The organism is Acidiphilium iwatense, from assembly GCF_021556475.1.
Classification (GTDB): Bacteria; Pseudomonadota; Alphaproteobacteria; order Acetobacterales; family Acetobacteraceae; genus Acidiphilium; species Acidiphilium iwatense.
In genome coordinates, this window is the sequence record NZ_JAKGBZ010000028.1 from 1 (window position 1) to 47776 (window position 47776).

Below are 47776 nucleotides of genomic sequence, written 5' to 3' on the forward strand. Positions count from 1 at the left end.
TCGTGCGCACGACCCTCGCTTACGCCCATCTCTCGAGCTATCTGCCCGGCTTCGGCTACGGCACGAGCGGGAACAAATCCGGCATGTTCGCGGGTATTCTGGAAGCGGGTTTTCTGTTTTGATCCCGATCCGACAAAAGGCGGGGGATCTTGCGGCGTGGCGGAGTGAAGCGGCATGATCGCGAGGCGTGCCGCTTTCATCGCCGGCACGGCGTGGCCGCAAGCTGGCGCCGAGACCTTCGAGGATCGTAACCCGGCGACCGGCGACGTGCTGGCGGTCGTCGAGGTTGCGAACTCGGACATTGTCGATCGCGCCGTCGAAGCGGCGGGCGAAGCCCAGGCGTCCTGGGCGGCGGCGACCGGTGCTGAACGCGGGCGCGTGCTGCTGCGCGCCGCGGCTTTGCTCAGAGCGCGCCTCAAGGATCTCGCACGGATCGAGACGCTCGATACCGGCCGGCCGATTCAGGAAACCGAAGCAGTGGATATCGTTTCGGGAGCCGAATGCCTGGAATATTTCGGCGGATTGGCGGCGACGATCGCCGGCGAGTTCGTCGATCTCGGTAAAACCGCTTTCGGCTACACGCGCCGGGAGCCGATCGGCGTGGTCGCCGCGATCGGCGCCTGGAACTATCCGCTGCAGATCGCTTGCTGGAAGGCGGCGCCCGCGCTCGCCTGCGGCAATGCGATCATCTTCAAGCCGGCGCCGCAAACGCCGCTCACCGCGCTGGAACTCGCGGCCATTTTCAAGGAAGCGGGTCTTCCTGACGGCCTGTTCAACGTGGTCAACGGTTTCACCGAAACCGGGCGGTTGCTGGTCCTGCATCCGAAAATTCGAAAAATTTCGCTGACCGGATCGGTGCCGACCGGAAAGGCGGTGGCGATGGCGGCGGCGGCGACGCTCAAACGCGTCAGCCTCGAACTCGGCGGCAAGTCGCCATTGATTGTCTGCGAGGATGCGGATATCGACAGTGCGGTTTCCGGCGCGATGCTCGGCAATTTCTACTCCGCCGGCGAGATCTGCTCGAACGGCACGCGGGTATTCGTGCATCGCCGGGTTTATGACCGATTTCTCGATGCGGTGAAAACCCGGACGCAGCGCCTTACGATCGGCGATCCGCTCGATCCGCGAACCCAGATCGGGTCGCTGATTTCGCCTGAGCATATGGACAAAGTGCTCTCTCATATCGAAGCGGGAAAAATGGGGGGCGCCGAACTTGTCGCGGGCGGCAATCGCCGGATGGACGGTGCTCTCGGGCGCGGCTGTTTCGTGGAGCCGACGATCTTCGCGCAATGTTCGGATGCGATGCCGATTGCGCAGGAAGAGATTTTCGGGCCGGTGATGGCGGTTTTCGAATTCGACACCGAGGACGAGGTGATCGCCCGCGCCAACGCGACGCCGTATGGCTTGTCCGCCGCCGTGTTCACCAGAGATCTCGCCCGCGCGCATCGCATGATCGCACGCCTGGAAGCGGGAACCTGCTGGATCAATCACTACAATGTCACGCCGATCGAGCTTCCCTTCGGTGGCATGAAGCAGTCGGGTTACGGCCGGGAAAATGGCAGGGCGGCGATCGAGCACTATACCGACGTCAAGAGCGTCTACGTGGCGTTGGCACCCGTCGAATCGCCGTACTAACGGCGGGTGAACGCCGGCTTCGGAGCATTGGACATGAGCGAGATGGAATTTGACTACGTCATCGTCGGCGCGGGATCGGCGGGGTGCGTTCTCGCGAACCGACTGACCGAGGATGGGCGCAGTTCGGTGCTGCTGCTCGAATTCGGCGGCTCGGATCGGTCGGTGTTCATCCAGATGCCGAGCGCGCTGTCGATTCCGATGAACATGCCTCGCTATGACTGGGGCTATCACAGCGAGCCCGAGCCGCATCTCGACAATCGGCGGATGCACACACCGCGCGGCAAGGTGCTCGGCGGGTCATCCTCGATCAACGGGCTTGTCTATATTCGCGGCAACGCCTTCGATTTCGAGCACTGGGCCGAGTTGGGCGCGCGCGGCTGGGCCTATCGCGACGTGCTGCCTTATTTCAAGCGCGCCGAGACACGGGACGAAGGCGGCGATCTCTATCGCGGCGCCGACGGCCCGTTGCATACGCGCTACGGCACACTCGGCAACCCGCTTTACCATGCCTTCATCGAAGCCGGAAAGCAGGCGGGCTATCCGGTCACCTCGGACGTGAACGGCTATCAACAGGAAGGTTTCGGCCGGATGGACATGACGGTTCATCGCGGCCGGCGCTGGAGCGCGGCGAACGCCTATCTGAAACCGGCACTCGCGCGGCGAAATCTCACGGTTCACACCAACAGCCTAGTGTCGCGCGTCGTGTTCGAGGACAGGACGGCGGTGGGTGTCGCGTATCGCCGGGGTGGGCGCGACGTTAACGCGCGCGCGCGCCGCGAGGTGATTCTCGCCGCCGGGGCGATCAATTCGCCGAAACTGCTGAAATTGTCGGGGGTCGGGCCATGCGAAGAACTGCGTGCGCTCGGGATCGATGTGGTGGCCGACCGGCAAGGCGTCGGCGCCAATCTGCAGGATCATCTCGAATTCTATTTCCAGGTCGGCTGCACCCAGCCGATCACGCTGTATTCCAAGATGGACCCGGTCTCGAAGGCTCGGATCGGGTTGCGCTGGCTGCTCGCCCATGATGGCCTCGGCGCCACCAACCATTTCGAGAGCTGCGGTTTCATCCGTTCGCGGCCGGGTGTCGAATATCCCGACATCCAGTACCATTTCCTGCCGATCGCGATCCGCTACGATGGCAAATCCATCGCCTCCCAACACGGGTTTCAGGCCCATGTCGGGCCGATGCGGTCGAAAAGCCGCGGCTTCGTGCGCCTCGCTTCGGCCGATCCCGTGGCGGCGCCGAAAATTTCGTTCAACTACATGAGCGATCCCGACGACTGGGCGGATATGCGCGCCTGCGTGCGGCTGACCCGCGAAATTTTCGCGCAGCCCGCCTTCGCGCCGTATCGCGGTGAGGAAATCGCGCCCGGCGCTTCGGTGACTAGCGACGACGCGATCGACGCGTTCATCCGCCGGAGCGTGGAAAGCGCTTATCATCCATGCGGCACCTGCAAAATGGGCGATCCCGACGATCCTATGACCGTGGTTGCGCCGGATACGCTCGTGATCGGGGTCGATCGTCTGAGGGTCGCGGATTCCTCGATCATGCCGCGGATCACCAACGGCAATCTCAATGCCCCGACCATCATGATCGGCGAAAAGGCGGCGGATCATATCCTGGGCGGGCCGTTGCTGCCACCGAGCAATGCGCCGTTTTATACGGCAGCGGATTGGGCGATAGCGCAGCGCTGACCTGTCGGAAATATTCAAGCCGTGCGCCGGGTGCGTGCGTGCGGCAAATCCGCGCCGGTGGCATCATCCGATCAATTGGAGGAATCCCCAGATGCAGCGGTTTTCTGCTTTCGCGCTGATCCGGCAAGCGCTCAACGGTCAGAAGGGCTGGGATCGGCAATGGCGCGACCCCGAACCCAAGCCTGCCTACGACGCGATCATCGTCGGCGGCGGCGCACACGGTCTCGGCACCGCCTATTACCTTGCCAGGGAGCACGGCATCCGCAACGTCGCGGTGCTGGAAAAGGGCTGGATCGGCGGCGGCAATACCGGGCGCAACACCACGATCATCCGCTCGAACTATCTGTTCGACGAAAGCGCCGCGCTCTACGATCACGCCCTGAAGCTTTGGGAGCGCATGTCCCAGGACCTGAACTACAACGTCATGTTCTCGCAGCGCGGCGTGCTGATGCTCGCGCACAATGTGCATGACGAGCAGGTGTTCAAGCGTCATGTCCATTCCAACCGGCTGAACGGGGTTGATAACGAATGGCTGTCGGCCGCCGAGGCCAAGGCGTTCTGCCCGCCGCTGAACATCGCGCCGGGAATGCGCTATCCGGTGCTCGGGGCGGCATTGCAGCGGCGCGCCGGAACCGCGCGGCACGATGCGGTTGCCTGGGGCTATGCCCGTGCCGCGGATGCGCTCGGTGTCGATATCATCCAGAATTGCGAGGTCACCGGCATTGATCGCGACGCGGCCGGCAAGGTGACCGGAGTGCAGACCTCGCGCGGCGCGATCCGCACGAATCGACTCGGCATCGTCGCCGCCGGCAATACCTCGGTGCTGATGGCGATGGCCGGGCAGCGCATGCCGCTGGAGAGCTACCCGTTGCAGGCGCTGGTCTCCGAGCCGGTGAAGCCGATCGTGCCGTGCGTTATCATGTCAAACACGATCCACGCCTATATCAGCCAGTCCGACAAGGGCGAACTCGTTATCGGCGCCGGCACGGATGCATATATTTCCTACAGCCAGCGCGGTGCGATGCATATTTCGGCGCATACGCTGGAAGCGATCTGCGAGTTGTTCCCGATGTTCCGGCGGATGCGGATGCTGCGCAACTGGGGCGGCATCGTCGATGTCACGCCGGACCGCTCGCCGATCATCGCGAAGACCGAGGTGTCGGGGCTCTACGTCAATTGCGGCTGGGGCACCGGCGGCTTCAAGGCCACACCCGGCTCGGCCCATCTGTTCGCCTGGACCCTGGCGAAGGACGAGCCGCACCGGATCAACGCGCCGTTCAATCTCGGGCGCTTCCAGTCCGGCCGGCTGATCGATGAAGCCGCCGCCGCCGCCGTCGCCCACTAACGCCAAAGGTTGCCCGCCATGCTGCTGATCACCTGCCCGTTCTGCGGTCAACGCCCCGAGATCGAGTTCGCCTATGGCGGCGAAGCGCATATCGCGCGGGCGGCCGATCCGCGCGCCACCTCCGATGAGGCCTGGACCGAGTATCTCTACGTTCGCGGCAATGCCCGTGGCCTGCACGCCGAACGCTGGCGGCATATCCGCGGCTGCGGGCGGTTCTTCAACGCGCTGCGCGACACCGTGACCGATCATTTCGTCGCCACCTACAAAATGGGTGAGGCGCGGCCCGACCGGACCGAAGGAAAACAGCCATGAGTGAGGCGTTCCGGCTGCCGGATGGCGGGCGCGTCGATCGCGCGCAGCCGCTCTCCTTCACCTTCGACGGCAGGCGCTATGGCGGGCTCGCGGGCGATACGATTGCCTCGGCTTTGCTCGCGAACGGCGTTCATCTGGTCGGCCGCTCGTTCAAGTACCACCGGCCGCGCGGTATCGTTTCGGCGGGCGCGGAGGAGCCGAACGCGCTGGTCGGTGTCGGGCGGGACGAGGCGCATTACACGCCGAATCTGGTCGCGACCCAGATTTCGCTTTACGATGGCCTGAGCGCTGTTAGTCAGAATCGTTCGCCCTCGCTCGAACGCGATGCCGGCAGCATCAACGACCGGCTCTGGCGCTTCTTCCCGGCCGGTTTCTACTACAAGACCTTCATGTGGCCGCGCCGCGCCTGGACGCGGGTGTTCGAGCCGCGCATCCGGGCGATGGCGGGGCTCGGGCGCGCGCCGAAAGCGCCCGACGCGGCGCGCTATGCGCAGCGCTACGCGCATTGCGACGTGCTGGTGATCGGCGCGGGACCAGCGGGCCTCGCCTCGGCGCTCGCCGCCGCGGAAGCCGGCGCGCGGGTCATTATCTGCGACGAACAATCCGAGCTTGGCGGCTCGCTGCTCGCCGAAACCGAGGCGCGGATCGACGGGCTCGCGGCGCAGGACTGGCTGGCGGCGACTCTCGCGCGGCTCGGCGCGTTCGATCGGGTGACGGTTCTGCCGCGCACCATCGCATTCGGCTATTTTCCGCACAACATGGTCGGGCTCGCGCAGGATTTGACCGGCTATCAGGGCGAACCGGACGACGCGGCGCCGCGCGGCCGGCTCTGGCAGGTGCGGGCGAAGCAGGTGGTGATCGCGGCCGGTGCGATCGAGCGGCCGCTGGTGTTCCCGGACAATGACCGGCCGGGAATCATGCTCGCCGACTCTGCGCGGATTTATGTCGAGCGCTATGCGGTGAAACCGGGCCGCCGCGCGGTGATTTTCACCGCGCATGACGAAGCCTATCGCGCGGCGCTGGCGCTGCATCGGGCGGGAGTCGAGATCGCGGCGATCGCCGATCTCCGGGGGGCGCCGGAGGGTGCGTGGATCGATGCGGCGCGTGCCGCCGGATTGCCGGTCCGGCCAGCGACGACGATCAGCGGCACCGACGGCCAGCTCCGGGTCAGCGCGGCTCATCTGGCGCCCATCGCCGACGGCAAGGTTGGCCGCGCCGAGCGGATCGAGTGCGATCTCGTGCTGATGTCGGGCGGGTTCACCCCGAGCGTGCACCTGTTTTCGCAAAGCCGGGGCAAATTGCGCTTCGATCCCGCGCTCGAGGCTTTCGTGCCCGGTGCGCCGGCGGAAGCGTCGCTCATGGCGGGCGCGTCGGCCGGGGCACAGACGCTCGAAGCAACGCTCGCGACAGGATACGATGCCGGCGATCAGGCGGCGGGCGTGAGCGGGACGGCGCAGGTGCGCCACTTCGCGGTCGAAGCCGCGCCGCTCTCGCGCGGCGGATTTCTGGGCGCCGTGCCGCATGGGCGCGATCCGGCTTCGGTGCGCGCCTTCGTCGATTTCCAGAACGACGTCACCGCGAAGGACATCAAGCTCGCACTCGCTGAAGGATTCCGCTCGATCGAGCACGTCAAGCGCTACACCACGACCGGCATGGCGACCGATCAGGGCAAGACCTCGAACATGAACGCGCTCGGCATCGTGTCGGAAACCCTTGGCCGGCCGATTCCCGAGATCGGCACGACGACGTTTCGCATGCCCTACACGCCGGTGCCGTTCGGCTATTTCGCCGGCTATGCGCGCGGCGAATTATTCGAGCCGGTGCGCGAAACGCCGATCCATGGCTGGGCCGCCGAACGGGGTGCGGTGTTCGAGGATGTCGGCCAGTGGAAGCGGGCGCGCTATTTTCCTGAGCCGGGCGAGGATATGCGCGCGGCGGTCGCCCGCGAATGCCGGGCGGTGCGCGAAGCGGTGGGCATTTTCGATGCGTCCACCTTGGGCAAAATCGAAATCGTCGGGCCGGATGCCGCCGAGTTTCTCAATCGCCTGTACGTCAATGCCTGGACCAAGCTGAAGCCCGGAAGGTTGCGCTATGGCGTGCTGCTGCGCGAGGACGGCTTCATCGTCGATGATGGCGTGGTCGGGCGGATCGCCGAGGATCGGTTCCACGTCACCACCACGACCGGCGGTGCGCCGCGCGTGCTGGCGACGATGGAGGATTATCTGCAGACCGAGTGGCCGGACCTCAACGTCTGGCTCACCTCGACCACCGAGCAATGGGCGGTGATCGCGGTGCAGGGGCCGAAAGCGCGCGACGTGCTGGCGCCCCTGGTCGAGGGCGCGGATATCTCGGCGGCTTCGATGCCGCATATGAGCGTCGCCGAATGCCGGGTTGCCGGCGTCCCGGCGCGGCTGTTCCGGGTCAGCTTCACCGGCGAACTTGGCTTCGAGGTCAATGTGCCCGCCGAGTATGGCCGCGCGGTGTGGGAAACCATTTTCGCGGCGGGCCAGCCGCACGGCGTGGTTCCCTACGGCACTGAAACGATGCACGTGCTGCGCGCCGAGAAGGGCTACATTATCGTCGGCCAGGAGACCGACGGCACGGCGACGCCGGAGGATGTCGGGCTCGGCTGGGCGATCGGCAAGGCGAAGCCGGATTTCGTCGGCAAGCGCGCGCTCGCCCGCGCCGGCATGGCCGCACAGGACGACCGCAAGCAACTGGTCGGCGTGCTGACCGAGGAGCCCGGTTTCGTGCTGGAGGAGGGCGCGCATCTGGTGGCCGATCCGGCCCAGAAGCCGCCGATGACCATGCTCGGCCACGTCACCTCCTCCTATTGGAGCGCGAAGCTCAACCGCTCGATCGCGCTGGCGATGGTGCGAAGCGGCCGCGACCGGCTCGGCGAGACGCTGCACGTTCCGCTGGCCGATCGCACCGTCCGGGTGACGCTCACCGAACCCGTGTTCTACGACCCCGAAGGGAGCCGTCTCGATGGCTGATGTCGCGATGACGATGACGCCGGTGCGCCGTGCGCCGCTCGACGGCCTTGCCGGCGATCCCCGCGCGCGCTGGGCGGTGCCGATGGCACGCTTTTCGCTCCGCCTGCCCGAGGCGGCGATCGGCGCCGCGTCCGCATCGCTCGGGCTCGATCTCGCGGGGCCGATCAATAATGTCGCCGAGCGGGAGGGTTGCGCGATCCTCAGGCTTGGCCCCGACGAATGGCTGGTGCTCGCCAACGATGCCGACTCCGCCGCGATCGCCGCGGCGCTCGATCGGGGAATGCCGGACCGGCGGTTTTCGCTGGTCGATATCGGCCACCGCCAGACCGGAATCGTGCTCGACGGCGCGGACGCGGCCGATATGCTCAGCGCCGGCTGCCCGCTCGATCTCGACCTTGCCGCCTTCCCGGTCGGCATGGCGACGCGCACCATATTCGCCAAGGCCGAAATCGTGCTATGGCGAACCGCACCCACGCGGTTCCACATCGAGGTCTGGGGCTCCTTCGCGCCCTATGTCTGGGCGCTTCTCAAGGAGATCGGCCGGGAGTATCCGGTCATGGAGAATACACCCTGACATGATGATCAGCATATTCGACCTGTTCAAGATCGGCATCGGGCCGTCCTCCTCGCATACCATTGGGCCGATGCGGGCGGCTTGGCTGTTCGCCGCGCGGCTGACCAAGGATGGCTCCGCCGACCGAGTAACCCAAATCCGTGTCGACCTGTTCGGCTCGCTGGCCTGGACCGGCAAGGGCCACGGCACCGACAAGGCGGTGATCCTCGGGCTCGCCGGCGAGGCGCCCGAAACCGTCGATCCCGATCAGGCCGACCGGATCGTCGCCGAGGTCGCGACGCAGGGGCGGTTCGCCCTCGCGGGACGGCACGACCTCGCCTTCGCGCCGGCGAGCGATATCGTCTTCGACCGGGAATCGCCGACGCCGCGCCATCCGAACACGCTGGCTTTCACCGCCTTCGACGCGGCGGGCGCGGTGCTCGCCGCCGAGCGCTGGTGCTCGGTCGGCGGCGGGTTCGTGGTGCGCGAGGATGCGCCGGCCGATCTCGGCGCGATCACCGATCCGGTGCCCTACCCCTTCGCCAATGCCGTCGATCTGCTCCGGCTCGGTGGCGACACCGGCCTGTCAATCGCGGCAATCGTGCGGGCGAACGAATTTTCCCTCCGCCCCGAGGCCGAGGTGTTGGCTCATGTCGACCGGGTCATCGAGACGATGATGGCGGGGATCGATCGCGGAATGCGCAACGACGGCGAATTGCCGGGCGGCCTCAAGGTGAAGCGCCGCGCCAAGGCGCTCCGGGTCCAGCTCGACAGCGATACCAGCCGCAACGATCTCGCGCCGCACGAAAAAATGGACTGGGTCAGCCTGTTCGCGATGGCGGTGAACGAGGAGAACGCCGCCGGCGGCCGGGTTGTCACCGCGCCGACCAACGGCGCGGCCGGGGTGATCCCGGCGGTGCTGCGCTACTACCGCGATTTCTGCCCTGATGCGACGCATGACGGGATGCGAACCTTCCTGCTCACCGCGACCGCGATCGGCGGGCTGTTCAAGACCAATGCCTCGATTTCCGGCGCCGAGGTCGGCTGCCAGGGCGAGGTTGGCGTTGCCGCCTCGATGGCGGCGGCGGGGCTCGCGGCGGCGCGGGGCGCTTCCAACGCGCAGGTCGAAAACGCGGCGGAAATCGCGATGGAGCACCATCTCGGCATGACCTGCGACCCGGTCGCCGGGCTGGTGCAGATTCCGTGCATCGAGCGCAACGCGTTCGGCGCGATCAAGGCGATCAGCGCGGCCTCGCTCGCCGCGCGCGGCGACGGTTCGCACCGTGTGTCGCTCGATCAGGTGATCGCGACGATGCGCCAGACCGGCGCCGACATGAACACGAAATACAAGGAAACCTCGCAGGGCGGGCTGGCGGCGAATTTCATCGAGTGTTGAGAGCCCGCCTGGAAATTCTACTCCGGCGGCGATCCGGCGGCGTTTTGCTGCACTCCGGTGCTCACGCACCGCACGTGCGCTCCGCCCCGGTGCTCGCGAAACACCGCCGCCTCACTCACCGGAGCGAATTTCCAAACAGGCTCTGGGTGCAACTACGGGAAAGCGTGATCCAGCTCATCGTAATGGCGGAAAATCCCGTCCTGGTTGAAGGGAATCCGCCGCTCGGAGGCCAGATAGGCCACGATCCGGGGCCGCGCGCTCACCCGCTCGGCGAGTGAGGCGACCAGCCGGTATTTCGGCAGGATTTTTCCCATTGTGCGCGGGAACGCGTATTGCAGGCCGACAACGACCTGGAACAGCGAAAGATCAGCATAGGAGATCGCCGCACCGGTCAGATAATGCCGGGGATTGTCGCGATTTTCCAGAATCCGCTCGAAATAGGCGAGAAATTTCGGCGCGCGGCTGGCCAGGAAATCGGCGCTGCGCCGGGCCGCTTCGTCGCGCTGATCGTGATAATACAGGCCGCTCGCCACCGGGTGGTGGGTGTCGTGGATCTCGGCAACCAGATCCGCGATGGTGAGCTGGAGCTGATGCACCCAGAGCCGGCCGGAGGCGGTTGCCGGCGCAAGGCCGTGCTGCTCACCGAGATACAGCAGGATGTTGGCGGTCTGGCCGATCAGCAGCCGCCCGGCCTTCAGGAACGGCGGCGCGAACGAGGCGTGGGGCGTTGTCCTGCCGTCCAGCAGGCGCTGCATCGCCGCCATCCCACCGTCACCGCGCGCGACATCGTCGTAGTCGGCCCCAATTTCCTCAAGCGCCAGCCGTACGAACTCGCCGCGCCCCTGGATCGTCGGCCAATAGTATAATTCGTAGCGCATGGACGCGACATGGGGGCGCGTCCGCGGCAATGCTACGGGTCGCGTTGCTCTTTTCGATCATCGGTCAGAACCGCCAGCGCAGCACCTGCCGCCGCCTCGCTCGGGGTCGCGCCATTCGGTGCGGCGAGCAGCGCCAGTGCCTCGGCAAAGCCGGCGCGCTGCGCTGATGCGCTCGCCGGATCAGCCAATAGCGTGTTGATGGTGGCGGCGAGGGTATCCGGCGCGCAATCGCGTTGCAGCAGTTCGGGAACCAGCGCGCGCCCGGCCAGAAGATTGACCATCGCCACGTGCGGCACGGTAATCAGCCGCCGCGCCAGCGCCGCGCTGATCGGGTTGACCCGGTAGGTCACCGCCATCGGCACGCCGGCCAGCGCCAGTTCCAGAGTCGAGGTGCCGGATTTGGTCAGCGCCGCCGAAGCCCCCGCGAAAGCGTCGTAACGGGTGGCGGGATCGGTCACGATCACCGGCTTGATCGGCCAGGAATCGGCCACGGCGGAGAGTTCCGGAGCGATCGCCGGTGCGGCGGCGAGTACCGGCACCAGGTCTGGATGCGCGGGCGCGAGTCTTGCCACGGTTTCGCGGAACACCGGCATCAGCCGGCGCGTTTCGGTCAGCCGGCTGCCCGGCATCAGGATGAGCGGGCGAGCCGAAGCGTCGAGCCCGAACCGCGCGCGGAACCGCGCCGCATCGCCCGATCCGGCACCCGAGTCCAGCACCGGATGGCCGACAAATTGGGGGTTCAGCCCGTGCGGCGCGAAAAACGCTGGCTCGAACGGCAACAGGCACAGAAGCCGGTCCCACAGGCCGGGAAAATGCCTCACCCGGCCCGGCCGCCACGCCCAGACCTGGGGTGCCACGTAATGCACGCGCCTGATCCCGAGCCCGCCGATCCGGCGCAGCAGCCGGAGGGTGAAGCCGGGGCTGTCGATGGTGATGACCAGATCGGGGCGTCGCATCGTGATGTCCGCGACCGCCTGATCGAGCCGCGCCCGCAGTTTCAGCACGCGCGGCAGGATTTCTGCGAGCCCCATCACCGCCAGATCCTGCATCGGGAACAGGGTTTCGAGTCCCTGTTCCGCCATCCGCGCGCCGCCGATTCCGGCGATGTCGATACGCGGACGAAGGCGCCGCAGCGCCGCGATCAGCCGGCCACCCAGAACGTCGCCGCTCGCCTCGCCGGCGACGAGATAGACCAATCTCACCGAAGCGCTGCCACATCGGCGGGTGCGGGATTGTCCGGCCAGTCGGTGCGGTTGCGCACGGCCGGGTCGGCCCGAGTCGCGACGAGCCGGTCACGGTCGATCGTGGCAAAAACCAGATCTGGCGCGTCGAGAACGCCGCTCGCGATCACCCCGTCCGCCGGGAAACCGCGATCGATCGGGCCGAAGGCGCCGGCGAAGCCCCGGTTCTCATCGACCGTGGCGGACCATGGCGCGGCGCCGGTGGTGGGCGCGACGGCGGTATAGCACTGGTTTTCCAGGGCGCGCGCGCGGGCGGAGCAGAACACCCGGTTGAACCCGTGCAGCGTGTCGGTACAGGAGGGGACCAGAATAAGATCCGCCCCAGCGAGCGCTTGCGCACGCACCAGCCAGGGAAACTCCGAATCGTAGCAGATCGCGACGCCGATCCGCCCGAAATCGGTCTCGAACACACGAGGCGGCGCGCCGGCCGCGATGCCCCATTGCTCGCTCTCGAACCGGGTCATCACCCGCTTGTCCTGAAAGCCGATCTTTCCGTCACCGTCGATCAGCGGCGCACGGTTGCGGATGCGGCCATTGTCGTCGCGCATCGGCACCGTGCCGGCGAGAAGCAGAAGCCCAAAGCGGTGCGCGAGGGCGCGGAACCCGGCGATCAGCGCATCCGCCCGGCCGACCACGGCTTCGAGTTCGGCGGCGATATCGGGCTCGGCGACGAACCCGCCGGCCAGGGCCATGCTGGTATATTCCGGCAGGACCAGAAGATCGGCGCCGCCCGCCTTGGCCTCGGCCAGCAGCGCCTCGATCCCGGCGAGGAAATCATCAAGGCCGCGCGGCCGGCCGATCCGATAGGGCGCCAGCGCCAGGCGCAAGGCGGTCAAGATGGGGTCTCCCGCAGCCGCTTCATCCAGACCTGGAGCGCGTTTTCGGCCTCGCGATCCTGGCCGATTTCCCGCCAGCGCATCCGGCAGATCAGGCCGGGTCGCGGCGCAAAACCGCGTTTGCCCCAGAACGCGTCGAGCGGCACCGCTCCCGCCGGCCGGCGCGGATCGGCCGGATCGCGGATCACCCCGCAGAACGCAGCGAAACCGGCGTCGGACACCGCCATCGCATGGGCCTCGCGCGCCGCGAAAAACGCGACCCCGGCGCCATGCCCGCGCCAGGCCGGCAGCAGCACCGATTCGCCGAAATAGAACACCGAGCCGGGATCGATCCCGGCATTCCTGAACGGCGCCTGCATCGCCTCGGTTTCATCCACGAGCGGCAGGCAGGTCGAGGCGCCGACGATCGCATCGCCGTCCCGCGCCACGATGATCGCCGCCCGCGCACTCGCCGCATAGGTCGCGACATAGTTGCGCTCATAGGCCGCGTCGCCGGCGTAAAGATACGGCCAGTCGCGGAATACCGCGATGCGCAGCGCCACCAGCGTGTCGAGATGCGGCAGAATGGCGCCGCCGCGCAGCGTCTCGATCCGCAGGGGCGTGGCGCTCAACTGCCCTGCTTCGCGCCGGCCTGGGTCTGCGCGAGCATCGACCGGGCGCTTTGCATGAAGCGCGCGAGTGCGGCCTTCTTCGCGGCGAGCGACATGCCGGATTGCTCGGCGACCACCGGGCAATAGGCGGTGAGCAGATAGTTCGACGCCTGGTTGTCGGAAATCGCCGGATCGGTCTTGCGCAGCGCCGCCACCAGCATGCGTGCCCGGTTCGGCAAGGTGGCCGGGGTCGCGCCGCGCATGATCTGCATCCAGCCGGAGCCGGGGCCGATCAGCGTATCGGTCAGCAGCGGGCATTGCAGGCGGCGCGCGGCGGCCGAGGCGACCGGCGGCGGGTCGAGGAAGTCCGCATCCGCGACGGCGACATCATGCGGCGGCGCGGTCGCGCGCAGGGCCAGAACCTTGGCTGCGGTGGCGTCCGCGGCACCCGGATTGCTCCAGGCGGTGCGCACGTAGTTGGTCACGGCGGCGATCCGGTGGTCGTCCAATATCGAACCGAAGGCGGGCATCGCCGGGCCATTGGCGTGCCAGGGCGGCAGCCCCGCGAGAACCGCGCTGATCACGTCGTCCGGCGGTCCGCCCCAGGCGGCCTGATTGCCCTTGAGGTTCGGGAACACGCCCATGACGCCTTCGCCGCCCGGCTGATGGCAGGCGGCGCAATTCCGGGCATAGAGAGCGGCACCCTGCGCGATCGTCGCGTTCTTGGCCGATGCCTTGAACGCCGTGCGGCGCGGCGGGGTCGCGGTCTGCAGATAGGCGGCGAGATCTTCGATATCGGATTTCGGCAACTGGCTCAGGCTGTAATCCACCACCGCCTTCATCGGGCCGAACGCCGAACCCCGGCGCATATTGCCGCTATTGTGCAGATAGGCGACCAGATCGGCGCGATTCCAGCCGCCGATGCCATAGCGCTTCGACGAGGAAATGTTCGGCGCGAACCAGCTTTCGCCGACGATCTGCCCGCCCGCGAGCGTCTCGTCCGACTTGACCGCGAACAGCAGGTTGCGCGGCGAATGGCACTCGGTGCAATGCGCCAGCGCCTGGGCGATATAGGCACCATTGCGCACCGCCGGGCTCCAGCCCTTCGCGTAGTGCACCGGATGCGCGCGGAAGAACAGGATGCGCCAGCCGAGCAGCATGGCCCGGATGTTGAACGGGAACATCAGCTTGTTGGGAACGTGCGGCGCGTCGATCGCCGGGATGGCGTCGAGATACGCCTTGATCGCCAGCACATCCGGCTTCGAGAGCTTGGAATAGGACGTGTAGGGCATCGCCGGGTATAGGAATTTCGGGAACACCAGCAGCGAATGGCCGGGGGCCGTGCCGTAATGCAGCGCGTTCCAGAACTGCTTGCCGGTCCATTTGCCGATGCCGGTGGCTTTGTCCGGCGTGATGTTCGGCGAATACAGGGTGCCGAATGGGGTTACCACCGAAAGCCCGCCGGTGAAGGATTTGGCGCCCGGCGCGGTGTGGCAGGGCATGCAGTCCGCCGCCGTGGCGAGATATTCGCCGCGCTGAACCACCGCCGCCTGTTGCGGGCTCATCCCCTTGATGTCGGGCTTGGGCATCATCGGATAGGCGCCCGGCGAGGCTGCGATCGGCGCCGGCAGATAGGCCGATGACGCATCTCCGAACGCGAAATTGGCCCCGATCACCACCCCGAACAGGGAAACGAGTGCCGCCGCACCCCAGATCGGTCGCTTCAGCTTCGACAGCCTCGATCCAGCGTGGTTCGGCGCGGGCGGCGGGGAGTTCGACATCATCGACCTTCGGGCAAACGGTGAACGCGGCGCAATCGCGCCGTTGCAAAGGCTTAATTCGCCAATTTTGCCGCTTGATCAAGAGGCACGCCGCCGGCCAACGGCAACGCGGCTCTTCACAGGGGCGGATGATCTTGCTAGACGCGCTTCGGCGATCCGGTCGCCTGACCGCATCGCATCGGGAATGGGCGCATAGCTCAGTTGGTAGAGCAGCTGACTCTTAATCAGCGGGTCCAAGGTTCGAATCCTTGTGCGCCCACCATTCCAAATCAATGACTTAGCGTCCGGTTTCTTGTCGATCCGGCAGGCGATTCCAGTAGTGGGGTATCACTGGGGCATCGGCGGCGGGCGGTCAGCCTGATCCGCCGGGCGACATCGCGTTACAGGTCGCGCGGCTGCAAGCCGGTATGCTTCGCGATCCGCGCCATCATACGCTGGCCGATCTCATCGCCGTCAGGGAAAGCGAACACGTAATCGGGCCAGCCGGCGCGACTCAGCATGACGTGCGATCCGGTCGTGCGCTCGATCCGCCAGCCGATCCGTTCAAGGGCCGCCAGAACGCGCCGCGCCTTGGCCGCCGGCCATGCGCTCACGCGGCGGCGAAGAGCGGGGTGGCTTCTGCCGGCAGGGGTTCGCCGTGTTCGATCCGCTCGGCGAGGACGCGCAGCGCCAGCGCCTTGGCACGCCCTATGCGCGCGGGGCTAATCGGCCGCGATCGGCTGGTGGATGGCGAGCGGAACATGCGCGGCGGCGCAGGCGCGGAAGCTGTCATCGAGTTCGGGGCCGAGCAGCAGGATGGCGGCGAGGTGGCGGGCGGTTTCCATCACAGGGCGCACTTCATCGGGCGTGAGCGCACGGCCGATGATTCTGCGCTCGCGATAGGAGAGCCATTTCTTGATCACCTGATCGCCGCCGATATGGGTTTCCCAGACGCGTTCGAGGATGTTGGCCCAGTAGGTCGAGGAGTTGAGATGGATATCGCGTGTCGCCTCGCCGAGCAGGGCAGCCTGTGTCGCGGTTGCCGCTTCGGTCCCGGCATAAAGGCGGGATTTGACGCTGCCCTTGCCCGGCATGGTGACGCCCTTGTCGGTCCGGTTGCCCCAGCCGGCGGTGAGCGCGAAATCCTGCCCTTGCGGCACCGCGATGGCGGCGAGTTCCGGGCGGATTTTCCCTGTGTCACCCCTTCCACCGTTCCGCCGCACTCGGCGCGCAAATCGCCGCTCTGCTCGACCCGGATAGGCCGGTGGAAGGGGTGACACAGGGAAAATCCGCCCGGAACTCGCCGCGTTTTCGGTGAGATAACCAGGAGAATACATCGTCGCGAGCGCGTGCAGCAGTACCATCCGCGCGGTTCAGCCAGCACATGTTTTGAGCCCTTGAATTCACGGAGAAAAATTCATGATTGGGAATAACGTTGTCTTGACGGGAAAGGCTGTTACAATCCGGCGGCGCCGCCGATATGATGATGCCCGGAAACCGGGTGCAGGCATGGCGGCGCGGCCAAAGAAAATATCGCGCCATCGCGGCTGGCGGGCTCTTTGCGGAACCGCCATCCGCAGACAGGATTCGCTTCGGCCGATCAATTCGGAACGACCGGCCGCCGCGATGCTCCTGACATGGGGGGACTATGTCGAAGTCCAGGAACGAGACCAAAACCGACGCTCCTTGGCGAGTGGGAGGTCTGTTCTCCCGAACCGGGGTCATGGCCGTGATCGAGGAAACGCAGCGCCGCGGCACGTTGCTGGCGATCGAGGAAGTGAACGAGCGAGGCGGCGTGAACGGCCGCGAGATCGTTCCAGTTTTCTATGATCCCGCGTCCGAGCTGTCCTCCTTTGGCCGTTATGCCAAGCAATTGTTGATCGCCGACGACGTGACAATGATCTTCGGGTGCTACACATCGAGCAGCCGCAAGGCGGTCTTGCCCGTCGTGGAACGGCTCAACGGCTTGTTATGGTACCCGACCTTGTACGAAGGGTTCGAATTTTCGCCCAATGTGATTTATACTGGCGCGGCGCCCAATCAGAATAGCGTTGCACTCTGCCAACATCTTATAAAATCCTATGGCCGCCGTTTTTATTTCATCGGCTCGGATTATATCTACCCACATGAGTCCAACCGAATCATGCGCGAGGCGATTCAGAAGCACGGCGGCGATGTAGTTGGAGAAACCTATCTGAGCCTGCACGCACGCCGGCGCGATTTCCTGCCGGTCATGCGCGAGATTCGCGAATTGCAGCCGGACGCCATTTTCTCGACCGTGGTCGGCGATGCCACGATCTATCTGTATCAGAGTTTTGCGGACGCGAATTTGAATCCGAAGACGACGCCGATCGCCAGCCTGACCACCACGGAGACTGAAATTCGCGCGATGGGTTTCGATGTCGGTGAGCATCACATTACCGCCGCACCGTATTTTCAGAATCTCGAAAGCGATTCGAACAGAATTTTCGTAAATAGCTACAAGAAGAAATACGGCGACGACGAACCGACGAACATGTGCGCCGAAGCCGCCTATTTTCAAATGCATATCTTCGCCAAGGCCCTGGAAGCGACGAATTCCATGGACCCGGACATCCTGCGGCCGATGGTCCTCGGCTCGAACTTCGACGCGCCACAAGGCAGGATCAGCATCAATCCGCTGAGTAACCACACGGATCTGTGGACCAGGATCGGACGGGCGAACCGCCTTGGACAATTCGACCTGGTCCATCAATCCTTCGCCCCGGTCCAGGCCGACCCGTTTCTGACGGCCTATTAGGAAAACCAGACCAATGACGACGGTACCGGCCGCGCTGCCTCCTGAAATGACCGATATCGACATCGTGGTTGCGACGGAGCGGGATGGTTCCGGCGAAGCGCTGATCCGGGACCTGCAGCGCACGCGCAACCGGATCAGGCATATCTGGCCGATACCCGAGATGCTGCCTGCCGATACGGATGTGATCTTCTGCGACCTTGTGCCCAGCCTCGCGGCGCGGCTGCCATGGCTGCCGGGAGCGCCGAAAGCTGCTCTCGTCGCATTGATCTCCCCCGGCATGCGAATCGACCTTGACCTGTTGCGCAAGACGGCGCCGGAAGCGATCCTGCACCGGCCTTTTTCCTCCCCGGCGATTCTGTCCTGCCTGTTGCTGGCACGCAGCCGCTTCACCTATGAGCGGCGGTTGCGCGGACGGCTTGAAAAGCTCGACGGGACACTGCGTGCGATGCGCAGCATCGAGCGCGCGAAAACCATTCTGATGAAGGCGCGCAATATTGGTGAAGACGAAGCCTACGGCTATCTGCGTGCCCAGGCGATGCGACAAAGACTCTCCGTCAGCGCGGTTGCGACAAAGATCGTTGACATCGGGGAACCCGCGGGTTAAATCTTCTCCCGAAGCGCTTTGTCGCTGGCGACAACAGGGTCGCCGAAAATTGAAATCAGGGCAATGTTGCCCCCCATGACGGCCGTTACGGTCGCTGTGGGGGGTTTTTCGTTTTGGCCATGCGGAGAAAACATGAACTTCGATAAACGGTTCTCTTGGAACAGAGCGCAGGGTTTGAGGGCCGCGATGGCGGCGGATTTTTCGGATTTCCGTAGGAAATCCAGGAAACCGTTCCATTTCGGCGGACAATGTTTCGTCGATTGGTTCTTTTAGAGACTATCCAGGCGCCGCCGCGCGGGGGTGCCTTTAGGCCGGTAAGGCTGTTGCGGTGATCCGGGATGGTGATGTGTCGCATGATCGGAAAAATTCCGGTCTGCGGCAAAGGGAAATCTTTTGCCGATGCGCGGGCGATCGCGTTTCGAGACGGATTTTCAATGTCCCGATCCCATATGCCGGCAGTGCCTCAAAACCCGCGAACCAACGAAGATTGGCCCGTCGGAACTGACGATGCGGTCTGGTCGCCCGAAACGGGCATGAACGTAGATTTTGGGAAGGAGACTAACAATGTTTCATGGCGATATCTCGAGCAGCAAGGACACGGTCGGCGTTGCTGTCGTGAACTACAAAATGCCGCGCCTGCACACCCGAGCGGAGGTGCTGGCCAACGCGCGCAAAATCGCGGACATGGTGAAGGGCATGAAAATCGGCCTGCCCGGCATGGACCTGGTCGTGTTTCCTGAATACAGCACGCACGGAATCATGTATGATTCGAAGGAGATGTATGAAACGGCTTCGGCCGTGCCGGGCGAAGAAACCGAGATTTTTGCCGAGGCGTGCCGCAGCGCCAAGGTGTGGGGCGTGTTCTCGCTGACCGGCGAGCAGCATGAGGAGCATCCGCACAAGGCGCCCTACAACACGCTCATCCTGATGAACGACAAGGGTGAAATCGTTCAGAAATATCGCAAGATCATGCCGTGGGTGCCGATCGAAGGATGGTATCCCGGCAACTGCACCTATGTGTCGGAAGGACCCAAGGGGCTCAAGATCAGCCTGATCATCTGCGATGACGGCAATTATCCCGAGATCTGGCGCGACTGCGCGATGAAGGGTGCCGAACTCATCGTGCGCTGCCAGGGCTACATGTATCCGGCGAAGGACCAGCAGGTGCTGATGGCGAAGGCGATGGCCTGGGCCAACAACGTCTATGTCGCAGTCGCGAATGCCGCTGGATTCGACGGTGTGTATTCTTATTTCGGCCATTCCGCCATCATCGGTTTCGATGGCCGCACCCTGGGCGAATGCGGCGAGGAGGAAAACGGCATTCAGTATGGCGTACTTTCCAAATCCCTGATCCGGGATGCGCGCCGGACCATGCAGTCCGAGAATCATCTCTTCAAGCTTCTGCATCGCGGCTACACCGGCAAGATCAATTCCCGCGAAGATCCGCGTGGCGTCGCCCAGATTCCCTACGATTTCTATCAGAAATGGGTTACTGATCCGGACGCAACGCGCGAGATGGTGGAAGCGATAACCCGGCCTACCGTGGGCACCGACGAATGTCCGCTCGATGGAATCCCGAACGAGATGGCGGCGCATCGCTGACGCACCCGCCGGGCGGGCCGTACGCGCGGCCCGCCCCACTGGCCCGATCCTGGTTCTCCCGTGGGATATTCGCCGAGATGATTCTGTCTGACCACTATATTGCCGACGAGCCGTATTATCGCCCGGTCGGCGATGAAATTACCCTGTTCGAAGCGGCCTATGCGATGCGCCTGCCGGTCATGCTGAAAGGCCCGACCGGGTGCGGCAAGACGCGATTCATCGAGCACATGGCCTGGAAGTTGAACAAGCCGATCGTGACGGTCGCCTGCCACGAGGATATGACCGCCTCCGATCTCGTCGGCCGGTTTCTGCTCGATGCCAACGGCACGATCTGGCATGACGGACCGCTCTGCCTCGCGGTGCGCCATGGCGCGATCTGCTATCTCGACGAAATCGTCGAAGCGCGGCAGGACACGACCGTGGTGATCCATCCGCTGACCGACGAACGGCGGATCCTGCCGCTCGAGAAAAAAGGCGAGCTGGTGCGCGCGCATGCCGGCTTTCATCTCGTGATTTCCTACAATCCGGGCTATCAGAGCATTCTCAAGGATTTGAAGGAATCGACCAAGCAGCGCTTCTGCGCGATCGAGTTCGGCTATCCCGAAGCCGAGGTCGAAGCCGAGATTGTCGCGCACGAGGCCGGGATCGGCCCCGACGCGGCAGCACTCCTGGTTACGATCGGCGAGCGCTCGCGCAATCTGCGCGGTCACGGCCTCGCCGAGGGCGCGTCCACAAGGATGCTGATCCATGCTGGACAATTGCTGAAGCATGGAATTCAGCTCGAAGCCGCCTGCCGTATCGCCCTGATCCTGCCGATCACCGACGATACCGATCTGCGCGGCGCGCTCTGCGCCGCGGTCGCGGCCTGCGTCTGAGCGGATGCACGCACTCCGCAACACCCGCTTGCCGGAAGACGGCGCCGCCCCGGCGGCGAATCCCGCGCACGGCGGCATCGGAAGATGGGAGGTCTCCAGTTTCGCGCGGTTCGGCGGCGGCGACAGATTCGATACATTGGAGCGGCAGCTTGCCTATTTCGGAACCGCGCTCTGGGGCCTGGCACCACTGCTGCGCGTCGCTGCCGCCGATCCCGATGGCGGGCAGCGCCGCACCAGTTTCTCGGGGCCTACCATCCTCGCACCCGCGACATTCCGGGGGTATTCGGGCGCGCAGGGAAGACATCTCTATCTCGCGGCACTCGCGCATGTGCAAGCGCATCTCCACCATGGCGGAAGACGCTTTCCGGCTGGTAGCCTCAAGCCGATGCAGATCGCGCTGATCTCGCTGATCGAGGATGCGCGGGTCGAGCATCTCGCGATGCGCGGCCTGCCCGGACTCGGGCATTACTGGCAGCCCTATCACGTGGCGGAACCAACCGCGTCGCCGACCGCCGCGTCGCTGATGGCGCGGCTGGCGCGTGCCTTGATCGCGCCGGATCACGCCGACCCGGACGGCTGGATCGCGAAAGCCCGGCGCCTGTTTTTCGAGGCCGAGCCGGAGTGGCACGATCCCGCGAACAGCCGGCGGATCGGCGGCCTGCTCGGCAACGATCTTGGCCAGATGCGGCTGCAATTCGATGGGCTTCGCCACGTCGTCGAGCCGGTTTATCGGGATGACAACAAGGGATTATGGCATTTCGAACGCACCGGCGATGAAGCCGCAGACGACGACGCCCTGCCGCTGCCGGCACGGCTGGAACCGGATGACGGCAAGCCGCCTCAGTCCGGGTCTCCGCCAGATGACGCCGACAAGGTTCGCCTGACACCGATCGATCCGGAGGCCGGAATTCCGATCGCGCGCTATCCGGAATGGGATCATCTGATCGGCGCCGCACGGCTCGACTGGACGACTCTGGTCGAGTACCAGCCGGCCCTCGGCGATGCCGGGCCGCTCGCCCTCCTGCTGCATCGGCATCACGCGCTGCTGGAGCGCATGGTCGGAGTCATCCAGCCGGCGCGCATCAGCCGATCGACCCGGTTGCGCCGCCAGCCCGACGGCGAGGAATTCGATCTCGATGCAGCACTCACGGCCACCATCGATCAGCGGACCGGGCTAACGCCGGACCCCAGGATCTATACAAGATTCGAGCGGAGGATGCGCGATCTTTCCGTGCTGCTCCTGCTCGACGGTTCCCGCTCGACCAACGACCGAAGCCCGGTGAGCGGTCAGCGGGTTCTCGACCTCGAGATCGAGGCGGCGGCGCTGCTGGCGCGGGCACTGGAGCGCAGCGGCGATCTGTTCGCGATCCGCGCCTTCTGCTCGAACAAGCGCGACGACGTCCGCTATTACCGGATCAAGGATTTTGCCGAACCGCATGGCGCATTGGCGGAGCAACGCCTCGCCGGCCTCGCCGGTGAATATTCGACCCGGATCGGCGCCGCCCTGCGCCATGCCGGCGCCGAACTCGCCCTGAGGCAATCCTACCGGAAACTGCTTCTCGTCATCACCGATGGCGAACCCTCCGACATCGACATCGCCGATCGCAAATACCTGGTGGAAGATGCGCGCCACGCGGCGCACGCGCTCGCGCGCGACGGCATCGACGTTTTCTGCATCGGGCTCGATGGCGAGGGCGAGAACTATCTTCATCGCATGTTCGGCGCGCGCCGGGTTCTGCATGTCGACCGGATCGAAAAACTGCCTGAATGCGCAGCCGCTCTCTATGTCCGTCTGACGACGTAACTGAATGCAAAAACTAACGGGAGGATAACATGCTACTCGGTTTGGTATTGTTTTGGGTCGGCGCGGTTCTGTGCCTGAATGGCCTGTGGCTGCTCGGCAGGATCGGGGATCGCGAGATCCCGATCATCAATACGTTTGTCGGTCTGCTGACGCTCGCCGTCGCCTTGTATTCGGCTTTCGGTCCGGGGGCCGATCCGGCAACGGTGAAATCTGCAGCTCTCATCTGCCTGTTCAGCTTTACCTATATCTGGGTCGCGTGGAATCGCTGGAACAACTCCGACGGACGCGGACTCGGATGGTTCTGCCTTTTCGTCGCGATCACCACCGTGCCGGTCTTCATCCAGGGTTTTGTCCAGGCCGCGACAATCTGGGATTACTGGCTTTCGCTATGCTGGCTTTCGTGGTGCGTGCTCTGGTTTCTGTTCTTCCTGAACCTGGCGCTCGGACGGAGTAGTCTTGCAAAACCTACAGGAGTGATCTGCGTGCTTCAGGGAATCTATACCTGCTGGGTTCCGGGCTATCTTCTGCTGACCGGCGCCATGCCCGGCGCGCATTGACCAGAATCCGGCGGGCAGGCACGGCAGATTTCCGTTCGTGCCGTCCGCGTTGATGAACGGGAGAACTCACCATGTCCGTGGATTACGAGATTTTCGAACTCGGCGATTTCCGGCTGCAGGGCGGCGCCACGCTTCGGGGATGCCGGCTCGCCTACAAGACCTTCGGCACGCTGAATGCCGCGAAGGACAATGCGATCGTCTACCCGACCTGGTATTCCGCCCAGCACGACGCCAATGAGTGGCTGATCGGCGCGGGCCGCGCGCTCGATCCGGCGCGCCAGTTCATCGTCATTCCCAACATGCTGGGGAATGGACTGTCCTCGTCGCCGAGCAACATGCCCGAGCCGTATGACGGGCCGCGCTTTCCGCAAGTGACCGCCTACGACAATGTGAGCGCGCAGCACAGGCTGGTGGCGGAGCGATTCGGCATCGAGCGCATCCGTCTGGTCACGGGCTGGTCGATGGGCGCGCTGCAGACCTTCCATTGGGGCGCGATGTACCCCGACATGGTGGAGCGCATCGCGCCGTTCTGCGGCTCGGCGAAATGCTCCCGCCATAATTTCGTCTTTCTCGAAGGCGTCAAGGCCGCCCTGACGGCGGATGCGGCATTCGCCGATGGCTGGTACACGGCAAAGCCGGCCAAGGGATTGCGGGCGATGGCGCGCGTTTATGCCGGATGGGGGTTTTCACAGGCCTTCTATCGCGAAGAACTCGATCTCAAGGCGCTGGGCTACTCGTCGCTGGAGGATTTCCTGATCGCGTTCTGGGAAGGATTCTTCCTGCCGAAGGATGCGAATAATCTTCTGGCAATGCTGTGGACATGGCAGCACGGCGACATCAGCGCGAACGAGATCTACCACGGCGATTTTCGCAAGACGCTCGGTTCGATCAAGGCAAAAGCCTATGTCATGCCGGGCCAGACAGATCTCTATTTCCCACCGGAGGACAGCCAGTTCGAGGTGGCGCACATGCCGAACGCGACCTACGTGCCGGTGCCGTCAATCTGGGGGCATTTTGCCGGCGGGCCGGGCACCAACCCGAAAGATGTCGAGTTCATCGACGGGAAGCTGAAGGAGCTGCTGAAAAGCTAACCGGCTGATCAACTCCGTGCGTGATGCCGCCGACGTCCGCCGGGCTTACGGCATCACGCTTTCACTCGCGCCATCGCGGGGTCGTAGAGCGGCGCGAGATGCAGGCGGCAGGGCACCTGTTGCGTCGCGATGTCCAGCGCATAGGTTCCGTTGTGCAGGACTCGGTCGGTCACGCCATCATGATGGCGGACATAGCCATAGCCGATCGGCACGCCGACAGTGTGGCCGAACCCGCCGCTCGACAGCCAGCCGACCGGCTCGCCATCGCGATAGATCGTCTCCCGCCCGATCAGCACGATCGACGGATCGTCCACGGTGAAGCCGCACAGCCGCTTGCGGAGCACACCGGCGCGCTGCGCGCGGATCGCCGCGTCGCCGAGGAAGGCGACGCAAGTGCGGTCCTTCACCGCCCAGCCGAGCCCGGCTTCGAGCGGCGTGTGATCCGGGCCGATATCCGCGCCCCAAGCGCGATAGAATTTTTCCAGCCGCAGCGATTCGATCGTCCGATAGCCGGCGTTGACGATGCCGAACCGCGCGCCGGCCGCCATGAGCGCCTCGTAGACCGTCACGGCGAATTCCGTGGGGACGTGCATCTCCCAGCCCAGCTCGCCGACATAGGTGACGCGCATGGCGCGCACCGGAGCGCCGGCGACATGAAGGACGCGCGCGGCGCCGAACCGAAACGCGTCATTCGACACGTCATCGCGCGTTATAGCCGACAGCACGTCCCGCGCGCGCGGCCCCATCAGGCTGAGCGTCGTGAAGCCGGAGGTCACGTCGTGCAGCGTCGCGTCGGCGCCGGACGGGATGTGCCGGGCGATCCAGTCGAAATCGCGGGTCGCGAAGCCGGTGCCGGTGACGATGTAGAACCGCTCCGGTCCCAGCCGCGCGACGGTGAGGTCGCACTCGATGCCGCCGTGTGCGTTCAGCATCTGGGTATAGACGAGCCGGCCCGGCGGGATACGCACATCGTTGGCGCAAATATATGACAAGGCAGCTTCGGCGTCCCGCCCGGTCATCTCGAATTTCGCGAAGGAGGACTGGTCGAACAGCGCGACTGCCTCCCGCGTCGCGCGATGCTCGCTGGCGACCGCGGAAAACCAATTGGGCCGGCCGAAGCTCGGTACGTCCTCGGGCGGTTCGCCGGCAATGGCGAACCAGTTCGGCCGCTCCCAGCCGAGCTTCTCGCCGAAGCACGCGCCGGCGTCGCGCAAAATCGGGTAGAGTGGCGAGCGGCGCAGCTTGCGGGCGCAGTGATACTCCTCATGGGGCCAGGCGATCGCGTAATGCCGCGCATAGGCCTCCAGGGTGCGGGCGCGGACCCAGCCGACATCGCGATGCGGGCGGCCGAACCGGCGGATATCGACCGGCCAGAGATCATAGGGCGGCTCGCCGCCGGCGACCCATTCGGCGAGCGCCTTGCCCGCCCCGCCGCCGGCCGCGATGCCGAATGCGTTGAACCCGGCGCCGACGAACAGCCCGGCGAGTTCGGGTGCCGCGCCGAGAATGAAATTCCCGTCGGGGGTAAAGCTCTCCGGTCCGTTCAGCAGCGTTTTCACCCCGGCGGTTTCCAGCGCGGGCACCCGCCCGATCGCCAGTTCCATGATCGGCTGAAAATGGTCCCAATCGGAATTCAGCAGTTGAAAATTGAAGCCTTCGGGAATCCCGTCGACCGCCCAGGGAATCGGGTTCGGCTCGTAGCCGCCCATCACCAGGCCACCGACCTCCTCCTTGTAATAGGTGAGCCGGTCGGGGTCGCGCAGCGTCGGCAGGGTCGGGGCGACGCCGGCGATCTGCTCGGTCACGATGTATTGATGCTGGACCGAAACCAGCGGCACCGAGACGTCGATCGTTTCGCACAGATCGCGCGTCCATTGACCGGCGCAGACGATGACGGTCTCGCAGGCGATGCGCCCCTGCGCGGTTCGCACCGCGACGGCGCGGCCCTGGACGACATCGATCCCGGTGGCTTCGGTATTCTCGATGATGCGCGCTCCCGCCATCCGCGCGCCTTTGGCGAGCGACTGGGTGATGTCCGATGGGTTGGCCTGACCGTCGCTCGGCAGAAAGGCGGCACCGATCACGTCGGTAACATCCATCAGCGGCCAGAGCGCTTTGGCTTCGGCGGGGTCGAGGAGGTGCATCGGGAGCCCAAAGGAGCGCGCGGTGGTCGCCTGGCGCTTCAGTTCGGTCCAGCGCGCCTCGGTGCAGGCGAGGCGCAGGCCGCCATTCTGCTTCCAGCCGGTGGCAAGCCCGGTTTCCGCTTCGAGCCCGGCATAGAGCGCCACGGATTGGCCAAGGAGCTGAGTGATATTGGCGTTGCTGCGCAACTGGCCGACCAGCCCGGCGGCGTGGAAGGTGCTGCCCGAGGTGAGCTTGTGGCGTTCCAGCAGGACGGTATCCCGCCAGCCGAGCCGCGCCAGATGATAGGCCGTCGAGGTGCCGACGATGCCGCCGCCGATGATGACCGCGCGCGCCGTCGTGGGGAATTCGCTCATTGCCGTCCGGGCTCCGTCATACCGTGCCGGGTTCGGCGATGCCGAGCCCGGCGAGGGCTTCGGCCAGTCGCCGCGCATAGGTTTCGGTATAGGCCGCGTAGTCGAAGTCGGTCGGCGGGTCCTGCTCGGAGACCGCGCTCCACAGCAATTCGCGCAGCAGCGACGCGGCGATCAGCGCGGCGAAAGCGTCGGATCGCGCCTTGTCGGGTTGCGCGCCGTCGTAATCGGCCAGGGCGGCAAGCACCGTATCCGGTGCGAGACTGGCATTGGCGGCGAGATTGGCGAGATCGAACAGCGGCGTGTTGAACCCGCCATAATCCCAGTCGATCAGCCAGAGCCGCGCCCCATCGTCGATCCAGTTCGCCGCCAGCAGATCGTTGTGGCAGAAGGCGAGTGTCACCGGGCCGGTGCGGCGTTCGAGTTCGGTGTTCAGCGCGGCGAACCCATCGAGCCGGTCCGCGATCCGGCAGGCGCCGCTCCGCAGCCGGCGCAGATAGGCGCGGTTGACGTGGAACACCCAGAACAGCACGGCGGGAATGTCGAGATGCGCCGCCATCGCCGCGTGGCAGCGCCGGAGCAGGGCGATGGCCGCGCGCAGCATCGCGGGGTCGGTGAAATCCGCTGCCGCCAGCGTGCGCCCCGCAATGAAGCGCGAGACCATGACGCCCGGTGCCGCATGAACCACTTCCGGGGAAATGCCGGCGGCAAAACCCGCGCGCGCGGCAGCAAGCTCGTTGACGCGCCAGATGCCGTGCGTCGGGTTGTCGGTGCCGAAACGGACGACGAAGCGTTCGCCGCGCGCGGTGACCAAATAATTACGGTTGGTGATCCCACCTTCGAGCGGCGCAATCGCGATTCTGCCGGTCCAGCAGGGCAGACTGGCGATCGTCGCGTCGATATCGGCTTGAGGATCGGTCATGCAGGATGCCGCGAATGCCCCTATCGCGCCAGCCCGTCGAGCCGGCCGGAAAGCGCCGCGACCAGAATGCGGCGCATCGCGCCGGCATCCGCCTTGCGCGGATTGTCCGGCGTGTTCGGGTCGCGAAAGGCTTCATCGGCGAGCCGGTCGAGCATGGCTTCGGTGACGCCGAGTGCTGCGATGGTGTCGGGGATGCCGAGCCGCGCGCGTAGCGCGATCACCCAGCCGCGGAATCCGTCGAACCCGCCAGCGATGCCGAGACACCGCGCGACATGGGCGATGCGATCCTCGATGGCGGGGCGGTTGAACTCCAGCACATAGGGCATCAGCACCGCGTTGGTCAGGCCGTGATGGGCGTGGCAATGCGCGCCGATCGGGTGGCTCAGCGAATGGATCGCGCCGAGGCCTTTCTGGAACGCGGTGGCGCCCATCGAGGCGGCGGCGAGCATTTGGCCCCGCGCGGCGAGATCGGTTCCGGTCTGGGTCGCCGCCGGCAGCGCCGCGCGGATCAGGCGCATCCCCTCGATCGCGATGCCGTCGGCCATCGGGTGCCAGGCATCGACGCAATAGGCTTCGAGATTATGGGCGAGCGCGTCCATCCCGGTCCAGGCGGTCAGTTTCGCGGGCAGACCGAAAGTGAGTTCGGGATCGAGCACGACAAGGCGGGGCAGCATGGCGGGGTGGAGCAGAATGACCTTGCGCGCCGCCGCTTCGTCGGTGATCACCGAGGCACGGCCGACTTCCGAGCCGGTGCCCGCTGTGGTCGGCACCGCGAAAATCGGCACCATTGCCCGGTCGAGCGCGGGCGTAGCCAAAGTGATCTCGAAATCCCACAACCGGCGCGACGTTGCCGCCGCGAGCGCGATGGTCTTGCCGCAATCGAGCGCGCTGCCGCCGCCGATGGCAACGACCAGGTCCGCGTCATGGGCGCGAAACGCGGCGAGGCCGGCGGTGATGTCGCTTTCCAGCGGATCGGGATGGGTGCCGGTGAAGGTCGCGGTGGCGATGCCTTCGGTGCTCAACGACGTGGCAAGCGGGGCGAAAAACGGCAGTTGCGCCACCTGCGCGTCTGAAACGATCAGCGCGCGCTTCACGCCGAGATCGTGCGCGCGGCTGGCGAGGTCGCCGATCCGTCCGGGCCCGGCCAGAACCTCGGTCGGAAAGCGCCAGTTTCCCTGCATCATGGTCATTCCGTCCTCACATCCGCTCGAAGCCGCGCACTCGTTCCCAGTCGGTCACCGCGGCGCCGAAGGTTTCGATTTCCACCTCGGCCATGCGGGCGTAATGCGCGACCATCTGGTCGCCGAAGGCGACGCGCGCGAAGTCGCTGTTGCGCCAGAGCGAAAGCGCATCGGCGAGGGTTCGCGGCACGCGCGGCAGATCGCCGTGATAGGCATTGCCGGTATGGGCGCCGGCGGGCGGCAATTCCCGCGCGATGCCGTCGAGCCCGGCGGCGATCATGCCGGCGAGGGCGAGATAGGGGTTAACGTCGCCGCCCGGCAGCCGGTTTTCCACCCGGAGCGACTTGCCATGGCCGAGCACGCGAAAGGCGCAGGTCCGGTTGTCATGCCCCCAGACCAGGCCGGTCGGCGCGAAGCTGCCGACCGCATAACGCTTATAGGAGTTTATGTTAGGAGCGAACAGGATCGACAATTCGGCGGCGTGGGCGGCGAGCCCGGCGATGAAATGGCCGAACAGCCTGGAATGGCCATCGGATTCGGCGAAAACGGCCCGGTTTTCCCGGTCGCGCAGGCTGAGATGGATGTGGCAGGAATTGCCCTCGCGCTCGTTGAATTTCGCCATGAAGCTGATCGCGCAGTTTTCTTCGCCGGCGATCTCCTTGGCCGCTTCCTTGTAGAGGACGTGGCCGTCGGCGCAGTCGAGCACCGGCCCGTAGGCGAAATTGATCTCGTGCTGGCCGAGATTGCATTCACCCTTCGAGTTCTCGACCTGGATGCCGGAGGCTTCGAGCGCATTGCGGATTTTGCGGATCACCGGTTCGACCTTGGCGGTGCCAAGTATCGAGTAATCGACATTGTAGAGATTGGCGGGATCGAGATTGCGGTAGCCCCGCCTCATGCATTCCTCGTAGGAGTTGCGGAACAGCAGGAATTCCAGCTCGGTCGCGGCATAAGCGGAGAATCCCGCTTCGGCGAGGCGGCCGATCTGATGTTTCAGGATGCTGCGCGGCGCGATCGGCGCGAGCGAGCCGTCATGCAGGGCGATGTCGCACAGCAGGATCGCCGCACCCTCCTGCCAGGCGGCGCGGCGCAACGTCGCGATGTCCGGGCGAAACACAAAATCGCCGTAGCCGCGATCCCAGGATGCGAAATCGTAGCCGGCAACCGGCGTCATCTCGACATCGACGGCGAGCAGGTAATTGCAGCCTTCGGATGCATCGGCGACGACCGAGTCGGAGAAGAAGCGCGGCATCACCCGCTTGCCCTGCAACCGCCCTTGCATGTCGGGTGCGGCCATGATGACGGTGTCGATCGCGCCTTCGGCGGCGAGCGCGCGCAAGGCGGCGAGATCGAGCCGGCCTGACGGCGGTGTTTTCGATTCGGATGAGGCATGATCCATGGCGTTGTCTCCCGCGTGCGCTTCGGTGCGCATAATGGCATGGGCCAGTGTGTCTGCCTTGACTTCGCATGACAATCCCGAATGGCGCCGCGCCGTGCGATTGTGCTCAAATGTCAAGGGATCGGAGCGGGAATTTGTCACACTCGCGACGAGGCGCGTGGTATGCGATCGGCATCGCGCGTCATCATCATACGGGAGGTTCATGGCGCATTCATCCTCCGTCTTGTCGCCCCAAGGCAGCCACGTATTGGCCGCGGCGGCGTGCGGAGTCGCCGAATTCATCCGTGCGTGCGGCGCGGACCCCGACCGGGTGCTGGGCGAGGCCGGATTCGACGCGCGCGATCTGGAAAATCCCCACGCCGCCGTGTCGCTGGCCCGCTATGTCGCGATGATGGAAAACGCTGCACGGCGCAGCGGGAACGCGCAGTTCGGCCTGTGGTTCGGCCAGCAATTCCAGGCGGACCATCTTGGGCTGATCGGCGAACTGGCGCTGGCCGCCCCGGATATCGGCACCGGACTTGCCGCTTTCGCCAAGCATTTCATCCACCATCAGCAGAACACCGAGGCCAGGCTGGTCCGCGACGGCGGGCTCATGCGCCTGGAATACCGGATCGTCGACCCCGAAATCTGGGCGCGCCGGCAGGATGCCGACCTCACCATGGGCATGTTCGCCAATCTGCTGCGCCGGGTGTTCGGGCCACGGGTGGAATTCGAGGAGGTGTGGTTCGAGCACCCCGCGCCCGAGCAGGCACATGCCTATCGAACCGCCTTCGGCGCGCCGCCCTATTTCAGCGCGCCGACCAATGCGATCAGTTTCCGTGCCGATGGGCTCAACCGGCCGATGCCGGCGCGCGACCCGGCCCGGTTCGCCGCCCTTGCCGAGGATCTGCGCCGGATCGGCGGGCGGGCGGATGGGGCCGATATCCTGCCACGCGTGCTGAGCGAAATCAGGCGTATCCTGCCCGAAGGCGCGCCGGGGATCGATCCCGTCGCCGATCGGATCGGCATTCCGCGCTGGACGCTGCAGCGCCGGCTCGGCGAGCACGGGATCACGTTTTCCGATTGCGTCGACCGGGTGCGCGCGCGGTTGAGCCTGATCTATCTCGCCGAGCCCTATCCCTCGATCGCCGCCATCGCGGAACTGCTCGGCTATTCCGAGGTTAGCGCCTTCTCGCGCGCTTGCCGGCGCCTGCACGGCGCATCGCCCGACGCGGTGCGCCGCAGGATCGCGACATCCAAACCGAACAACCAGACCGGGACGCAAACTCCGGCGCACACGGCTCGATCCGTCATCATGGGAGCTTGAACATGTCCACCGACTCCGACAAGGCAAGAATTCTCGCCGAGGATACCGCGACGCTGCACAAGATGGGCTATGCCCAGGAGCTTGCGCGGCGGATGAGCGGGTTTTCCAATTTCGCCGTCGCATTTTCGATCATTTGCATCCTCGCCGGCGGCATCACCTCGTTCCAGGCCGGATTTTCCGCGACCGGGCCGGGCGGCGTGTTCATCGGCTGGATCGTGGGATCGGTGTTCGCGCTGATCGTCGGCGTTTCGATGGCGCAGATCGCCTCCGCCTACCCGACGGCCGGCGCGTTGTATCACTGGTCGTCGATTCTCGGCGGGCGCGGCTGGGGCTGGGCGACCGCTCTGGTCAATCTGCTCGGGCTGATCTTCGTCGTCGCCTCGGTCAATGTCGGCGCCTACGATCTGTTCACCAGCCTGATCCTCGGCAACATCTTTCACATCGACACCTCCCATTGGGGGTTGTGGCAGCAGTTCATCGCGGTCGTGCTGATCACGGTCAGCCAGGGGATGTTCAATCACATGGGCATCCGCACCACGACGAAGCTGATCGATTTTTCCGGCTATCTGATCTTTTTCATCGCCATCGTCCTGACCATCGCGTTGCTGGTGGGAGCCCAACATTACGATTTCTCGCGCCTCGTCACGTTCATCAATTTCTCCGGCAAGCCGGGCGGCAACGTGCTGCCGCCGAGCCACAGCCTGTTCTATCTGTTCCTGCTCGGGCTGCTGCTGCCGCTCTATACAATCACCGGGTTCGACGGTGCGGCGCATACCTCGGAAGAAACGATGAACGCACGGCGCAGCGTGCCGCGCGGCATCATCCACGCGATATTCTGGTCGTTCGCGTTCGGTCTGCTGATGGAGGTGGCGATTCTCCTGGCGATGCCGAGCCTGCACAAGGCGGCGGCGCAGGGCGGCAACGTGTTCTTCGATCTGCTCGACAACCTGCCGGTGGCGCTGCCGGTGAAATACCTGCTGTATGTCGGCATCGTCGTCTCCAACTATCTCTGCGCGCTCGCCGGGGTCACCTCCACCTCGCGGATGGTCTTCGCCTTCTCGCGCGATGGCGGTCTGCCCGGCCATAAAATCTGGCGGCAGGTCAGCGCGAACCATCGCTCGCCGGTTGGCGCGATCTGGCTGACCGTCGTGCTGTCGATCGCGGCGACTCTCTATTCGCCGGCCTTCGCCGCACTTGCCGCCGGCTGCGCGATGTTCCTCTATATCTCCTACGCGATGCCGGTCGCCGCCGGGCTGTTCGCCGAGGGCAAGACCTGGACCGAGTTCGGCCCGTTCCGGCTCGGCGCATTGTCGAAACCCTTCGCCGTGCTGACGATTCTCGGGGTTCTGGTGCTGATCTATATCGGCATCCAGCCGCCCAACAACATCCTGATTTCCTACGGGATCGGGCTGGTCGTGCTGATGGTGGTTCTGTGGTTCGGCGTCGCCCGCACGCGCTTCCCCGGCCCGCCGGTCAGCCGCGAGGCGATCGAGGCGCGGATGGCCGAGATCGAGGCGGAGGAACAGGCGGTGCAACAGGGCGCGGCTGACTGACGATGACCCGATCCGATCTGGCGTCCCGAATGTTGATCGGCGGCCGGTTCGAGGCCGGCGGCGGCGCGGCGCTGCCGGTGCTTAACCCGCGCACCGGAGCAAAAACCATCGACCTCGCGGAGGCGGATGACGGCCAGGTCGAACGCGCGGTGGGCGAAGCCGCGCGCGCCTTCGACGGTTTCGCGCGACTTGCTCCGGGCGAACGGTCGGGGATGCTGCTCCGCCTCGCCGACCGGATCGAGACGGAAGCGGAGGCGTTCGCGCGGCTAGAGGCGCTGAACTGCGGCAAGCCCTATCCCGCCGTGCTGCGCGATGAAATCCCCGCGATTGTCGATTGTTTCCGCTTCTTCGCCGGCGCCGCGCGCTGCCTGCCGGGCAGTGCGGCGGGCGAGTATCTGCCCGGCCATACCTCGATGATAAGGCGCGACCCGATCGGCCCGGTGGCGCAAATCGCGCCGTGGAACTATCCGCTAATGATGGCGGCCTGGAAGATCGCTCCGGCGCTCGCCGCCGGCAATACAATCGTCATCAAGCCGTCGGAACTTACCCCGCTCACCGCGCTGAAACTCGCCGAATTCGCCGCCGAGATTTTCCCCGAAGGCGTGCTGAACGTGATTATCGGCCACGGCCATTCCACCGGCCAGCACCTGATCGACGATCCCCGCATCGCGATGGTCTCGCTGACCGGCTCGATCGCCACTGGGCAGCGCGTGCTGCAGGCCGCCTCCGCCACGATCAAGCGTACCCATCTCGAACTCGGCGGCAAGGCGCCGGTGATCGTGTTCGACGACGCAGATATCGATGCGGTGGTCGGCGCGGTGCGCGATTTCGGCTACTACAATGCCGGGCAGGATTGCACGGCGGCGTGCCGGGTCTATGCCGATGCGCGGGTCTACGACCGGTTCGTCGCCGATCTGGCCTCGGCGGTCGGCGGATTGCGCTATGACCGGGCGGACGACGCGGAGAATGATCTCGGCCCGGTGATTTCCGCGCGTCATCGCGAGCGGATCGGCGGTTTCGTCGCCCGTGCGGCGGAGGCGCCGCATATCGAACTGCTGGCGGGCGGGCGCGATGCCGCCGGGACAGGATTCTATTACGAACCGACGGTGATCGCCGGCGCCACCCAGCAGGACGAGATCGTCCGCAACGAGGTGTTCGGCCCGGTGGTTTCGGTCACGCGGTTCACCGATACCGATGCCGCGATCGAATGGGCCAACGACTCCGATTACGGCCTCGCCTCCTCGGTCTGGACCCGCGATGTCGGGCGGGCGATGCGGGTGGCGACGTCGCTGCGCTACGGCGCGACCTGGGTGAACTGCCATTTCATGCTGGCCAACGAAATGCCGCATGGCGGGCTGAAACGCTCGGGATACGGCAAGGATCTCTCGCTCTACGCGCTGGAGGATTACACCGTGGTGCGTCATGTCATGGTGAAGCTGGACTGATTTTGGGTTGTGGGTCGGGCTGAGGTTTTTGCGTTCCGCAACTGGAGGGTGGTAGGGTGGCGTGGCTTTGAGCGGAATCGCGAGCGCGGCCCGCAGGGACTTCATCAGCCGGAGACAGTCATGCCCACGACCGATACGCTTGAAAGATTCATCGCCCGCGTCGAAGCGAACGCCCATGTCGAGGCGCTGGAAGAATTCTATGCCGAAACCGCCTCGATGCAGGAGAATCAAGCGATACCGCGGGTCGGGCGCGATGCTCATATCGCCAATGAGCGCATGGTTCTCGCCAGGGCAAAATCGCTAACTTCGAAATGTGTCCGCCCGGTACTCGTGAATGGCGATCATGTCGTCATCCGCTGGATTTTCCATTTCGAATGGCTGGACGGATCGGTCACCAACATGGAAGAAATCGCCTATCAGCGCTGGTCGGGCGAGCGCGTCGTCGAGGAGACGTTCTTCTATGATCCGGCCCAGCGAGTCCCCAAAAACCGGTAGAGCGCGATCGCTTAAAGCCGGGGCGCGCTCGGCGCGCCCCGGCTTTACGCCGCGGTGCGGAGGTGAAACGATTTCGGGCGGGTCAGGTGCTCGAAGCCGATGCGCGAGAGGGTGCAGCCGCGACCCGACTCCTTGGCGCCGACCCAGGCGAGCAGCGGATCGAGGTAGTCGCAGCGATTCATGAAGACGGTGCCGGTGTCGATCGCATCGCCGAGGCTGCGCGCGGCCTCGACATCCTGGGTCCAGAGCGAGGCGGTCAGGCCGTAGGGGCTGTCGTTCATCAAGGCGAGCGCCTCCCGGTCCGACGCCACTTTCATGATGCCGACGACGGGGCCGAAACTTTCGCGCCGCATCACGTCCATTTCGTGATCGACGCCGATCAGCACCTGCGGCGCGAGATAGGGCGTGCCGGGGACGCTCGCCGCGAACGCCTTCTCATCGATCAACGCGCGGGCGCCGCGCGCGGTCGCCTCGGCGATCTGGCCGCGCACGAAATCCGCCGCGCGCGCATCGACCAGCGGGCCGAGCGTGGTTTCGGCATCGAGCGGGTTGCCGAGCCGGTACTGCCTGGTCAGCGCCGCGAAGCGTTCGACGAACGCGTCATGGATCGCGGCATCGACATAAATCCGCTCGATCGCGCAGCAGGACTGGCCGGAATTGAAGAACGCGCCATCGACCAGATTGGCGACGGCGTGATCGAGATCGGCGTCGCGCCTTACATAGGCGGGATCCTTGCCGCCGAGTTCCAGCCCGACGCCGGCAAAGCGGTGCGATGCCGCCTGCACGACGCGATGGCCGGTCGCGACCGATCCGGTGAAGGCGATGAAATCGACGCGCCGGTCACCGATCACCGCCTCCGCATTCTCGTTCGACATATGGAGATACTGAAACACCCCCTCGGGCAAGCCGGCCTCGGCGAACGCCTCGGCGAAGCGCTCCGCGCAGAGCAGGGTCTGCGGCGCCTGTTTCAGCACGACGGCGTTGCCGGCGAGCAGGGCGGGAACCACACTGTTGACCGTGATGAGATAGGGATAGTTCCAGGCGCCGATCACGTAGACCACGCCGAGCGGCTCGCGCCGCACGAAGCGCTCGAATCCCGCGATCGGCTCCGGGCGAACCGGCGTCAGCGCCTCCTCGGCCAGCGCGATCATCGCCCGGCCACGATCGGCGAAACCCCTGATCTCGCCGGGAGTCTGGCCGATCGGGCGGCCCATCTGCGCGGTCAGCTCGGCGGCGATCGCCTCGCCCGAAGCTGCGAAGGCATCGACGAAGCGCGCAGAGATCGCCATCCGCTCGGCGAGCGTCACGCCGCGCCACAGGCGCTGGGCGACGACCGCGCGATCGAGCGCGCGGTCGATCGCGGCGCGATCGGCGAGGGGGCGAACCGCGACGACACGGCCGTCCGCCGGGGAGATGATGCTGTGGGTTCCGGTTGCGCCGTGCATGATGCTGCTCCTGATCTCGGGCGAGTGTTCACCGATCCGGCGGGCGGATCAATGACTTTGCGTTGCAAGATCGCGGCATGGCGCGCCGGGGCCATACCGAAGATGAAGATGACAAAACCGCGACAATCGCGTAGTTTCGCGACCGAGCCAACGCGATCAGCCCGGTCGGCGGGACCGGCACGGAGGAGATGACCGCGTCATTCCACTGGACCGGACATCCCTGGACGCGTTCGCTACAGGTGCGGATCTGCGCGGAGACCGATCGTGAATGCCTCATCAAGACCTTCTTCAGGCTTGAAAGATCCCAAACCGCTTTCGGTCGGTATATTACTGACCGACAATTTCACCCTTTCGGCGTTTTCCCTGTTCGTCGACACGCTCCGTCTCGCGGCCGATGAATCGGATTTTTCCCGGCCGATCCATTGCCGCTGGACGATCATGGCCGAAGCGGCGGCACCGATCCGGGCGAGCTGCGGCGTTCAGATCGTGCCGACCAGCGAGCCGGTGGAGCCTGGGCAGTTCGACTATGTCGTGGTGGTCGGCGGTGTTCTGCACAACAGCAAGCCGGCCAGCTCTTGGATCCATGCCTATCTGCACCGGGCCGCCGAGGCCAGGGTGCCGCTGATCGGGATTTGCACCGGCAGTTTCGTGCTGTGCCGCGCCGGGTTGATGGAAGGCCGCCGGGTCTGCGTGAGCTGGCTGCATTACCAGGATTTCCGGCGGGAATTTCCAGACCACGCGGTGATCGGCGATCGGTTTTTCGAGATCGACGGCGACCGGATCACCTGTGCGGGCGGTGCCGGCGCCGCGGATCTCGCCGCTTCATTGGTCGAACGGCATCTCGGCAGCCGGCTCGCCCAGAAGCCGCACCAGGTGCTGCTGCTGACCCAGATGCGCGGGACGGAAGCGGTGCAGCCCCATCCGCCGATGGCGCACGACGTCACGGACGATCGAATCCGCCGCGCGCTGCTGATGATGGAGCAGAATCTCGCCAATCCGCTGCCGATCGCCGCGATCGCGCACAAGCTCGGCCTCTCGACCCGGCAGCTCGAACGTTTGTTCGATGCGACGCTCGGCCATCGGCCCTCCAACCTCTATCGCGTCCTCAGGCTCCGCTATGCGCGCTGGCTGCTGGAGAATACGTCGCGCTCGGTGACCGATATCGCGCTCGATGCCGGTTTCTCCGACTGCGCGCATTTTTCCCGCCAGTTCAAGTCGCTGCACGGGCTTTCGCCGTCTCACGCACGGCTCGGGCTGCAGCCCGGTTCGAGCGGAACACCGATCGCCCCGAGCATGCTGAAGGTTCTGGCCGCCGGGGAAGCTCCGACGGCCGAATGGGCGGGCGCGCGCACCTATTGATGCGGCGTTCGACGGAATCGCTACAGCCATTCGATTTTCGAATATCAGCCATGATTGTGCATGGTGAAATTCTCGCCGGGAAATGTCGCAAAATCTAAAGATACCGCCATTGCAAGGCGCATAATCCGGCGCTGTCGGCTTCGTTATTTTCGAAAGTCAGAGTCATGCTCGATGTCGCGTTTCCTGCCATCCGCCAGTTGATCGCCGACCGGCGCCCTGGGCACATGCTTGACGCCCCATTCTATACCGACCCGGCGGTGTTCCGCGCCGATCTCGACCTGATTTTCGGCAGGCATTGGATCTTCGTCGGTGTCGAACCCGATATCGCCGAGCCCGGCGACGTGATGACACTGAAGATCGGCGACAATTCGATCCTGATCTGCCGTGACGACGACGGCGCGATCCATGCGCTGCACAATGTCTGCCGGCATCGTGCGGCAAGGCTGGTGTCGGAGGAAAAAACCTCGGTCGGCCGCCTCGTCTGCCCCTATCATTCCTGGACCTATGGGCTCGACGGTCAGCTCCTGCATGCCGAGCACATGAACGCGGATTTCGATCCCGCGTGCCACGGTCTCAGGAAAGTCCATCTCCGCTCGCTCGCCGGGCTGCTGTTCGTCTGCCTCGCCGACGATCCGCCCGCCGATTTCGACGAGATGGCCCGCATCGCGGCACCTTATATCGCCCCGCACGACATCGCGAATTGCAAGGTCGCCCACCAGATCGACCTGATCGAGGAGGGCAACTGGAAGCTCACGATGGAGAACAACCGGGAGTGCTATCATTGCGCTCTCAACCATCCCGAGCTGACCGCCTCAATCTTCGAATACGGCTTCGGCTTCGATGCGAACGAGGACGAGCCGGGCCGCGTCGCCCAGCGCGAGCATTACGACACCATGGTCGCCGAACTCGGCGCGAAGTGGAACGGCTGCGGCTTTCCCTCGGAAGAGACCGGCAATCTTCAGAACATGATCTCGGGCTACCGGATCGGCCGATTGCCGATGGACAAGGACGGCGAGTCGCAGACGCTGGACACCAAGGTTGCCTGCGCCAGGCTGCTCGGTAATATCATGGAAAAACGTCTGGGCGATCTGTCGTTCCATACCCAGCCGAATTCCTGGCACCATCTCATGAGCGACCACATCGTCAGCTTCGCGGTGCTGCCGCTCGAGCCCGGTCGCACCCTGCTGCGCACCAAATGGCTGGTCCACAAGGATGCGGTCGAGGGCAAGGATTACGACCTCGAAAACCTGATTCAGGTGTGGCGCGAAACCAATCTTCAGGATGGCAAGCTGGTCGGGCTTGCCCATGCGGGGGCGTCGAGCGCCGGCTATATCCCCGGCCCCTATTCGCCGCAGACCGAGGGTCAGGTCGAGGATTTCGTCGCCTGGTACATCAAGCGCCTCGCCGCGTTTTTCGGTCCATGAATCCTGCCGGGATTTTCATCGAGGCGCGCGCGAACGGCTTGCCGTTCTGGGATTCGGAGGCCGAGGAGGAGCTTTGCTGCGTCGGCATCCGCGACGAGACCGACGATGTCAGGACCTTCATGTTCACGGCGCAGCGGCCGAGCCGGTTTTTCTACTGGCCGGGCCAGTTCCTGACCTTCGACTTCTTGATCGACGGCGCGCGGGTGAACCGCTGCTACACGATCGCCGCGACCCCGACCCGGCCGCACCAGATCACGATTACGGTGAAGCGCAAGCCGGGCGGCGTCGTCTCGCCCTGGCTGCACGCGACGATGCGGCCCGGCAGCAGGGTGCGCGCGGTGGGGCCGCTCGGCGATTTCAGCTTCGTCGCGCATCCGGCGGAAAAATATCTGTTCCTGTCCGGCGGCTCGGGAATCACGCCGCTGATGTCGATGGCGCGCGCGCATCACGATCTCGGCCACGACGCCGACATCCTGTTCGTGCATTTCGCGCGCAGCCCGGCCGATATCATCTTCCGCCGCGAACTGGACCTGATGGCACACCATATGCCGCGGCTTCGGGTGGTGCAGGTGTGCGAAACCGATTCGCCGCATGAACGCTGGGGCGGGATGCGCGGCCGGGTGAATGCGCCGATGCTGGCGCTGATCGCGCCGGACCTGATGGACCGCGAAGTCTTCGATTGCGGACCCGAGCCGTTCATGCGGGCGGTTCGCGGCGGCCTGGACGCGCTTGGTTTCGACATGAGTCGCTATCACGAGGAGAGTTTCGATTTCGGCACGCTGGCCGAAGCGGAACCGGCTGTCGCTGCGGCATCGATGGCCGCCGTGGCGGATGCCGCGACCGGCGCCGCCTTCAGCGTCGAATTCATCAAAAGCCGGCGCACGATCAGGGTGCCCGCCGACCGCCACGTTCTGGAGGCGGCGCGGCTGGAAGGGCTGCGCCTGCCGTCTTCCTGCACCAAGGGGCTGTGCGGCACCTGCAAGAGCCGGCTGATCTCCGGCAAGGTCGAGATGCACCACCAGGGCGGCATCCGCCAGCGCGAAATCGATCAGGGCATGATCCTGATCTGCTGTTCCAAACCGCTCACCGATCTCGTGATCGAGCGTTGACCGGGGAGAGCGCGGACGCCGCACCATGAACCCCGCTGAACTTTCCCATTTCGGCTTTCTGACGCTACCCGACTATTCGATGATCGCGGTCACCAACGCGATCGAGGCATGCCGCATGGCGAATCGCTGCGTCGGCCGCACCGTCTATACCTGGAGCCTGCTCGGTCTGGACGATACGCCGGTTGCCGCGAGCAACGGCATGATGATCGCGCCCACCAGCGCGCTCGATCCCGCGGCATTGCCCGACATCGTCTTCGTCTGCGGCGGCGTGGATGTCCGCAGCGTCGTCGGCAAGCCGCATCTCGCCGCGCTGCGCTGGATCGCGCGGCACGGCACGCCGCTGGGCGCCTTGTGCACCGGCACTTTCGCCCTCGCCGAGGCCGGGCTGCTCGATGGCTATCGTTGTGCGGTGCACTGGGAGGATGTCACGTCGATCCGCGAGGAATTCCCCGAGGTCGAACTCGCCAACGAACTCTTCGTGCTCGACCGGGATCGGCTGACCTGTACGGGAGGCGTCGGTCCGCTCGACATGATGCTGTTCCTGATCGAGGCGAAGCTGGGCCGGGTCATTGCCGAACATGTCTCGGTGACCTTCATCCTCGATCGCATCCGCGCCAGCGGCGAGCGTCAGCCGATCAGCGAGAACGACCGGATCGTGCCGAACCAGCCGCTGCTCACCCAGGCGATCAGGTTGATCGAGGATCAGCTTACCGAGAAGCAGCCGATGCAGGATGTCGCGGATGCGCTCGGTATCTCGCTCCGCCAGTTGCAGCGCCTGTTCCGCACCTATCTCCATGAAAGCCCCGGCGCCTTCGCCAAGGAACTCCGGCTCAAGCGCGCTCAGATCATGCTCCAGCAGATGCGGATGCCGGTGACCGAAGTGGCGCTGGCCTGCGGCTTCACGTCGAGCGCCTATTTCTCCAGCGCCTACCGCGCCCATTTCGGCTATTCGCCGAGTGCCGAGCGTCACCTTCGGGCGATGTCCGCGCTGCCGTCGTTTGCTTCCGGCCAGCGCCCCTCATCCCACCCCGCGAGGTCGCCCGCATGATCGCCAACGCTGATGCCCTGTTCAGGCCGCTCAAAATCGGCAACGTCACGATCCGCAACCGGGTGATGAGCACGAGCCACGCGCCGGGCTATGGGCGCGACGGCAAGCCGCAGGAGCGTTATCAGCTCTATCATGAGGAAAAAGCGAAAGGCGGCATCGGGCTGACCATGTTCGGCGGCTCGTCCTCGGTCTCGCCCGACAGCCCCGCCGCGCCCTGGAACCAGATTTCGGTCGCTGACGACACGGTCATCCCCTATTTCCGGCAATTCGCCGAGCGCATCCACCGCCATGGCGCAAAGCTGATGATCCAGCTCACCCATATGGGACGGCGAACCCGCTGGGATACCGAGAACTGGCTGCCGACGGTCTCCGCTTCGCCCCGGCGCGAGCCGGCGAGCCGCTCGATCCCGCGCGAGATGGAGAAGGAGGATATCGACCGGGTGATCGCCGATTTCGCCGAAGCCGCGCGCCGCGCCCAGGAAGGCGGGCTCGACGGCTGTGAAATCTCGGCGGCGCACGGCCATCTGATCGATCAGTTCTGGTCGCCGTCGGTCAATCAGCGGACCGACGGCTATGGCGGATCGCTGCTGGATCGGATGCGCCTCGGTTTTGAAGTTCTCGAAGCGATGCGCAAGGCGACGGAGGGAAAATTCGTCATCGGCATGCGCATGTCGGGCGACGAATTGCTCGCCGAGGGGCTCAGCCACGAGGATTGCGTCGCGATCGCGGTGGAGCACGCGAAGCGCGGCCTGATCGATTTCGTCAACGTGATGGGCGGGCAGGCGCGCGACCATCTCGCCCACGCGATTTCGCTGCCGAACATGGCGTTTCCGGTCGCACCCTTTCTCTATCTCGCGAGCGCGGTCAAGCGCGAGGTCGATGTGCCGGTGTTTCACGCCCAGCGCATCACCGATCTCGCAACGGCGGCGCGCGCCGTCGCCGAAGGCCATATCGACATGGTGGCGATGACCAGGGCGCACATCGCCGATCCGCATCTGGTCAGGAAACTCTCGGAAGGGCGCGAGGACGATATCCGCCAATGCGTCGGCGCCGGCTACTGCATCGACCGGATCTACACCGGCGCGGATGCGCTGTGCATCCAGAACGCCGCGACCGGGCGCGAGGCGACGATGCCGCACGTGATCGCGACGTCGGACCATAAGCGGCGCGTCGTCGTGATCGGCGGCGGGCCGGCGGGGCTAGAAGCCGCGCGCGTCTGTGCCGAACGCGGCCATGCGGTCGTGCTGTTCGAGCGGGAACCGAGCCTCGGCGGCCAGATCAATATCGCCGCCAGGGCCGGCTGGCGCGAGGCGCTGTCGGGCATTCCGCGCTGGCTCGCGGATCAGGTCAGAAAACGCGGCGTCGATATCCGGCTCGCGACCGAGGCGACCGGCGCTGCGGTGCTCGCCGAGGACCCCGATATCGTCATCGTCGCGTCCGGCGGCCGGCCAAATCCCGGCTTCATGACGGGTGCCGATCTCGTCGTCACCACCGCCGACGTGCTGCGGGGAGGGATGGAGCTTGCCGGTTCGGTGCTGCTCTATGACGGCATGGGCCAGCATAACGGCGCCTCATGCGCCGAATATCTCGCGCGGCGCGGCGCGCTGGTCGAACTGGTCACCCCGGACCGGATGGCGGCGGAGGAGGTCGGCACCACGAACCAGCCGGTGCATCTGCGCGAGCTGTACAAACTCGGCGTCATCATGACGGCGAATCTCGACCTGCTGGAGGTCCGGCGCGAGGACAACCGGCTGGTCGCGGTGCTCAAGAACACGATGAGCCTGATCGAGGAAGAACGCGCGGTCGATCATGTCGTCGTCGATTTCGGCACGCTGCCGGTCGATGCGACGTATCACGCGCTCAAGGAACAATCCTCGAATCGCGGCCAGATCGATATCGCCGCGCTGATCGCGGGACACCGCCAGCCGCACCTGAACCAGCCCGGTTTCGCGCTCTACCGGATCGGCGACGCAGCGGCGGGGCGCAACATCCACGCCGCGATCTACGACGCGCTGCGTCTGTGCAAGGATTTCTGACGCGCGATGGCACCGGGCAGTCTCCTAATCGTGCTCGCCTGGGGTCTGCTCGGGTTTCTGGCGATCCAGATCCTGCGTCTCGCGTCGCTGTGGCGGCGCGGCGCGGCCGCAAACATCGACTGGCTAGCGGGTCTCGCCGCCGTACCGCGCCGGTATTTCGTCGATGTCCACGCGGTCGTCGCGCGCAAGCCCGAGGCGGCGCGGATGCACATGGCGATCGCCGGCGGGCTGCTCGCCGGCACGGTTCTGCTCCTGCTCGGCATCGTGCCGCGGTTCCGCGCGAGTTTTGTTTATTGGCTGCTCGTGGCCATCGCTTTCGCCATTGCGGTCGCTGGAGCCGTGCTGGTCGCGCGGCGTCGCCGGCCGGCGCGTCCGGCCAATCTCTCGGGCGGCAGCTTCACCACACTGCCGCTCTGGCTCTCCACCTACGCGGCGGGCGGGCTGATCGGCGCGATCGGCATTCTCGCGCGCGTCGATGCGCTTGGCGCGATCGGGCTGGTGCTTGCCGCGATCGGCGGGATCATGCTGGTCGCACAGATCCCGACCGGCCCGATGCGCCACGCGATCGCCGGCGCGCTGCATCTCGCGGCCCACCCACGGCCGGAGCGCTTCGCGGGAATGCCGGCAAGCGGCCTCGCGCCGGTCCCGCTCGATGATCCCGAGTCATTCGGTGTTGCGCGGATCGAGGACTTCGCCTGGAATCGGCTGCTTGGCTTTGATTCCTGCATCCAGTGCGGCCGCTGCGAGGCGGCCTGTCCGGCCTTCGCCGCCGAACAGCCGCTCAACCCGAAAGCGCTGATCCAGGATTTTTGCGCCGCGATGCGCCCGGACGATCCTCCCGCCTATGCCGGCAGTCCGCATCCCGGCATCGAAGATGCGGCAGCCGGAACCATCCTCGGCACGATCCACCCCGAAACAATCTGGTCCTGCACCACCTGCCGCGCCTGCGTCGCCGCCTGTCCGATGATGATCGAGCATGTCGATGCGGTGATCGATCTTCGCCGGCATCAGACGCTTTCGCTGGGCGCAGCCCCTGGCAAGGCCGCGCCTGCACTGACCGAACTCCGCTACGCCGGCAATCCGGGCGGGTATGACCCGGCCGGACGGCTCGATTTCGCCGCCGGGCTCGATATTCCGGTGCTCGAAGCCGGCGGTTCGGCCGATGTGCTGCTCTGGCTCGGCGATGGCGCCTTCGACCGCCGCTACGGCCGCACCTTGCGCGCGCTCATCGAGATTCTTCGTGCCGCCTGCGTCGATTTCGCTGTGCTTGGCGCTGCCGAACAGGATTGCGGCGACCTTGCCCGCCGCCTCGGCGACGAGGCGATTTTCGCCCAGCTCGCCCGCGCGAATATCGAAACGCTGAAGACGCGGCGGTTCGTACGGATCGTCACCGCCGATCCACACGCGCTGCATGTGCTGCGTCAGGAATACCCGGCCTATGGCGGGGTTTTCCGGGTCGAACACCACACCGCGCTGATCGACGAATTGATCGGCGCGGGCCGGATCAGCCTCGCGCCGCGCGGCGATGACGCGATCACCTATCACGATCCCTGCTATCTCGGCCGCTACAACGGCGAGACCGAGGCGCCGCGCCGCATCCTCGCCCGGCTCACCGGCAATGCGGTCGAAATGGCGCGGCACGGCCGGAATTCATTCTGCTGCGGCGGCGGCGGCGGCGCGCCGGTCACCGATATTCCGGGCAAGCGCCGCATTCCCGATCTGCGGATCGAGCAGGCGCGTGCTACCGGCGCATCAACCGTCGCGGTCGCCTGCCCCGGCTGCACCGCGATGCTCGAAGGCGTGGTCGAGCCGCGCCCCGCCATCCGCGACATCGCCGAACTGGTGCACGATTCGCTGATTCTGCCGGGCGACGCGGCGCCGGCTCACGCGATGCTATCCATATGAGCCGGATTCGCCGCGATCCGCGCGCCGCGCTGCTCGCCGTGACCGTCGCGACCCGGCCGCGCCTGCGGATCGACCGGGCGCATCGCGGCGATGGACTTCGTGCGGATCCGGCTCCTTCCGCCATCGCCGAAACCCCACCGCGCCGCATCGCGATCGCCGATCCCGCGTATCTCGTCTTCGCGGTCGCCGACGTGCCGGGCGGAACGCTGACCCGGCACGACCGCCAGGTGCTCGGCGCGGCGCGGCTGCTGGATGGCGGCAATCAAGCCGCCGTCGTGCTGGTGGCGCCGCACACGGACGAGGATGTCGGGGCGCTCGGCGCCGACCGGACGCTGCCGGGCGCGCGCAACGTCTCCTACGACCCCGAGGGCGTGGCGGCCGCGATCGCCGCCGCGATCGCGCACCACCGACCGCGCCACGTGCTGTTTCCCGAAAGCGCCGATGGCGGCGATCTCGCCCGCCGGGTTGCCGCCTTGCTCGACGAGCCGCTGTTCGACTCGGTCGAAAACCTGTCGGCCCGCGTCGCGATCCGTCCGGCCACGGCGCGCCGCCTTGAATGGCGGGCCGCGCCGTCACGGCTGATGACGATCGCGCCCGACATGATCGCGCCCTATCGCGGATCCCCGCACGACGCGGCACCGCTCGATGCGCCAGTCCCGAACCCCGAATCGCGCTGTATTCTCAATGCCGAGCGGGTTGCCGTCGATGCGGCGGACATCCCGCTCGACGAGGCCGCCCTGGTCATCGCCGCCGGTAACGGCGTCACCGATTTCGCCGGCTTTCTCGAACTCGCCCTCGCGCTCGGCGCGACACCGGGCGCCAGCCGCGTGGTGTGCGACGCGGGGCATCTGCCGCGCAGATTGCAGGTCGGCGCTTCGGGCACCGTGCTCAATGCCGATTGCTACGTCGCCTTCGGCATCTCGGGCGCGCCGCAGCATCTGCAGGGAATCGGCCAGGTCGAACACGTGATCGCGGTGAACACCGATCTGCACGCCGCGATGATCGCCCGCGCCGAACTCGCGATCGTCGCCGATGCGCAGGCGATCATGCCGGCTCTGCTCGATGCCCTGGAGTCGCGGCGATGAAGGCGGTGGTTCTGCTGTCCGCCGGGCGGCACCCGAACTCGGGCGCGCCGATGCCGGTGCGCGCTGAGCTTCAGGCGATAGCACTCGGCCGCCGGCTCGGCTGCATCGTCGGGGGGCTCCACGCCGGAGCGGCGGACAAGGCGATCGCCGACTGTCTCGGTCACGGCCTCGCCACGATCGCCGTGCTCGCGATCGGCCCGGACGACGATCCCATCCCCGCGCTCGCCGCCGAGATCGCGGCCATCGCGCCAGATCTCATTCTCGCCGGGCGACGCGGCCAGGGCGGCGCCGATACCGGGCTGCTACCCTATCGTCTCGCCCGCGCCTGCGATCTGCCGATCGCCGCCGATGCGGTCGCGATTGCGCGGGAGGCTGACGACACTCTCTCGGTCGTCCAGTCGCTGCCGCGCGGCGCACGGCGGCGCCTTAGTCTTCGCACGCCAGCGCTCGTCACGGTCCACCAAGCCGCACCGCCAGAGCGCCCCTTCGTGTATCGCGAGCGTCTTGCCGGCCGGATCGATGAAAAGCCGGGGCTGTGCGTGCCGGCCCAGGCGATCGGGTTCGAGAACCGGCCCTATCGGCCGCGTCCCAGGCTGATCGGCGACGGCGCCGCCGGTGGTTCGGCAGAACAGCGGCTGCGCGCGGCGACCGAGACGAAGTCGGTCGGCGGAACCTTGATGATCGACCCCGATCCGGCCGACGCGGCGGCGGCGATCCTGGACTATCTCACGGCATTTCGCGCAAGATCATGAATCTGGGTGCACGATATATGGCTTATCCGATCGCCTTGCGGACCGCCTCGTTGACGCGCTGTTGCCAGCCGCGTCCGCTCGCACGCAGCTTCTCCACCAGATCGCGATCGAAGCGCACGCTGACTGCAATCTTGGTCGGTTGTTCGTAAGCGCGAATTTCGGCGCACCTAGGCCGGGTGGCGGGCTGCTGGGAATAGGTGTCCACTTACGGGAGGTGGATACTTATGATGGAGCGGATTGGACCGCATGGTCTGGAAATAACGGGCGT

The 47776-nt window shown here is 65.6% G+C and carries 39 protein-coding genes and 1 tRNA gene; 27 read left to right on the forward strand and 13 right to left on the reverse strand.

Annotation, left to right across the window (positions count from 1 at the left end; genetic code table 11):
* Positions 1 to 174 precede the first annotated feature (174 nt).
* The 7 genes from betB (at position 175) to L2A60_RS13455 (ending at position 9932) form a co-directional block, all read left to right on the forward strand.
* Positions 175 to 1635 carry a betaine-aldehyde dehydrogenase gene (gene betB / locus L2A60_RS13425; protein WP_235704929.1) on the forward strand — a complete coding sequence of 487 codons (1461 nt, stop codon included), beginning with the start codon at positions 175 to 177 and terminating at the stop codon, positions 1633 to 1635.
* A gap of 33 nt (positions 1636 to 1668) precedes the next feature.
* Positions 1669 to 3330: a choline dehydrogenase gene (gene betA / locus L2A60_RS13430; protein ID WP_235704930.1), complete on the forward strand. Its 1662-nt coding sequence runs from the start codon at positions 1669 to 1671 to the stop codon at positions 3328 to 3330.
* 91 nt (positions 3331 to 3421) lie between these two features.
* A complete protein-coding gene (locus L2A60_RS13435) occupies positions 3422 to 4675 on the forward strand; it encodes a sarcosine oxidase subunit beta family protein (protein WP_235704932.1) in 1254 nt (417 codons plus the stop codon).
* Between the two features lie 18 nt (positions 4676 to 4693).
* Positions 4694 to 4987: a sarcosine oxidase subunit delta gene (locus L2A60_RS13440; RefSeq protein ID WP_235704933.1), complete on the forward strand. Its 294-nt coding sequence runs from the start codon at positions 4694 to 4696 to the stop codon at positions 4985 to 4987.
* Positions 4984 to 7983, forward strand: coding sequence for a sarcosine oxidase subunit alpha family protein (locus tag L2A60_RS13445; protein WP_235704934.1), 3000 nt, complete (start codon positions 4984 to 4986; stop codon positions 7981 to 7983). Before L2A60_RS13440 ends, L2A60_RS13445 begins: the two co-directional genes overlap by 4 nt.
* Entirely contained in the window at positions 7976 to 8557 is a 582-nt protein-coding gene (locus tag L2A60_RS13450) for a sarcosine oxidase subunit gamma (protein ID WP_235704935.1), read from the forward strand. The genes L2A60_RS13445 and L2A60_RS13450 overlap by 8 nt, the downstream gene beginning before the upstream one ends.
* Before the next feature lie 4 nt (positions 8558 to 8561).
* Positions 8562 to 9932, forward strand: coding sequence for an L-serine ammonia-lyase (locus L2A60_RS13455; protein ID WP_235704972.1), 1371 nt, complete (start codon positions 8562 to 8564; stop codon positions 9930 to 9932).
* Positions 9933 to 10084: 152 nt separating this feature from the next.
* Here L2A60_RS13455 and L2A60_RS13460 read toward each other — a convergent pair whose 3' ends face one another.
* Genes L2A60_RS13460 through L2A60_RS13480 form a run of 5 tightly spaced genes read right to left on the reverse strand, consistent with a single transcriptional unit; the run spans position 10085 to position 15261 of the window.
* The gene (locus L2A60_RS13460) at positions 10085 to 10810 is read right to left on the reverse strand and encodes a glutathione S-transferase (RefSeq protein WP_235704936.1); all 726 of its coding nucleotides are present in this window, start codon (positions 10808 to 10810) and stop codon (positions 10085 to 10087) included.
* Between the two features lie 32 nt (positions 10811 to 10842).
* Complete coding sequence (gene lpxB, locus L2A60_RS13465) at positions 10843 to 12012, reverse strand: lipid-A-disaccharide synthase (RefSeq protein WP_235704937.1); 1170 nt, start codon at positions 12010 to 12012, stop codon at positions 10843 to 10845.
* Entirely contained in the window at positions 12009 to 12887 is an 879-nt protein-coding gene (locus tag L2A60_RS13470; protein WP_235704938.1) for a carbon-nitrogen hydrolase family protein, read from the reverse strand. Before L2A60_RS13470 ends, lpxB begins: the two co-directional genes overlap by 4 nt.
* On the reverse strand, positions 12884 to 13450 hold the full coding sequence (locus L2A60_RS13475; RefSeq protein WP_235704973.1) for a GNAT family N-acetyltransferase: 567 nt from the start codon (positions 13448 to 13450) through the stop codon (positions 12884 to 12886). The genes L2A60_RS13470 and L2A60_RS13475 overlap by 4 nt, the downstream gene beginning before the upstream one ends.
* Before the next feature lie 44 nt (positions 13451 to 13494).
* Positions 13495 to 15261: a c-type cytochrome gene (locus L2A60_RS13480; RefSeq protein ID WP_235704939.1), complete on the reverse strand. Its 1767-nt coding sequence runs from the start codon at positions 15259 to 15261 to the stop codon at positions 13495 to 13497.
* Between the two features lie 183 nt (positions 15262 to 15444).
* Here L2A60_RS13480 and L2A60_RS13485 point away from each other — a divergent pair.
* Positions 15445 to 15520, forward strand: a tRNA-Lys gene (locus L2A60_RS13485).
* 118 nt (positions 15521 to 15638) lie between these two features.
* Here L2A60_RS13485 and L2A60_RS13490 read toward each other — a convergent pair.
* Together L2A60_RS13490 and L2A60_RS13495 are read right to left on the reverse strand one after the other, a co-directional pair.
* Positions 15639 to 15851 (reverse strand): type II toxin-antitoxin system HicA family toxin, encoded by a 213-nt coding sequence (locus L2A60_RS13490; RefSeq protein ID WP_235704940.1) that lies wholly within the window; start codon positions 15849 to 15851, stop codon positions 15639 to 15641.
* A 108-nt stretch (positions 15852 to 15959) separates the two neighbouring features.
* On the reverse strand, positions 15960 to 16460 hold the full coding sequence (locus L2A60_RS13495; RefSeq protein ID WP_235704941.1) for a type ISP restriction/modification enzyme: 501 nt from the start codon (positions 16458 to 16460) through the stop codon (positions 15960 to 15962).
* Positions 16461 to 16885: 425 nt separating this feature from the next.
* Here L2A60_RS13495 and L2A60_RS13500 point away from each other — a divergent pair, with 425 nt between their 5' ends.
* From L2A60_RS13500 to L2A60_RS13530, 7 genes are all read left to right on the forward strand, one after another.
* Positions 16886 to 18016: a transporter substrate-binding domain-containing protein gene (locus L2A60_RS13500; protein WP_262312844.1), complete on the forward strand. Its 1131-nt coding sequence runs from the start codon at positions 16886 to 16888 to the stop codon at positions 18014 to 18016.
* Between the two features lie 46 nt (positions 18017 to 18062).
* The gene (locus tag L2A60_RS13505) at positions 18063 to 18620 is read left to right on the forward strand and encodes an ANTAR domain-containing response regulator (RefSeq protein WP_235704944.1); all 558 of its coding nucleotides are present in this window, start codon (positions 18063 to 18065) and stop codon (positions 18618 to 18620) included.
* A 564-nt stretch (positions 18621 to 19184) separates the two neighbouring features.
* On the forward strand, positions 19185 to 20222 hold the full coding sequence (locus tag L2A60_RS13510; RefSeq protein ID WP_235704945.1) for an aliphatic amidase: 1038 nt from the start codon (positions 19185 to 19187) through the stop codon (positions 20220 to 20222).
* 77 nt (positions 20223 to 20299) lie between these two features.
* On the forward strand, positions 20300 to 21097 hold the full coding sequence (locus tag L2A60_RS13515; protein WP_235704946.1) for a CbbQ/NirQ/NorQ/GpvN family protein: 798 nt from the start codon (positions 20300 to 20302) through the stop codon (positions 21095 to 21097).
* A gap of 28 nt (positions 21098 to 21125) precedes the next feature.
* Positions 21126 to 22901 carry a nitric oxide reductase activation protein NorD gene (locus L2A60_RS13520; RefSeq protein ID WP_235704947.1) on the forward strand — a complete coding sequence of 592 codons (1776 nt, stop codon included), beginning with the start codon at positions 21126 to 21128 and terminating at the stop codon, positions 22899 to 22901.
* 29 nt (positions 22902 to 22930) lie between these two features.
* Complete coding sequence (locus L2A60_RS13525) at positions 22931 to 23458, forward strand: AmiS/UreI family transporter (protein ID WP_235704948.1); 528 nt, start codon at positions 22931 to 22933, stop codon at positions 23456 to 23458.
* Between the two features lie 71 nt (positions 23459 to 23529).
* On the forward strand, positions 23530 to 24549 hold the full coding sequence (locus L2A60_RS13530; RefSeq protein ID WP_235704949.1) for an alpha/beta fold hydrolase: 1020 nt from the start codon (positions 23530 to 23532) through the stop codon (positions 24547 to 24549).
* 53 nt (positions 24550 to 24602) lie between these two features.
* Here the strand turns inward: L2A60_RS13530 and L2A60_RS13535 are convergent, their stop codons facing one another.
* The 4 genes from L2A60_RS13535 to L2A60_RS13550 are packed head-to-tail and all read right to left on the reverse strand — an operon-like array spanning position 24603 to position 30546.
* A complete protein-coding gene (locus L2A60_RS13535; protein WP_235704950.1) occupies positions 24603 to 27047 on the reverse strand; it encodes a GcvT family protein in 2445 nt (814 codons plus the stop codon).
* Between the two features lie 16 nt (positions 27048 to 27063).
* Positions 27064 to 27966, reverse strand: coding sequence for a choline/ethanolamine kinase family protein (locus L2A60_RS13540; protein ID WP_235704951.1), 903 nt, complete (start codon positions 27964 to 27966; stop codon positions 27064 to 27066).
* A 20-nt stretch (positions 27967 to 27986) separates the two neighbouring features.
* Positions 27987 to 29156, reverse strand: coding sequence for an iron-containing alcohol dehydrogenase (locus L2A60_RS13545; RefSeq protein ID WP_235704952.1), 1170 nt, complete (start codon positions 29154 to 29156; stop codon positions 27987 to 27989).
* A 7-nt stretch (positions 29157 to 29163) separates the two neighbouring features.
* A complete protein-coding gene (locus tag L2A60_RS13550; protein ID WP_235704953.1) occupies positions 29164 to 30546 on the reverse strand; it encodes a glutamine synthetase family protein in 1383 nt (460 codons plus the stop codon).
* 202 nt (positions 30547 to 30748) lie between these two features.
* On the opposite strand from L2A60_RS13550, the gene qhpR reads away from it, so the two are divergent.
* The 4 genes from qhpR to L2A60_RS13570 all read left to right on the forward strand — a co-directional run bounded on the left by qhpR (position 30749) and on the right by L2A60_RS13570 (position 35345).
* Positions 30749 to 31852: an AraC-like transcriptional regulator QhpR gene (gene qhpR, locus L2A60_RS13555; RefSeq protein WP_235704954.1), complete on the forward strand. Its 1104-nt coding sequence runs from the start codon at positions 30749 to 30751 to the stop codon at positions 31850 to 31852.
* Positions 31853 to 31854: 2 nt separating this feature from the next.
* Complete coding sequence (locus tag L2A60_RS13560; protein WP_235704955.1) at positions 31855 to 33405, forward strand: amino acid permease; 1551 nt, start codon at positions 31855 to 31857, stop codon at positions 33403 to 33405.
* A gap of 2 nt (positions 33406 to 33407) precedes the next feature.
* Positions 33408 to 34850 carry a gamma-aminobutyraldehyde dehydrogenase gene (locus L2A60_RS13565; RefSeq protein ID WP_235704956.1) on the forward strand — a complete coding sequence of 481 codons (1443 nt, stop codon included), beginning with the start codon at positions 33408 to 33410 and terminating at the stop codon, positions 34848 to 34850.
* A gap of 120 nt (positions 34851 to 34970) precedes the next feature.
* Positions 34971 to 35345, forward strand: coding sequence for a nuclear transport factor 2 family protein (locus L2A60_RS13570; RefSeq protein ID WP_235704958.1), 375 nt, complete (start codon positions 34971 to 34973; stop codon positions 35343 to 35345).
* Positions 35346 to 35389: 44 nt separating this feature from the next.
* On the opposite strand, the gene L2A60_RS13575 is transcribed toward L2A60_RS13570, so the two are convergent.
* A complete protein-coding gene (locus L2A60_RS13575; RefSeq protein ID WP_235704959.1) occupies positions 35390 to 36790 on the reverse strand; it encodes an aldehyde dehydrogenase family protein in 1401 nt (466 codons plus the stop codon).
* A gap of 294 nt (positions 36791 to 37084) precedes the next feature.
* Between L2A60_RS13575 and L2A60_RS13580 the strand changes: the two genes are divergently transcribed.
* The 8 genes from L2A60_RS13580 (at position 37085) to L2A60_RS13615 (ending at position 47508) form a co-directional block, all read left to right on the forward strand.
* Positions 37085 to 38149, forward strand: a complete 1065-nt coding sequence (locus tag L2A60_RS13580) for a GlxA family transcriptional regulator (RefSeq protein ID WP_235704960.1) — start codon at positions 37085 to 37087, stop codon at positions 38147 to 38149.
* 164 nt (positions 38150 to 38313) lie between these two features.
* Positions 38314 to 39573 carry an aromatic ring-hydroxylating oxygenase subunit alpha gene (locus L2A60_RS13585; protein ID WP_235704961.1) on the forward strand — a complete coding sequence of 420 codons (1260 nt, stop codon included), beginning with the start codon at positions 38314 to 38316 and terminating at the stop codon, positions 39571 to 39573.
* Entirely contained in the window at positions 39570 to 40682 is a 1113-nt protein-coding gene (locus L2A60_RS13590; RefSeq protein ID WP_235704962.1) for a hybrid-cluster NAD(P)-dependent oxidoreductase, read from the forward strand. Before L2A60_RS13585 ends, L2A60_RS13590 begins: the two co-directional genes overlap by 4 nt.
* Before the next feature lie 25 nt (positions 40683 to 40707).
* Complete coding sequence (locus L2A60_RS13595; protein ID WP_235704963.1) at positions 40708 to 41730, forward strand: GlxA family transcriptional regulator; 1023 nt, start codon at positions 40708 to 40710, stop codon at positions 41728 to 41730.
* Positions 41727 to 43766 (forward strand): NADH:flavin oxidoreductase, encoded by a 2040-nt coding sequence (locus L2A60_RS13600; protein ID WP_235704964.1) that lies wholly within the window; start codon positions 41727 to 41729, stop codon positions 43764 to 43766. The genes L2A60_RS13595 and L2A60_RS13600 overlap by 4 nt, the downstream gene beginning before the upstream one ends.
* 6 nt (positions 43767 to 43772) lie before the next feature.
* On the forward strand, positions 43773 to 45671 hold the full coding sequence (locus L2A60_RS13605; protein WP_235704965.1) for a DUF3483 domain-containing protein: 1899 nt from the start codon (positions 43773 to 43775) through the stop codon (positions 45669 to 45671).
* The gene (locus L2A60_RS13610) at positions 45668 to 46756 is read left to right on the forward strand and encodes an electron transfer flavoprotein subunit alpha/FixB family protein (protein ID WP_235704967.1); all 1089 of its coding nucleotides are present in this window, start codon (positions 45668 to 45670) and stop codon (positions 46754 to 46756) included. Before L2A60_RS13605 ends, L2A60_RS13610 begins: the two co-directional genes overlap by 4 nt.
* The gene (locus L2A60_RS13615) at positions 46753 to 47508 is read left to right on the forward strand and encodes an adenine nucleotide alpha hydrolase family protein (RefSeq protein WP_235704968.1); all 756 of its coding nucleotides are present in this window, start codon (positions 46753 to 46755) and stop codon (positions 47506 to 47508) included. Before L2A60_RS13610 ends, L2A60_RS13615 begins: the two co-directional genes overlap by 4 nt.
* A 22-nt stretch (positions 47509 to 47530) precedes the next feature.
* Here the strand turns inward: L2A60_RS13615 and L2A60_RS13620 are convergent, their stop codons facing one another.
* Positions 47531 to 47713: a BrnA antitoxin family protein gene (locus tag L2A60_RS13620; protein WP_235704970.1), complete on the reverse strand. Its 183-nt coding sequence runs from the start codon at positions 47711 to 47713 to the stop codon at positions 47531 to 47533.
* Between the last annotated feature and the right edge of the window lie 63 nt (positions 47714 to 47776).

Coding starts and splice junctions, on each gene's coding strand:
- L2A60_RS13535 (WP_235704950.1), bottom strand. CDS start 27,047: ATGAGCGAATTCCCCACGACGGCGCGCGCGGTCATCATCGGCGGCGGC.
- L2A60_RS13515 (WP_235704946.1), top strand. CDS start 20,300: ATGATTCTGTCTGACCACTATATTGCCGACGAGCCGTATTATCGCCCG.
- L2A60_RS13545 (WP_235704952.1), bottom strand. CDS start 29,156: ATGACCATGATGCAGGGAAACTGGCGCTTTCCGACCGAGGTTCTGGCC.
- L2A60_RS13510 (WP_235704945.1), top strand. CDS start 19,185: ATGTTTCATGGCGATATCTCGAGCAGCAAGGACACGGTCGGCGTTGCT.
- L2A60_RS13565 (WP_235704956.1), top strand. CDS start 33,408: ATGACCCGATCCGATCTGGCGTCCCGAATGTTGATCGGCGGCCGGTTC.
- L2A60_RS13540 (WP_235704951.1), bottom strand. CDS start 27,966: ATGACCGATCCTCAAGCCGATATCGACGCGACGATCGCCAGTCTGCCC.
- L2A60_RS13445 (WP_235704934.1), top strand. CDS start 4,984: ATGAGTGAGGCGTTCCGGCTGCCGGATGGCGGGCGCGTCGATCGCGCG.
- qhpR (WP_235704954.1), top strand. CDS start 30,749: ATGGCGCATTCATCCTCCGTCTTGTCGCCCCAAGGCAGCCACGTATTG.
- L2A60_RS13575 (WP_235704959.1), bottom strand. CDS start 36,790: ATGCACGGCGCAACCGGAACCCACAGCATCATCTCCCCGGCGGACGGC.
- L2A60_RS13435 (WP_235704932.1), top strand. CDS start 3,422: ATGCAGCGGTTTTCTGCTTTCGCGCTGATCCGGCAAGCGCTCAACGGT.
- L2A60_RS13590 (WP_235704962.1), top strand. CDS start 39,570: ATGAATCCTGCCGGGATTTTCATCGAGGCGCGCGCGAACGGCTTGCCG.
- L2A60_RS13440 (WP_235704933.1), top strand. CDS start 4,694: ATGCTGCTGATCACCTGCCCGTTCTGCGGTCAACGCCCCGAGATCGAG.
- L2A60_RS13505 (WP_235704944.1), top strand. CDS start 18,063: ATGACCGATATCGACATCGTGGTTGCGACGGAGCGGGATGGTTCCGGC.
- L2A60_RS13595 (WP_235704963.1), top strand. CDS start 40,708: ATGAACCCCGCTGAACTTTCCCATTTCGGCTTTCTGACGCTACCCGAC.
- L2A60_RS13525 (WP_235704948.1), top strand. CDS start 22,931: ATGCTACTCGGTTTGGTATTGTTTTGGGTCGGCGCGGTTCTGTGCCTG.
- L2A60_RS13600 (WP_235704964.1), top strand. CDS start 41,727: ATGATCGCCAACGCTGATGCCCTGTTCAGGCCGCTCAAAATCGGCAAC.
- L2A60_RS13480 (WP_235704939.1), bottom strand. CDS start 15,261: ATGATGTCGAACTCCCCGCCGCCCGCGCCGAACCACGCTGGATCGAGG.
- betB (WP_235704929.1), top strand. CDS start 175: ATGATCGCGAGGCGTGCCGCTTTCATCGCCGGCACGGCGTGGCCGCAA.
- L2A60_RS13615 (WP_235704968.1), top strand. CDS start 46,753: ATGAAGGCGGTGGTTCTGCTGTCCGCCGGGCGGCACCCGAACTCGGGC.
- L2A60_RS13585 (WP_235704961.1), top strand. CDS start 38,314: ATGCTCGATGTCGCGTTTCCTGCCATCCGCCAGTTGATCGCCGACCGG.
- L2A60_RS13460 (WP_235704936.1), bottom strand. CDS start 10,810: ATGCGCTACGAATTATACTATTGGCCGACGATCCAGGGGCGCGGCGAG.
- L2A60_RS13550 (WP_235704953.1), bottom strand. CDS start 30,546: ATGGATCATGCCTCATCCGAATCGAAAACACCGCCGTCAGGCCGGCTC.
- L2A60_RS13605 (WP_235704965.1), top strand. CDS start 43,773: ATGGCACCGGGCAGTCTCCTAATCGTGCTCGCCTGGGGTCTGCTCGGG.
- L2A60_RS13530 (WP_235704949.1), top strand. CDS start 23,530: ATGTCCGTGGATTACGAGATTTTCGAACTCGGCGATTTCCGGCTGCAG.
- L2A60_RS13450 (WP_235704935.1), top strand. CDS start 7,976: ATGGCTGATGTCGCGATGACGATGACGCCGGTGCGCCGTGCGCCGCTC.
- L2A60_RS13455 (WP_235704972.1), top strand. CDS start 8,562: ATGATCAGCATATTCGACCTGTTCAAGATCGGCATCGGGCCGTCCTCC.
- L2A60_RS13560 (WP_235704955.1), top strand. CDS start 31,855: ATGTCCACCGACTCCGACAAGGCAAGAATTCTCGCCGAGGATACCGCG.
- betA (WP_235704930.1), top strand. CDS start 1,669: ATGAGCGAGATGGAATTTGACTACGTCATCGTCGGCGCGGGATCGGCG.
- L2A60_RS13570 (WP_235704958.1), top strand. CDS start 34,971: ATGCCCACGACCGATACGCTTGAAAGATTCATCGCCCGCGTCGAAGCG.
- L2A60_RS13500 (WP_262312844.1), top strand. CDS start 16,886: ATGTCGAAGTCCAGGAACGAGACCAAAACCGACGCTCCTTGGCGAGTG.
- L2A60_RS13610 (WP_235704967.1), top strand. CDS start 45,668: ATGAGCCGGATTCGCCGCGATCCGCGCGCCGCGCTGCTCGCCGTGACC.